Origin of the sequence: Pseudoalteromonas sp. CO325X (assembly GCF_004208955.1) — a bacterium.
Lineage (GTDB): Bacteria > Pseudomonadota > Gammaproteobacteria > Enterobacterales > Alteromonadaceae > Pseudoalteromonas > Pseudoalteromonas ruthenica.
In genome coordinates, this window is sequence record NZ_SGPG01000032.1 from 288,357 (window position 1) to 346,027 (window position 57,671).

The window sequence follows — 57,671 nt, forward strand, 5'->3', positions numbered from 1 at the left end:
TCACCGTTACGATCGGCAAAGGTATACATTTCCTTTTCTACGATATCAGTCACTTCGCCAATAGAGCGCTTGAAAAGATCGGTTGATTCAACGATCGGGAAGCGGATTTCTTGATAACCGAAAGAGGCCACACACTGGCGCAAGGTATCTTCCACTTTCTGCCAAACTTGTGTATCACCCGGTAGGATGTCATTCATCCCACGGACTGCTTGAATTTGTTTTGCCACTGATAATCCCAAAAATTCTGTTTAGGCGCTCAAGCGCCGATGTCAAAGCGTCGATAAATTAAGCGCGCCATTATAGCCTTTTGCGCCGCTACCACCAAGTAGCAGAGCAAGGCTTAATCAACTAATTTAACGTCGATTGGCGTTTGTTGTTCTTGTTTAGCGAGGTAATCGCGCACTTGCTCTTCAAGTTGATCGACAATGTTATCGTTATCGATACGCAGCTTTTGTCGCTGACCGTTGATATACAGGCCTGAACGGCGATTTGCCCCGGCTAAGCCAATATCACTGACCAAGGCTTCACCCGGGCCATTGACTACGCAGCCGATCACAGAAACGGTCATCGGCTTGACCACGTCTTCGAGGCGCTCTTCAAGCTGGTTCATGGTGCCGACCACATCAAACTCTTGACGCGAACAGCTTGGGCAGGCAATAAAGTTAATACCGCGCGAACGTATGCGCAACGATTTAAGGATATCAAAGCCGACTTTAATTTCTTGCACAGGATCGGCCGCCAACGACACCCGTAAAGTATCACCAATCCCCTCGGCTAGGAGCATGCCTAAACCGACTGCTGACTTCACCGAGCCAGAACGAAAACCACCTGCTTCGGTGATCCCTAAATGCAACGGCTGATCAATTTCTTGTGCTAACAATCGGTATGCGCCCACAGCTAAAAATACATCTGAGGCTTTGACGGACACTTTAAACTGGTCGAAGTTGAGACGCTGTAAAATTTCCACATGACGCATCGCCGACTCAAGCAGAGCTTCAGGCGTTGGCTCGCCGTACTTTTCTTGTAAGTCACGCTCTAGTGAACCGCCATTAACGCCGATACGAATCGGAATATTACGTTCACCAGCGGCATCGACGACTGCTCGAATTCGCTCTTCATTACCGATATTCCCGGGGTTAATACGTAGGCAATCAGCGCCGTACTCAGCCACTTTAAGCGCGATACGATAGTCAAAGTGGATATCCGTAACTAGCGGAATATCCACTTGCTCTTTAATGCTTTTAAACGCCTCAGCCGCCGCCATGGTGGGCACTGAGACACGCACCAAGTCTGCGCCTGCTTGCTCAATAGCTTGAATTTGCTTGACTGTGGCATCGACGTCCATGGTGTCGGTATTGGTCATGGACTGCACCGCAATTGGCGCGCCGTCGCCAATAGGCACATCACCTACATAAATACGCGTCGATTTGCGGCGTTTGATCGGTGACTCTGAAAACATACTACTTACTCTGTTAACGGTAATGAAAATTTAGCGAGGCGGTTTTTCGGAAACTGTGAAATATCAACCGCTTCACCATTTAATTCGATATCAACAACATCGTGTTTGCCAAGCGTGACAGCAAAAGGCGCTTTGCCAATAAGCTCAAGCTCTTGCCCTGCATTTTTTATATCGTAAACTAGGCGCTTACCATCAGCATCTTCTACCGCCACCCAGCACTCACCGCTAAAACGCATATATACACGCTGCTGACCACCTTTTAAGGGCTCGCTTTGCACTGCAGTATTTGCTGTAGGTGCTGCATCAGCAGTCTCTTCACGCTCTTCTGTCGCAGTGTCAGACAGTGGCTCTTGCGCGCTCAGCGTCGTCGCTGATTGTTGTGCTTCGGAAGCGGGTGTTTGTTGACTTTGTTCTTGGATTTCGCCACTTGGTTGCACTGGCTGTTGCTCAGCGTTTTCAGGCCCCTCACTGGATATTGGGTTCGAGCTCACAGTACTGGACTCTGGGGTAGACAAACTCAGCGGGTCATCACTATTTTGCCACCACCAAATAGCGGAAGAGCCCAAGATGATAGCCAGGATAATATAGCTTACCAGCATCAAGCGGCTGTCATGGGCTTCTTTTTCAGTTCTTCGCGAGAAGCTTTGCATGGCCGCGATTTGTTCACTGTCATCTTGTGGGTCATAACCCTCAAGCAATTCTTTATGATCTAGGCCTACCACTTTGCAGTAAGCCTTCACATAGCCTTTAACAAAGATCGGCGGGCCGAGCTTTTCGAGGCGGTCATGCTCTAAATCATCAAGCTTTTGCACTGTCAGGTTCAGCCTTTTCGCCATTTGTTCTTGGCTTAACCTGTGTTGCTCCCTCGCTTGTACTAAATATTTCCCTATTTCTAATGGAGCACTTTCCTCTGTTATTTCACTATTTTCGCTCATATTTAATAGTTTTGAGGATCAACTAAATACAGTTTCTCGCCGGGTACTAGGCGAGCGCCCTCATCTAGCTGATTCCATTCCATTAGTCGTTGCAGAAGAATGTTATACTGGGTGGAGATACTAAACAGCGTATCTCCTTCTTGCACAGTATGATAAATGTTCGGCTCTTTTAAGTAAATTTTACTACCACTGAGCACGTGATCTGCGCTCTTAAGGTTATTCCATTCACGCAATGTGCTTAAGCGAATATTATAGCGTGCAGAAACACTGAATAAGGTCTCCCCTTTTTTCATTACGTGATAGGGCAGCGCCAGTGGGTCATCACTATCGACCTGTGCGCCTTGAGCGATAAACTCGCTGACTCCTTCACTGAGCTCAGTATTACTTTGCTGTACCACCACATCTTCACTTGCTAAGGCCTGTGCATCTGGCGCTTGCATACTATCTACAGGCGTAGTGTCATCGCCCTCATGCTGTGCTGGGGCATCACTCACCTGTGCCATTGCTTGCTCATTGGTGGATAAAGACGGCGGCTCGGCGCCGTCATTGCTTTCGGCCACTACATCAGATGCACTGTCAGCCCCTTCGCTTTGGGTCGTTACTTCAGCATTTTGTTGCTCAGCAACCGTGTCGACCTCATTGGTAACGGTTGTGGTTTCAGGCTCATCTTGTGTAGCGGAGTCATGTTCTGGCAAATCGGCCGGTGACGTTGATTGTTCATCAATTTCGGCGCTTGCTTGCAGCGCTTCAGCAGGCTGTTGCGATGCGCTCTGCGCGCTATCGCTACTATCATCACTCGGCTGTGCTGCAGATTGCGCAGCTGAGGGCTCTGGATTCGGGGTCGTTGTATCGTCACTGGTATCGGTGGTCGTGACCACTGCAGTGTCCTGAGAGTCTGCATTAACCTGCTCGGTAGCACTTTGTTCAGTGTGAGTCGTTTCAGTATCCGAGGTTTGTGCTTTAACCACTTCTGCGGCTGTATCCACCTCCGTAGTTGCTGCTTCTACCTCAGTATTTGCTGCTTCTACCTTGTCGCTTGTGGTTGCTGCATCGTCATTTGCAACTAGGTCGCTATTTTCATGAGCACTGTCGACCATTTCTTGAGTCTGCTCGACACTGCTGGTTGCGGCCTGTTGCTGCGCTGGTGAAGTGACGACGACCGGTGCTGTGGTAGGCGTTGTCGAAGTGCTCGACTTTTTCTTCACCACCTTGATTTTTGGCTTGGCAACGATGCGGTCATCTTGCATCACCCCTTGCAACTCAGAAAGTTGGTGTTTGCGATACTGCTCTCGCAACTGTTCAAACTCACTGGCGCTATAGCGCTGCTCGCGGACAATACGCGCTTCAATCGAGGACGGGTACGTCAGCTCAATGGTTTCTGCTAATTTACGTGCATCTTCCACATGACCCATACGATCTTGAATCAGATAACCAAGTAACAATGACCGCGATGAAACTCGTCCAGTACGCTCATAACGCTGGAGCACCTGCTGTGCTTTATAAAAATCGCTTTTAGCATAGTGCACTGCGGCTAAATTAATGAGGCTGGATGCACGTAAAGAACTGTGATTCAACGCTTCTTCAAGGTAGGACTCAGCGGCATCAAATTTATCAAATTCGAGTGCACACAAAGCTAAGTTTTCGTAGCTTTCCGCAACCCGTAAATAGCTTGGAATTTCAATGGCTGACATAAACTTGTCAACCGCGCCTTCATAATCGCCAATATCACATAAAAACACCCCATAATTATTCAAGGTGTTTGGATCATTCGGCTCGAGCTCAATCGCACGTTCATAAGCATCTTGGGCTCGCTGATGCTCACCGACTCGTTGATAGTAGTAAGCCATTGAGTAATGTACTTCAGGAAGCTCTGGTGCAAACTTAGCTGCGCGTTCGAGGTTATATTTTGCTTGTGTGCTGTTGCCCTGCGAGAGATAGTTGAGGGCTAAAGAGATGCGCGTACGCGCGGCGTCGACATTATTTATTCGTTTTTCTACTACAGGCCGGTCGCTGCCCACATAGGTGCTTTCGGTTACACACCCGCCTAAGGCGAGTAAACTGACACTGGTCACTAAAAGCTTGCGCATGGCGTCGCCTCGTTAATTCCGTTATTGCACCTATATTACCGAAAAGCCCTTTTGTTTCATCTATTTTTTAACAAAAGGGCGATATTTTCTGTTATTGAGCCACATTTATAGCGATAGCGCTCTTTTCTCGCTCTTTTCTCTTGGCCAAACGTTTAGTTCTATCAACCACATCACCCACCAGCTGACCACATGCAGCGTCGATATCATCGCCTCGGGTACGACGCACGATGGTGGTAATACCAGCCCCTTGCAGTACCTTAGAGAAGCGGTCGATACGACTGTTGCTTGAGCGCCCGTAGTCATTGCCTGGGAAAGGGTTAAAAGGAATCAAGTTAACCTTCGATGGCGTGCCTTTAAGCACTTTCACTAATTCATGGGCATGATCGGTGCTGTCATTGACTTCTTGCAGCATCACATACTCAATGGTGATGTCTTTATTCGCTTTTGAACCATCAATATAACGGCGACACGCCGCTAAAAACTCTTCAATAGGGTACTTTTTATTAATCGGCACTAGCTCATCACGCAATTCGTTATTCGGAGCGTGTAAGGAGATAGCCAAGGCCACGTCTATTTGCTCTTTTAACAAATCAAGCGCTGGGACCACACCTGAGGTACTCAAGGTAACGCGGCGTTTCGATAAACCAAACGCCCAATCATCCATCATCAATTCCATCGCCGGAACCACGTTTTTCAAATTAAGCAGTGGCTCTCCCATGCCCATCATCACCACATTGGTGATAGGACGGCGGGTGCTGTCACCGTGCAGACCGATATCACGGGCTACACGCCATACCTGACCGATGATTTCAGAAACCTTGAGGTTACGGTTAAAGCCCTGTTGTGCAGTCGAGCAGAAAGTACATTCCAATGCACAACCCACTTGCGACGATACGCACAAGGTGGCGCGATCTTTTTCCGGGATCCAAACGGTTTCTACCTCTTGGCCACCATCGAGTAGCAAGGCATATTTGATAGTGCCATCGCTGGATGGCTGCTTTACCGAAATTTCCGGGGCGCGAATCTCACACTCAGCACTCAGTCGCGCTTTGAGTTTTTTATTGAGATTGGTCATGTCGTCGAAATTGTCGATGCCAAAATGGTAAATCCACTTCATCACCTGATCGGCGCGGAACGGCTTTTCACCAATGGATGCGAAATACTCGCGCATTCCTTGGCGATTAAAATCGAGTAAATTGATTTTTTTCTCAGTCGTGGCCATGAACAAACCTCTATCAGGTGACGGATAAAACGAAGGTGGCAAATTGTACACAATTTAACCATTATAGCAATTCCTTAGCACACTGGCTGCAGTGCCAATAAACTAAGGAATTACAAGGACAAGAAAAGGGCCCGAAAGCCCTTCCCGCGACTGTTGTCGTAGCTCGAAATTAACGAGTACGAGGACAGATTTCTTCTTCAGCGAAGAAGTAAGCGATTTCGCGAGCCGCAGACTCTGGCGCGTCAGAACCGTGTACTGCGTTTTCGTCGATGCTTTCTGCGTAGTCAGCACGTAGTGTGCCAGCAGCCGCTTCCGCAGGGTTAGTCGCACCCATGATTTCGCGGTTTTTACGAATTGCATCTTCACCTTCAAGAACTTGCACCATTACTGGGCCAGAAGTCATGAAAGAAACAAGGGCACCGAAGAAAGGACGCTCTTTGTGTTCAGCGTAGAAGCCTTCAGCTTGCTCTTGTGATAGGTGAACCATTTTTGATGCAACGATCTTAAGACCTGCAGTTTCGAAACGGTTGTAGATTGCACCGATGTGGTTTTTAGCTACCGCATCAGGCTTAACGATAGAGAAAGTGCGCTCTAAAGCCATGTTTTGCTCCAAATAACGTTAAATTTTAAGTGTTAAACTTTACCGGGCGCGAATTATACGCGCTTTAGCGTGAAAATCCTACTACATTGTTACGCCCGTGAGCTTAGTGAATAAACAAGTCAGGGCGATGACAACCCCGTTTCGGTGATGATGTACCCTGCCGCCCTACTGTGCTTAGTGCGCTGACGCAATAGCAAAAGCTGATCCATATCAAACCATCCTAGCGCCCTCACCGCTACACTGCCGAGCTATTTTTTCTCTGACCTGGACTCAGTTAAGGAATCATTATGTCTGTATTTTCACCAGAGCTGCTCAGCCCTGCGGGTAGTTTAAAAAATATGCGCTACGCCTTTGCCTATGGCGCTGATGCCGTCTATGCGGGACAGCCTCGCTATAGTTTGCGCGTTCGAAACAACGAGTTTAACCTCGCTAACCTCGAGCTTGGTATAAATGAAGCCCACCAGCAAAATAAAAAACTTTATGTGGTTTCTAATATTGCGCCGCACAACGCCAAAATAAAAACCTATTTGCGCGATATAGAGCCGGTTATCGCCATGAAGCCCGATGCCCTGATCATGTCTGACCCGGGGCTTATTATGTTGGTGAGAGAAAAATGGCCTGATATGCCCATTCACTTGAGTGTTCAAGCCAACTCCGTGAATTATGCCAGCGTGCTGTTTTGGGCCAAACAGGGGGTTGAGCGGGTGATTCTATCGCGTGAGTTATCACTGCAAGAGATTGCAGAGATCCGCGAACTGTGTCCCAACACCGAATTAGAAGTGTTTGTCCATGGCGCGTTATGCATGGCGTATTCCGGGCGCTGCTTACTCAGTGGCTACATCAACAAACGCGACCCCAACCAAGGTACCTGCACGAATGCCTGTCGCTGGAGCTACGATGTGCAACCGGCCACCGAAACGCCGACCGGTGATGTGGTGCATAAGGTGGACCCAACACTTGGGTTGGGTGCGCCTACCAATGAGGTATTTATGCTTGAAGAACAAGGCCGCCCGGGGGAGTATATGCCAGCATTTGAGGATGAACACGGCACCTACATCATGAACTCCAAAGACCTGCGCGCCGTGCAGTATGTGGATGCGCTGACGCGTATGGGCGTTCATAGTCTAAAAATAGAAGGCCGAACTAAGTCGTTCTATTACGTTGCACGCACGGCTCAGGTGTACCGCCAAGCCATTGATGACGCCGTCGCTGGCAAGCCATTCGACGCCAACTTACTGCGCAGTCTCGAGCATCTCGCCCACCGAGGCTATACCGAAGGCTTTTTAAAACGCCATGCGCACCAAGAGTATCAAAATTATGACTATGGCCACTCTATTTCTGATTCACAGCAGTTCGTTGGTGAGGTGCTTGGTCGAACCGCAAATGGCTTAGCAGAAATAGACGTTAAAAATAAATTTTGTACCGGCCACTCATTGGAGTTAATGACACCTAAAGGCAACGTGCATTTTAACTTACAACACATGGAAAACACTAAGGGCGAGCGTATTAGCGATGCAAAAGGCTCTGGCCATCAAGTGCGTATTCCCATCCCCGAGGATATCGACCTTGAACACGCCATTTTGATGCGTAACTTAGAAAGTGGTCAAGATACACGCAACCCATTTAAGTCGTCGTGTTCGTAAGCCATATAGCTTGATAAGGGCGCATGCTCAGGCATGTGCTCATGTCTTTATAGACAATGTCACTGAGCAAATCGCACCACGGCTGGGTGTTCACCAAGTTTAGATCTTCCAGTGACAAGGTTTGTGGCTGATTGCTAATGTTAAACAGACAAAAAATACTTTGTTGGCGGTCGGCGCTTTGCCGCCAAAAGCCGAAAATTTCTTGGCCAAGGTGCAAAGTAAACTGCGTTGCATTGGGGTGAAAGGCTTTTTGCTTCCCGCGTATCTTAAGCAAATTCAACATACCACGATGCACCTTTTGGTGATGGCTATGTGGATCGGCCAATTTGGCCTCTAAGTCATGCCAATGCCAACGATGGCGATTAATGGCACGATTATGCTGGGTATTATTAAAACGCTCATAGTCGTTTTCGGTCCCCGTGAGCGAGTGAATATACACACCGGGAATTCCCTCCAGTGCCAACATAATGGCATGAGCACATAGAAATCGCGCCACGGCAAAGTTATCTGGCCCCTGCTGTGCTCCCTGTAAGGCATCAAACAACGCGATGTTGATTTCATAAGGCGCTAACGTACCGTCATTTTGTGTGCGCCAACTCACCTTGGCACCAAAGCGCTGCATACAGGCCACCAGAGCATTAATTTGCACGGTATCTAACAGGCCCTCTGCTGGGCGCAGGCCAATGCCGTCATGGGAGGCTATAAAGTTAAAATAGGCCGTACCATCTTGGGCAGGGGGCATGCGCATCATCCACTTTTTCAGTGCTGTGCAGTCACCGGTAGTCAAGGTGTGTAATAACAAAGGAGGTAAAGAGAAGTTATAAATGCAATGCGCTTCATTGGCATTACCAAAGTAGGAGAGGTTTTGCTCATTGGGAATATTGGTTTCAGTAATGATAATGGCCTGTGGCTGCACATGTTCTATCAAAGTGCGAAGCAGACGCACCACTTCATGTGTTTGCGGCAAATTAATGCAGGAAGTTCCGGGGACTTTCCATAAGAAGGCCACCGCATCGAGGCGAAATAAACGTACCCCGTTGTCGAGATAAAAGCGGATAATCGCCACAAACTCTCGCAACACCTGCGGGTTAGCAAAATCAAAGTCCACTTGATCATGACTAAAAGTGCACCACACATGTTGCTCACCCGCTGCCGTACGCACCTTGTTGAGTAGCTCAGATGTGCGTGGACGCACCACATCGTCTAGATTGTCACTGATATTGGCCGTTTTAAAGTAGCCCTTTCCGGGGGCAACGTTAGCAATAAAGTTACTAAACCACAGGCTCTTACTGGAACAATGATTGATCACTAAATCGGCCATCAGCCGGTAATCTTTGCTGATATCGTTTATATGCTGCCAACTGCCAAGGGCCTCATTGACTTGCACGTAATTCATCACCGCAAACCCCTCGTCTGACGAGTAAGGGTAAAACGGCAAAATATGCACCGAGTTAATGGCGCCTTCGGTGTAGGTATCGAGAAATTGTTTCAGTGTATACAAAGGCGGTTCAGTGGGCAGCGTATGGGATTCATGAGCCTGCGTTTTATTTACCGAGTCGCCATAACAAATCAACACCGCATCCCGTTCATCCCAGCGACTTTTATGGGGGGTGGGCTGGCGAACCACATCACCTTGAAGCATCGATTCTAGCAACTGTGCCGCGAGCTCCTGACATTGCGCATCATCAAGAATACCGGCGTAAATGATCGCTAAATGGTGGGTGACACGTTGCTCAAACTGACGCTGGCGAGAAGTCATACTACCCCGCCTTGCGTATGTGTGCGCTGAACTGCTGATTATCAAGCTCAACCGCTTCACGTAATCGGGCAAACACGTCAGGCATTGCCGACACTACGCGGTTCCAGCTGGGCACGAAAGGCGCTTCCATCGGGTGCTCTAAAAAATGTTGCCCGGCATGCATAATATTTTGCGCGAACATTTCCACCGCCTTCTCTTCTTGGTGAATATCGAGGCTTAAACCATTCATAAGCGCATCATTATGATAGGTTTCGACAAAATCCAAGGCAATGCGGTAGTAAGTTGCTTTCAGTGAGCGAATGGTTTCGGTGGTAAAGGTTTCCCCTTGGGTGGCAAGCTTGCGAAATAGCGCTTTGGTAATATCCACCGACATTTTTGATAGCCCAGCGTTTCTATCTTCCAAGGAAAGATCTTGGTGTTTGTGGTCATAGGTTTGGGCAATATCGACTTGGCATAAACGGTTATGAGCGTAGTTGCGGTACATCTCCGAAAGCACACCAATCTCTAAGCCCCAGTCACTGGGGATACGAATATCATTGAGCACATCGCGGCGAAACGAAAATTCCCCCGCTAAGGGGTAGCGAAATGAGTCCATGTACTCGAGGTAATCGGTACTACCTAACACCGTTTTAAATGAGCGCAGCAGTGGCGTCACCAATAAACGCGAGACTCGGCCATTGATTTTTCCTGCCGCAGTACGGGCATAAAAGCCCTTACAGAACTCATAGTTAAAGCGTGGATGGGCCACTGGATAGATAAGCCGAGCCAGCAGTGCACGGTCATAGGTGAGAATGTCACAATCATGCAAAGCGATAGATTCGACTTTTGATGCTGCAAGAGTATAGCCCATGCAATACCACACATTACGCCCCTTCCCTAACTCTTTAGGGGCCACACCAAGGGCCTGTAGCTCACTATCCAAGGCACGTAAACGCGGGCCATCATTCCATAGTACCCGGTGTTTTTGCGGCAATTTGTCGAAAAATGTCAGCGCATGACGGTACTGTTGCTCGTCAGCTCGGTCCAGGCCTATGATGATTTCATCGAGATAAGGCACTTGTCGCAGGTGATTCACTATGTTTCCTAACGCGGGGCCTTCGAGTTCTGAAAAAAGCGATGGCAGAATAAGACCCATGGGCCGTTCTTGGGCAAATTGCACCAACTCCCCTTCAAGTTCAGCGACCGAACGCTGAGAAATATTGTGGAGTGTTGTGACAATGCCATTTTGATGAAAGTCAGCCATGGTTACGCACCTCATCTGCTGCTAGTTGCTCTTTGATCAGCGCTAAACTACTGAGCGTTTCCTGCCAACCTCGCGGCCCAGCATGAACACTGAATAACGCGCTGCGTTTTTTTAAAATCGGGGCAGTGTTTTCGCTGTTTGCAATCACTATCGCAGTGTCTGCCGCCTCTAGCATTGCCACATCATTATGACTGTCGCCCAGGGCAATGCTGTGCAGTGGGCAACTATATTGCGGTGTCAGCATCTGCATCACATAGTGCAGCGCTTTGCCCTTGTTCACTCCCAGACTCAGGTGCACAAAGCGCCCGCCGTGCAACACTTCACACCCTAATTTCTGCGCCGCCAGTGTGAATTGGTGTAGCACCTCGTCACTGCCTTGCCAGTAAAGCGGATCGCTGTAATGGCGTGTTTGCGCTTGTGTTAATGCCTCTCCAGTGAGGCCAGTTAAGGCACTTAAGCGCTTAGACGATAGTTGACTGAAAGAACAAAAACTGTCGCCGAATTGTTCTGCCAAAGCAGAAATGCACTGTTGTAAGGTCACTAAAGGCGGGGCAAAGGGCATGATCCAGTAGTTATCGCACTGCTGAGCAGCTTTAGGTGGTGTAATAAAGTGCCCTTTGGGCACATACAGAGCGGCGCCATTTTCGCAAATAAAGGGTAAGTCTAGGTGTAAAGCTTGGCACAGCGCATGGATTTCCGTCGCTGTTTTGCTGGAATTAACGATCACTGGCACCTGCGCCTGACTCAAAGCATTGAGTAAGGGCTTCGCTTCATCACACTGATAGCTATGATGATCTAATAAGGTGCCATCCAAATCGGTAAAGATCACCGGAAATGCCGACCCCTGAGTGGCGAGTTTGTTATCGCATTGGTAAATTTGTCGCGTGTTATCAAGGTGATAAACTACATCACAGTGCGCGGGTAAGTGAGCTAAACAATGGCGGGTTAAGCGCTCAAAGTAGCTAATAAAGGATTTTACTCCTTGCTCGTCGAGAGTGTACTCACTGGCTCCGTGGCGGGCAATAAGCTGCTGCTCTTGCTGCCAACGCCACGCTTGCACAGTATCAAAGCTGGGCGCTTTCAACATGATGCGGATATCGGCAGCGTTGAAGGCCGCTTGATACTCATTGGCCAAACGAGAGTTTACACAACGCCGCCAGCGGCCATCTGGATCTTGGTTTTGCTCTAAACTATTAACCGCAACGTTAAGCTCACACGGGCTTTGTGGCTGCGCGCCAACACACCAGCCTTCAAGAATAAACACATCGATGGGGCGCTCAAAATAAGGCCAATTCACTAACGGCTCGCGGTCGTCGGTGGCTTTATTGAATCGCGGCACTCGGATACCACGAGCTCCGTCTTGAATTTGTGCGATCACTTTATTGAGCAGTGCAATGTCATGGGTGCCCGGCACACCTCGAGTGGCAAAGAGCGGATGCACTGACTGCGCTAACTGTTCACGTACCGCCCTTGGGAAGTAGAAATCATCGATGGAGCACGCACAGGTATGCAAAGCAAAGCGCTGTTGTAATGCTTGTGCCAAGAACGCTGCTAAGGTGCTTTTACCCGATCCTTGCGCACCATTTATGGTGATAAACAAGGCCTGCCCAGGTTGCTTACTATTTGCTAACTGCTGCGCCAGCGGCATGAAGTGGTGCTGAATTTGCAATTTATAACTCGACTGCAACTGTTGCGCTGATATAAATTTTTCAATATCCATGCCGTGCTCACACAAGGTTCGATTGTAACTATGAAAGTAATTTGCAGGACTTAGGCCAAATTGTAAAAGGCCGCCTTTTCATAAGGTTAGTAAATAAGCGAAGAGTAAGCGCACCAAAAAAGTGCAAAAAGGAGGGATTATGCGCTGCTATCGCACTTTGTTTTAGATCAAGAAAAGTAGTAAAACAATCACTAAAAGGCTGTGCTTGAACGGCGTTTTTTGTACTATCGCGCCCGCGCTGAAACAAGGGGAGCCGATATGGCTTTATTAATCAACGATAAGTGTATTAACTGCGATATGTGTGAGCCCGAGTGCCCTAACGGCGCTATTTTTATGGGCGAAGAAATCTATCAAATCGAGGCGAGTCAATGCACTGAGTGTGTTGGTCACTATGATCAACCAACCTGCGTGCAAGTATGCCCTATTGATTGCATAAAACCAGACCCTGCACATAAAGAGAGTGTGGAGCAGCTTGCCGATAAGTATGTACGATTAACCGAACAAACTGCCCACTACGGCAACACATAAATTACGACCGGGGCGCAGGTGTATTGCTTTGCTCTGCGGTATTTACATCATCATCAAGTGCTTGCTCTAACAAACTAGAAACACTCGCTCGCAGAGCTTCACGTTGCGCTTGTACAAAGTTTTCAAGTGCTTGCTCAGCCGCTTGTTTAACGGCTAATTCCACCTCTTCGGCTAAACTGGCCGCTTGAGTAGAAAAGCTCAATGTCATTACAGTAGTGATAAGTGCGATACGTGCGAATTTCATAGTTGTATTCCTTTTTCAGTTTAAGTAAAGCATCTATTGATGCGCTTACTGTAGGAATATCAAGGTCCGTGCCAAAAATTTAAATACATAATTATCAATAACTTATATATTTAACACGCGTTTTATTCGCAGCAAAGCTGTCCGTCTGTGGACACATATGCGTCCGCAATCGGACACTTTTGTTGTATCAGCTTGCTTATCACCGCAACCAAAAACAGCCATTGCTCGATAAACTCAGCCCAACAGGCTCAGTATCAAGCTCTCGAGGTTAAAGAGGGATTAAGCGCCAACTATCCCCAATGGCGTGGCGCTTTTCCAGGCACCACGAGTAAAATCAGGAATACTCAAGGACTCACTGCGATTAGCCACCGACTGCGCAGACAAGGGAGAGATCACTGACCAAGCGGCGCCATCGTATACATCTTGATCCAATGGCTCACCATTGCGCAGACAGTAGATCATGCGCCAAAACATCAAGAAATCCATCCCCCCATGGCCACCATTATGCTCTGCTTGCGCACCCATTTTTTGCCATAAAGGATGATCGTATTTGTCATACCATGGCTGCATATCGTACTCCCACTCATGGAAGCTCTTGTCACCTCCTTGCTCCAGCGCGATGCGATTAGGAAATCCGGCAAATACGCCGTTGGTTCCTTGGATAAGATTATGACGACTATAAGGACGAGGAGTGGTGGTATCGTGCTGAACCATAATACTGCGCCCTTTCACGGTTTTTATCAGCGTGGTATTCATATCGCCGGCTATGAACTCCATTTGATTACGCGAGTGTTCGGGGGGAAATTCGCGCTGTGCATACGCAGCACGTCCTAATGCCGGGGAACTCATTGAGGTGAGGTAATCGAAACGATCGCCACGATTGATATTCATGTATTGCGACACCGGACCTAAACCATGTGTTGGATACAAGTTACCATTACGTTTGGTGTGCCATGCAGTACGCCAAGAGCCGGTCTTATGGGTGATCTCTTTCATTTGCCAACGCAGCTCATGAATGTACGCAGCTTCACCATGTAGTAACTCGCCAAATACGCCCTGGCGCACCATATTTAACACCATAAGCTCATCGCGACCGTAATTGACGTTTTCCATCATCATACAGTTCATTTGCGTGCGCTCAGCGGTATCCACCAGCTCCCACATTTCTTCTACAGTCAACGCCAGTGGCACTTCAACAAACGCGTGCTTGCCGCTTGTCATGGTATCGATAGCCATCGGCGCATGCCATTGCCAGGGCGTAGAAATAATAACAATATCAATGTCATCGCGTGCGAGCATATCGCGATAAGCATAGTCACTATCGCCGTAGGCAGTGGGCCTGGGTTGACCGTTATTAACCACAAACTGGACGCTGCGCTCCAGCACCTCTTGGTGGGTATCGCAGATAGCTTTGATTTCGGTGCCTGCAATAGCACTCATGCGCTTTACATGGCCGTAGCCTCGTTGACCAACGCCGATAAAGCCGACCCGAACAACCTCCATTTTAGGTGCCACCAAACCGATCACTGAGCTGCCTTGGCGTGCAGGCGTCACTGCTTGTTGTGAACTGGCACAGCCAGTCAAAGAGGCGGTTGCCGCCCCAGCGGCAACCGCGCCTGCGGCCTTAATGAAATCGCGTCGATTAAACTGCTTCATAATCTATTCCTTGGTAAATGCGTCACTAGCACGCTATCGCAAAGCGATTGGCTAGGCAAAAGGAACAGGATGAATAACGCGCTGGTTGGAGCTGTCGCCAGGTGAAGTAATCCGGCGACGGCCTGTAAGCTAAGCGTGATCGATCAGTGTTTTCAGAGTGTCGGTGTTATTGATGAGATCGCGGTACAGGGCAAACTGATTGTTTGCCCTGTCCAAATTATGCTCGGGGTACTTAGTGGCAAAGTACTTATCGCCATTAATATAATCAGTTAAAAAGCGTACACCAATCATAAATGGCATCACTTGCGCACCGAGCCAAAAACTGCGCTTTTCCTGTACCGTGATCAGCCCTTTTAATGGCTCAATATAACCCTCAACAATAGCGGCAAATATATCTTTACGCACTCGCACGTTACTAAGCTCGGTACTGTCTTCGGGTTCAGGCGAGCAAAAGGTACGAACCATATCACCGAAATCAAATAACCAATAACCTGGCATACAGGTATCAAGGTCAATGACCGCCTTGGCCTGATCGGTTTTGTTGCTAAAGAGCATATTATTTATCTTGGTGTCGTTATGACATGGACGCACTGGAACACAGGTAACAAGTTCTGCCAATTGGTGCACAAGATGAGTTTGCTGTTGGCAAAAGGCTAATTGCTCACCCACCTTTGCTACACGCCCTTGGCTATCCGCTCGCACCGCTTGCTCGAGCATGTCCAAGCGCATTGCTAAGTTATGAAAGTCCTGAATCACCGGATAAAGCTGCTCGGCGTCGAAATCCTCAAGCGCTGCGGCAAATTGACCGAACGCATTCGCCGCAACCTTCGCTTGGCTTGGTGAGCGCACCACTTCCTCGCTGTAACTACCACCGATAAACTCCAATGCACGCCATTTCTCACCGTTGATATCGAGTAGGTAGCGCTGATCTGTAGTGGCTACATGTTTAATAATATCAAGCTGATATTGTTGTTTATGATGCTTTTTAAGCAAGTGCTGTTCGATTTTACGGGCATTCGCGACCAGCTTATCTGGCTTAGGAAACACATCGGTATTGAGGCGTTGTACCACGACCGCGCCGTGAGCATGTTTCAATAACATGGTGGTATTAATGTGACCATTGCCAATGGGATTTAAACTAAGCTGGATCGGCTCAAAGCCGAACTGGTGCGCCAATAACTGCGCATGAGAGTCTGTATTCATAGGTTCAATCTTGAGTGCCGCTTCGCTCATTGCTTAATCCCTTGAGCTGTTTTATTTTTTTTGCGATTACAGCGAGTTCATCTTTATAAGTCATGCCGAGCCAAGGCTGTGTGGCAGGGTAAACATCAACAGTCGCCAAATGATGGTCAATGCAATATTGTATTTGATCGGGAAGATAATACTCTTTTTTGACACCGTTGTCAGTGTGCGCCAAAAAGCGCTCAAAATTATCCGCTAACACATCAAATAATGCTCGCCCTACACCCCAAAAGGTCATTGACGCCAGCGCTCCTGAATCAATTTGTAACCTTTCACCGTTATCATTATAGCCGACAAGCTCGTCATCAACGTTTTGAATATTAAGCACTTCATCAACACGTTGAAGCTGGTTATGGCTGTTAAGCTGACAAATACCCCGATTCACGCCGCCTTGCTCACTGCACGTACTTTGTACTGGGTAGGCGACGCAGGCCCAGTGAGCACTGTGCTCAAAGTGTGCCACCATTTGCTGATAGGCGTGCTCACCATAATAGTCATCGGCGGTGATCACGATGGCTTTATCCCTCACCTTGTCTCTCGCACACAGCAAAGCATGGCCAGTCCCCCAAGGCTTATTGCGCTCATGTACTAAGTGAGTATAAGCTGCTGGTACATCGCTGATATGTTGCTCGACCAAATCAACACTGATGTCCTTTGGTAATTGCGGTAATATATGCTCGCACAGCGCCGCCCGCACTTGTTGATTAATGACCAATACCACATGGCGCACTCCCGCCTTATAAGCGTCTTCTATACTCAATTGCATTATGGTCTTTTGCAAACCCGGCAATACCGCCACCTGCTTGGCGCCACCAAAACGACTACCTAAGCCGCCAGCAAGAATAACTAAACTTAGCGTTGCTGCACTCATGTTCGTCCAATTACTACGACAAAAGGTAGAGTGTACAGATAACTGAGGGAGTTGAGCAAATAGTTGGGAGGGAATGCAGATGAGGCGCGTTTGCACGCGCCCCCACTTAAGCTGTTAATCAAGGTTGAGACACAAATACTTCTCTTCGAGGTACTCTTCTAATCCTTGGTGCCCCCCTTCACGACCAAGGCCAGACTGTTTCACCCCGCCAAAGGGGGCCACTGGATTAGAAATGAGTCCTTCATTGATACCTACCATGCCATATTCAAGCGTCTCTGCGACCCGGTGTATCTGGCCTACATCTTGACTGTAAAAATACGCCGCTAAACCATAGGGAGTGTCATTGGCCTGCTGTAGTGCCTGTTGCTCATCTTTAAAAGTGGCAACCGTGAGCACTGGGCCAAAAATTTCCTCACGACTGATACGCATCTCACTGGTAACATTACTCAATAACACTGGCGCCACAAAATTTCCTTCAAGGCTTTGGCGCTCGCCCACTAAGGTCGCGCCTTCTTGCAGCGCCGAGTCGATAAGCTCATTCACGTTAGTTTTGGCTTGTGGGTAAATAAGCGGGCCAATATCAACGCCCTCTTCGGTGCCTGGCCCCACCTTTAATTTGGCCACTCGCTGCTGTAACTTGGCAAGCAACTTGTCGGCAATGCGCTCGTCAGCTAAAACCCGGTTAACGCAGACGCAGGTCTGCCCAGCATTGCGAAACTTACTGGCAATGATGCCATCAGCCGCCTTATCTAAGTCGGCACTGGCGAACACCAATAAAGGCGCGTTGCCCCCCAGCTCCATAGAGGTGCGCTTAATGGTACTCGCGCATTGTTTTAGCAGCTGGCTGCCGACCTGGGTTGAGCCAGTAAAGGTGAATTTACGCACCGTTTCGCTGGCCGTAAGTTGTTCCCCAACCGCTTTAGCATCATCACTAAGCAGAACATTAAAGGCGCCCCGAGTGAACCCCGCTTGGTGCGCCAAGTGAGCCAGAGCTAAGGCACACAATGGTGTGTGTTCTGAGGGCTTAAGCACAAAGCTACAGCCCGCCGCATAAGCAGGTGCAACCTTACGAGTGATCATGGCAATGGGAAAGTTCCACGGGGTAATGCCAGCAACTACACCAACGCCTTGCTTAATGACACTAATACGATGCTCAGGCTTGCTAGCTGGAATAATTTCACCGTAGCTACGTTTGGCTTGTTCAGCAAACCATTTTACAAACCCGGCACCATACGCAACCTCACCTTGCGATTCAGCTAACGGCTTACCCTGCTCCAGCGTCATCAGCTCAGCAAGGCTGTGTTGATGCTTCATAATCAACTCATACCAGCGATAGAGTACTTCGCTGCGCTGCTCAGCAGTGGTTGTTTTGAGATCTTTAAAAGCACGTTGTGCACTCGTTATTGCCTGCTCTACCTGAGGAGGGCTCACCCTTGAGGCACGCACTATCTCGCTCCCATCGGCGGGGTTAGTTACGGCAAACTCCCCCTCTCCTTTTAGCCATTGCCCATCAATAAATGAGTGTTGAAATACCCATGCTGAATCCATAACGCACCTCCAAAACAAAAAAGCCGCTGAAGATAAATTACAGCGGCTTTTTGCATAAATTAAGTTCGAACCAAATTAATGCTCTTCATTAACGATGTTGAGGTTGTATTTGGGAATTTCAACCACTAAGTCTTCGTCATGAATTTTGGCTTGGCACCCAAGGCGTGATTCGGCCTCAAGTCCCCAGGCTTTATCAAGCATGTCATCTTCAAGTTCATCACTTTCTTCTAAAGAATCAAACCCTTCGCGGATCACAACGTGACAGGTAGTGCAGGCACAGGATTTTTCGCAAGCATGGGGAATACTGATGCCATTTTTCAGTGCCACATCAAGGACTGTTTCGCCCTCTTTTGCCTCTAAAGCCGCGCCATCGGGGCACAATTCATCATGGGGTAAAAAGATAATTTGTGGCATTGCTTATACCTCGTCTACTGACTGGCCCGTAAGAGCCTTTTTAATGGATGCATCCATACGACGCGCAGCGAACTCGCTGCTGGCCGCATCAACTTTCTCAATTGCTTGTTTAATTTGCTGTGGCTCATCGGCCTGACTGCTAATTTCCGTGAGCTCCGCCATGGCTGCTCGCAGCGCATTCAACTCTTGCTCATCAAGCAAGTGACTGTCGGTTGCCAATGAAGCTTCTAGTGCCTCAACAACCCGTAGCGCCTCTACTTGCTGCTCTTTAAGCATCCGCGCTTGCATGTCCTCTTTAGCGTTGCTCATTGACGATGTCAGCATCTCGGCAACCTGATCATCAGATAGACCATAAGAAGGTTTTACCTGAATCTCTGCTTGTACACCGGTGGATTTTTCCATCGCCGTCACACTGAGTAGGCCATCAGCATCAACATTAAAGGTAACCCGAATGTGCGCTGCACCAGCGGCCATGGGCGGGATCCCTTTTAAGCTAAATTTCGCCAGAGAGCGACAATCGTCAACCAGCTCTCGCTCGCCCTGCAAAACATGCAACGACATGGCTGTTTGCCCATCTTTAAAAGTGGTGAACTCTTGCGCCCGTGCAACCGGAATTGTGGTATTGCGGGGAATGATTTTCTCCACCAAGCCACCCATGGTTTCTAACCCTAAAGACAGCGGCAACACATCAAGCAATAACATATCAGAGTCAGGCTTATTACCGACTAAAATATCGGCTTGAATCGCAGCGCCGACGGCAACAACGCGATCTGGGTCAATGCTGGTTAATGGCTGTTTAGCAAAAAATTCGGCCACTTGCTCACGCACTACCGGCATTCGAGTCGAGCCACCGACCATCACCACTTCGAGCACTTCTTCGTTGCTGATCTGGGCATCTTTTAACGCCCGGCGACAGCTGCGTAAGGTTTTCTTAACTAGCGGCTGTGCCAGCTCGGCAAACTGTTCACGGGTCACGGTAACGGTGTGAGATTGACCATCAAACTCCAATACCACATTAACGTTGCCATAGCTTGTCAGTGCTTCCTTACAGGCTTTGGCTTTATTGATAAATAACCGTAAGGTATTGGCCGTTAATTGCGTAACGCCGGTTTGCTGCTTAAAGTAATCCACCAGCAAAGAATCAAAGTCATCGCCACCCAGAGCTGAATCGCCACCGGTTGCCAGCACTTCAAACACGCCTTTGTTTAAGCGCAAAATAGAGATATCGAAGGTACCGCCACCGAGATCATAAACGGCAATCACCCCTTCTTGGCCCGAATCTAAACCGTATGCCACCGCCGCTGCGGTTGGTTCATTCAGTAAGCGCAACACTTTTAGCCCTGCTAATTGGGCCGCATCTTTGGTGCTTTGGCGCTGGGCATCATCAAAATAGGCAGGCACGGTGATCACCGCCCCGGTGATGTCCTCACCGCCGAAGCTTTGCTCGGCGCGATTACGCAATGCTTTGAGAATCTCACTGGAAGCTTGTACTGGGCTAACATCGCCTTGACGAGTGTGAATATGCAGGCTGTTATTGGTATCAGTGAACTGATACGGCAGCTGGCCATAACTGGCTTCGATTTCCGCTTGGGTCTTACCTAAGAAGCGCTTAACCGAGATCAGCGTATTATGAGGGTCATCTGCAGCGTGCTGCTGCGCGTCAGTGCCGACGACCACGTCTTGCTCTAAATAACGCACAACCGAGGGTAAAATAGCCTCACCTTGCTCATTAGCTAAGGTTTTTGCCTCGCCGCTTTGCACCGTAGCAACAAGCGAGTTGGTGGTGCCTAAATCAATTCCCACAGCGAGTTTATGTTCATGTGGTGCCGCGCTTTGCCCCGGCTCAGCGATTTGCAATAATGCCATGTAATCTAAAAAACCTTTTCGTTTAATGCGCTAATCAAATAACTCATCTTCAATGCGTTCTAGTTCGTCTCGTAACTTGTAGACAAACTTCAGTTTGCGCACGTCATCTGCAGCCTTGTGCCATTGTGCTGAATCGTCGCTCGCTAACAGCGTCGCGAGTTCATTGCTGTATTGCTTATCTAAGGCAGCAATGTGCTTTTCGAACTCAGCGATGGCCGCATCCGGATCGCTGGCTGATTGCAATTCTTCAAGCTCTTCACGGAGCTCCATTTGCTGCATTAAAAATTCAGGGTCTTGCAGCGTCTGCTGTTCGCCGCGTAGGTCCACCCCAAGCTCAGCCAGCATATACTCTGCGCGCTTTACTGGGTGCTTAAGCGTTTGCAACGCATCATTGATTTCCGCTGTTTTTTGCACGGCGACGAGTTTATCTCGCTCACTGCCACCACTGTGTCTGTCTGGGTGAGCAGCACGTTGCAATTCTAAATAGCGCTCATTAATTAAGGTTAAATCAACCGTAAAGCTGACTGGAATAGAAAATAGTTCAAAATAACGCATTGGTTAAACCCTATAATGAAAAGCCCTACATTGGGTAGGGCTTAAAAACGTGCGATGCACACCGCTTAGGCGTACTCACTGCTGGTTATTAAACAGTGAAGCTCTCGCCGCAGCCACATTCACCACTTTGGTTCGGGTTATTAAACTTAAACCCTTCATTCAACCCTTCTTTGGTGAAGTCCAGTTCAGTGCCATCAATATACACCAGGCTTTTTGCATCAATGATCAGGGTTACGCCCTTGTCTTCGAAGGTTTGATCTCCTTCGCTGAGCTCGTCGACAAACTCTAGCACATAGGCAAGCCCCGAACAGCCGGTGGTTTTGATCCCCACGCGCAAACCTATGCCCTTGCCACGGTTTGCGAGGAAGGATTTAACTCGGTCTGCTGCTGAGTCTGTTAAGGTGATTGCCATATACTGCCGCCTTATTTGTCTTGCTTGCTCTTGTAATCTTTGATTGCTGCTTGGATTGCATCTTCCGCTAGGATTGAACAGTGAATTTTCACTGGTGGTAACTCTAGCTCTGCACTGATATCGGTATTTTTGATAGTCGCCGCTTCATCTAAAGTTTTGCCTTTCACCCATTCGGTGACTAGCGATGATGATGCGATTGCACTACCACAGCCATAGGTTTTGAACTTTGCGTCTTCGATGACACCTGTATCAGATACCTTGATTTGCAGCTTCATAACGTCGCCACACGCAGGTGCGCCGACCATACCAGTTGCAACGCTCGGATCGTTTTTGTCTAGAACGCCCACGTTACGTGGGTTTTCAACATGATCAATTACTTTATCACTGTATGCCATAACTTTTACCTCGCTACCTTGTCATTCGCCAAGGCTTAATGATGTGCCCATTCAACCGATTCTAAATCAATCCCTTCTTGGTGCATCTCCCACAACGGAGACATTTCACGCAAACGGCCAATGGACTCTTTAATAAGTTTTACGGTGTAATCGATTTCCTCTTCAGTGGTGAAACGACCAATACTGAAGCGAATCGAGCTGTGTGCTAGCTCATCGTTACGACCTAGTGCACGCAGCACGTAAGACGGCTCCAAGCTTGCTGAGGTACAGGCTGAGCCAGAAGATACGGCAATGTCTTTCACTGCCATTAACAGCGACTCACCCTCAACAAAGTTGAAGCTAATGTTGGTAATACCAGGAACAGACTGCTCCGGTGCACCGTTAAAATACACTTCGTCCATGTCGTTCATAATGCCGTCAATTAAACGCTGACGTAGGGCACTAATGTGCGCATGGTCTTTATCAAAATCTTGTTTGGCATAGCGGAATGCTGCACCCATACCAACGATTTGATGCGTTGCCAGCGTGCCCGAGCGCATACCACGCTCATGACCACCACCGTGCATTTGTGCTTCTAAACGCGCACGTGGCTTACGGCGTACATATAATGCACCAATGCCTTTAGGGCCATATACTTTGTGGCCTGAAAATGACATGAAGTCGACTTTCAGCTCTTGTAAGTCAATTTTCACCTTACCGGCGCTTTGAGCGGCGTCGACATGGAACATAATTTTACGTTCGCGACACATCTCACCGATGGTGGCGATGTCTTGAATAACACCTAGTTCGTTATTTACGTGCATCACGCTCACCAAAATGGTGTCGTCACGCATTGCTGCTTCCAGCTTTTTCAAATCAAGTAGGCCGTTTTCTTCAACGTCCATATAAGTCACTTCAAAGCCCTGACGCTCAAGCTCACGACAGGTATCGATCACCGCTTTGTGCTCGGTACGCACGGTAATCACGTGCTTACCTTTTTTCTTATAAAAGTTAGCGGCGCCTTTAATAGCTAGGTTATTCGATTCAGTCGCACCTGAAGTAAATACAATTTCACGGGCATCGGCGTTGATTAAATCGGCAATGTCGTGACGCGCCTGATCGACCGCTTCTTCCGCTTGCCAACCGAAGCGGTGTGAACGCGATGCGGGGTTACCAAAATTACCTTCCATTGTCAGGCATTGCATCATTTCTTCGGCAACGCGCGGGTCCACCGGCGTTGTTGCTGCATAATCTAAATAAATCGGTAACTTCATTACTTTCTCCGCTTACGGCAACCTAGTTGCTTACAGTTGACAGCTGACTTGAATATTTTCTAACTTGCTAATGGCATCATTAAGCTGTTTATCTTGGCGATCGGCCACTTCTTTAATGTCAGATTTGCTGACTAACTCAGATAAACTAATACCATGTAAAAACTCTTCTATGCGCTGACTTAAGTCAGACCACAAAGTGTGGGTCAAACAGCGCATGCCGCTTTGACACCCACCATCAGCGCCATGACAACGAGTGGCATCCACCGACTCATTAACCGCACTGATAACATCGCCGACCGAAATAGCACCGGCTTCTTTACCTAGTAAATAACCGCCGCCTGGACCGCGCACTGAGGTCACTAACCCTTGCTTACGTAGGCGAGCGAATAATTGTTCAAGATAAGATAATGAGATTTCCTGCCGCTGTGAAATATCGGCAAGGGGAACGGGCCCTGCATCGGTGTGCAGCGCAACATCGAGCATCGCGGTAACCGCATATCTGCCTTTGGATGTTAACTTCATATCGCCCCCATACTCTTCAAGAGTGTGAATTTTAATTACCTGAGTATTAGAGTCAAGTATTTACTGGAAGTACTTGAGTAAAATACTCGGGTATTGACTGTCATTGTAATTACCTGAGTAAAATAGTCAAGTATTAACCTGCAGTGTATAGAGGGACCACGAGCGCCCCTTCATAGTGGCGCTCTAGTGACGTTTCTGAGTATCAGTCTTGGTTGTTTTGCTGTTTATCTACGGAAGTCAGCATACCGCGCAGAATATTGAGCTCTTGTTGCTCTGGGCGGGCACGGTTAAACAAACGTTTGAGTTTTGTCATCACCTGACCAGGGTGCTGTTTGATGATAAACCCGGTGTTGCTAAAGGTACTTTGCAAGTGTTCATAGAAGCGCTGCATTTGTTCGTTGGTGGGGTACTCGTTGTCGTCTTGTTCGACCGCTTGCTCTTGAGTATCTAAAAACTGCATGCGCGTCTCATAACACAGAGTTTGTACCGCCATGGCTAGGTTCAATGAGCTGTAATCTGGGTTCGCCGGAATACAGACATGGAAATTACATAGCTGCAACTCTTCATTGGTTAAGCCGCTGTTTTCACGACCAAAAACCAATGCCACAGGGCTGCTCTCGCCCTCTTTAACAAGTTTTTCACCGCATTGACGAGGGTCTACCATCGGCCAGCTCAAAGTGCGAGAACGGGCGCTAGTGCCGATGGCCAATACACAGCCTTCAAGTGCTTGCTCTAGCGTATCGACCACCTGAGCCTGCCCTAAAACATCCGTAGCACCAGCTGCGAGTGCGCTGGCATGACTATCAATTTCACAGGCCGGGTCAACAAGATAAAGGTTACTAAAACCCATGGTTTTCATTGCTCGAGCCGCCGAGCCAATATTACCTGAATGCGAGGTGTTAACCAAAACGATGCGAATGTTCTCAAGTGCCATAGTACGGTGTTTATTCTTTAGTAAATTACAATACGCCGTAGTTTATCATAACCCTAGGTAGAGAGCCGCTGAAAAATTTTTCTAAGCAAAACAGCACTGCACAAAAAATCATCAGGTTATTTTTACTCGCGTATTTACTTTAGTTGAAAAACCGCTAGAATACGCCGGCTCGAAATATTGTTCTTTTACAACCCAAAGGTAATGCTATGCATCCGATGTTAAACATTGCGATTCGCGCTGCGCGAAACGCAAGCAAGGTGATTTTGCGCGCCTGTGAAGATTTATCAAAAGTAGAAGCCAGCCAAAAAGGCAGCAATGACTTTGTAACCAGCGTTGATAAAGAGGCGGAAGCCGTTATTCGCGAAACCATCTTAAAATCTTACCCTAACCACAGTATTATAGGGGAAGAGTTAGGCCAACATAATGGCACTGATGCTGACTACCTTTGGGTGATCGATCCCCTCGATGGCACCACTAACTTCATTAAAGATATCCCGCACTTCTGCGTCTCTATTGCCTTAAAGGTAAAAGGCCGTATCGAACAGGCCGTTGTCTATGATCCTATCCGTGGTGAGCTTTTCACTGCAAGTCGAGGTCAAGGCGCGCAACTTAATAGCAAGCGTATTCGTGTTAGTAACGCTAAAGAGCTTTCTGGCACAGTGCTAGCCACAGGCTTCCCATTTAAGCAAAAGCATCACATGGATGCCTACATGGAAGCGTTTAAATCGCTATTTGTATACACTGCCGATATTCGTCGTGCAGGCTCTGCCGCGTTAGATATGGCCTATGTGGCGGCAGGCCGTGTTGATGGCTTCTTTGAGATTGGTTTGAAGCCTTGGGATACCGCTGCCGGTCAACTATTGGTAAAAGAAGCCGGTGGTTTGGTGATGGATTTTGCTGGCGGGGCTAACCACGAGAAAAGCGGTAATGTGATCTGCGGTTCACCAAAACTCGCTAAAGCTATTGTAAAAGAGATTCGCCCGGTATTAACAGAGTCATTACTGAAGTAATGTCGTGACCGGCGCTTGAACTATCAAGCATAATAGAAAAAACGCGAGCTTAGGCTCGCGTTTTTTATTGCTCTCTAAAAACCGTAGTTAAAGCTGACGCCTGCAACTCTTGGCTCGGCATATTGCACATAAGTTTGCGCGATATAACCATTCACCGGGTTATTGCCGAATTTAAAGCCGCGATTGTAGTAGTCTTTATCTAGGGCATTGCGCACCCAGAAGTTCACTCCCCAATATTCGGCTTGGTAGCCAACACTGGCATTAACGAGGTTGTAGCTCGGCGACTTTGAATTATGGCTATTTGAGAAATAGTATTCGTCTTTGCCTTCTACCCCTAAGTTCACGAATAGCGCGTCGGTGATGTCAAAACGGGCGTTCAATGCATACTGATAATGGGGCGCTTGCGCTTGATCGCGGTCACTTTGATCAACGCCCTCAGCGGTAACAAAACCATCGATTTCACTGTCCAGTGCACCGACACTGCCCGTTAAGGTTAAGCGCTTAGAAACAGCATACTCGCCTTCAATTTCAAGGCCGTAGTTTTCGCCGCTGTTGCCGTTATCAAAGTAGCCTGCGAACTGCTGGTCTTCGGTTTTCCAGGCTTTTAGCTGGATATTATCGCGATACATATAAAACGCGGTGATGCGCAAATTAAGGCGCTTATCGGCTGAGCTGCCCTTCACGCCGAACTCAGCATTCCACAAGTACTCTGGGTCGAAAGTGCGATGGTTTAAGAAAAAATCAGCATCTTGGCTTAACCCTTCATCATTGGCCTTGGCGATGGCTTCGGCATTGATACCACCGGCTTTGTAGCCTCGGCTGATACTGGTATAAATCATCGTTCTCGGCACTACTTGATACTCAAGCGCCACTTTTGCACCGACCATGGTGTCGTCCACATTCTCGACGACCGCAGCGGAGTCACTGTATTGGCCCTCATTGCGCTCTACGCGAAGTCCCGTGACCAACCGCGTTTTGTCGCTGATAGGCGTTTCTATTTGCCCATATAAGGCAATATTTTCACTGTCATAGGTCGATGTGAAATCACTGGCATTCCAGGTGTACTGACGCAATAAGTCAACATCGCGAGATTGGTAATATAGCCCAGTGACCCAATTCCCCGCTTTACCGCTAAGTTGTAGCTCTGCGGTGTAATCTTGACGGTCACGTTGATAACTGTCAGTGGAGCTGTAAGCGTAGGGATGCAAGCCCTCTAAACACAACGCTGGCTGCTCGGGGTCATTACACACCCAATCTTCATCGTAACTATACAAAAGGTCAGCGTCTAAACCGGTTAAGTTAAATTGCACATCGGCAAAGTTAAAGCCACTGTAGATGTTGCTCAGCCCCACAGCAACACTCTCTTGAGTATCTTTACCTGGCTCATCAGCCACACTGATACGGGAATTATCTAAGGTGAACGCATCGTAGCCGTTATCAATATCCATATAATGAGCAACGAGCTCCGTACGCCAATGCTCAGTAATTTGCGAGTGCAGCTTTATGCGGGCGACTTGCTCATCAATATTTTGACTGTTGCTATCAAGGTATTGGTTATCAACATAGCCGTCTGACTTATTTTGATAGAAGCTCGCGCGCACACTGCTTTTTTCACCAAACCCGGTGCCTGCAGCAATACCGGCATCCCACGCATTGTAGTTACCCGCACCGAGCTTCACCTTAACACTAGGCTCCAAGGTTGGCTCAGCGCTTTCCATGTGGATCATCCCCGCAAGCGCATCGGCACCAAAACGCGTGCCTTGTGGGCCTCGATAAATCTCTACTTGGTCAACATCAAACAGCATTGCGGCGCCGCCAAGGCCGGAATAATTAATACCATCAATCACCACTCCGACCGATGGATTAACAGGGTCAACAAACTGCGAACGCAAGCCGATACCACGAATTTGCACAAACTTACCGCGCGACGCGCCGGCAGTAAAATTCACATTGGCAGCTTGGTTAAGTAGCTCATCTAAATATTTGGCTTCGCGGGAGGCAATATCGGCCTCGGAGAACAAGCTTGCGCTAGCGCTAAGCTCTTGGATTGATTCGCTTTTAAAGTCACCCGTTACAATGATCTTTTCAATATCACTTTCATCAGCGTGTGCACTGAGACTCAAACTTTGAGCCACGGCACAGGCCAGCAAACATAGACGTGCATTCATGCGCAGCTTGGCATCCCTAGTGGATTAAAAAAGGAACACCGAGTCTAGCAAAATCAGGCCATTAAATGAATATCTGTGGGGGCTAAAGCTTAGAACGTTTACCTTTAAGATAAGCGTTGCGAAAGTCAATAAAATGCTCGGCGAGCTTGGTTGCTGCTTGGTGCTGTTCAGCTAACTCTAAAACCATAATAGCCACTTCAGCAGTCCCTAGCTGATGCTCATGTGGGGCAATACGTAAGCGGTAGTCCGAGACCTGCTCAGGGGCAATGGATAGCACCGGAAAACCATCTAAATAAGGCGATTTACGCATCATTTTTTTCGCCTCACGCCAAGTGCCATCAAGGAAAATAAACAAAGGCGTTTTACCTTTAATAGGCTGCACCTCAGTACAGACTCGTTGTGGTTCAACGCCTTGCTCCGGGAACACCACCCACGGCTGGTAACGACTATCTTCTAATAGCGCTAATAAGGCAGGATCTGGATCGGTTCTATCCCAGCGAAAAGCAAAGTTCTGCGGCACGATATCGGCAATGAGCCGACCGGTATTGGAGGGTTTAAAACTCTCGTTATGATACATCAGCAAACACACGGCAACATCACAAGGCACCGTTTCAACCCCGGCACAAATACATAATGACCGCGCTAACAAGCAGTGTTCACAACGGCTGAGCTTACTGCCTCGGGCTTTGTATTCGCGTTTGGCATCAGCAATTTGCTTCGCACGAAGTTTTAATACAGAATTAGTCACCACATACCTCAGGTCGACGATAGCCGCTTATTGTAAGCGAATTAAGGATGCAAGAACATGGTTAACCTAACCAATAGCGCGCGATTACGCTTTCGCCTTATGGATCTTAGCGACGCCGAACTATTGTACGAACTAGACCAAGACCCTGAGGTGATGCGCTACATTAATGGCGGAACGCCCACCTCCAGAGCAAGCATCAACGAAGTTTTTCTGCCTCGCCTTCGCGCCTACCATAATCCTGCAAAGGGCTGGGGCATTTGGCAAGTGAACCGTATTGCAGATGATGCCTATCTCGGCTGGATACTTGTGCGCCCTTTTGATTTTTTCAGTGACGCACCAAAATGGCACGATATTGAACTCGGTTGGCGCTTTAAACACTCAGCATGGGGCCAAGGTTATGCCACTGAAGCGGCTCATGCGGTGCTCCATGGTCTTGCTGAACAGCAACCAGAAATACGTTACTTCAGCGCCATTGCGATGGCCGAAAATCTCGGTTCCATCGCCGTCATGAAGCGCCTAGGCATGCGCTTTCAGCGCCAGTATGTACACCATGATCCACTGGGGGACTGGCCCGTTGTCCACTATCAATTAGCGGTGTAACCCACTGTAATGTGAAGTCCCAGCGTTTGAATCTACATTGGTTAGTACACCTAACAGGCACTAAGTGCGTGTTAACCGTCATTACCCTATTGATTCAAGGAGCTGAATATGAGGCTACCCCTCATTGCTGTTGCCACTGTTGGCGCACTCAGTACGTTTGCTAACGGCCATGCGCAAACAACACCCACACAACAGTTAACCCCCCATTTACCCAAAGACATCAGCGTCACCGAGCCGGTCACGTTGCAATCGTTACAGCATGACTTTGATGTATTCTCTTGGCAGTCCTTTATTGCTCTGAATTGGCCTGCAAACGCAGACGGTCTGCCGGATACCAGCAAAACCATAGGCCAACAAGGCAACGCTGTGGTATGGCAGCACTACAAGGAAAGTCGCGATATATTTTTAGCTAACGGCGCCAAACCGCCCGGCTGGAAAGAGCACAACCCGCCGCCAACCCAGTGCGATGCACCTAATAATGCCTTAGTGCTGTCGCAAGTGGGTAAAACTCCGAATGTGCTTGATGAAAGCGGTGAGCCGTTTCAAACCGGGCCACTGATAGATCAAAATGGCCAGTACACTCGCTTTGAAATTCTCACCAATAAAAAGATGTTCGATTACATCGTTGATAACGAACTCTATAACCAGCAAGGGCAACATAAATTCAAAGGCGACGCTGACTTCCCGTTTACCGATACCAGTAAGGATAAAGACGGCGCTATTATGATAAAGGCCGCTTGGAAAGTGATGGGCCCGGGCGATGACCGCAGCCGTTTTTATACCGTAGATGCCTATGTGTATAACAACCCCGACGAAAACCAGGGAGTTCAAGCTGCGTGCCAATTGCAGCGGGTTGGTTTAGTTGGCTTTCATATCGCCACAAAAGTAGAAGGCAATCCACAATGGATTTGGTCTACCTTCGAGCATGTTAATAATGCGCCCACGCAAGGCCAGCCGGCAACTAAGCAGAGCTACAACTATTACCAGCCCAACTGCGATGATTGCACTGCGGTGAATAACCCGCCGCCACGCCCTTGGGATCCAAGCACACCCCATACGCAGCCCTCGCAGGTCGAACGCGTAATTGCAATTGACGAGGCAACCAACAAGCTGAACCAGGAATATCATGCCCAACTCAAGCACGCCTTTGCCGAAAGCGTTTGGGTGAACTACGAACTAGTGAGCACTCAGTGGCCCACAGACGCTAACAGTAAAACGGATCCAACCGGCGTCCCAGCCCCCAGCTTTCTGGCCAATACCACCTTGGAGACCTACATACAAGGCGAGGTTAAACAAACGTCATCAAGCTGTATTGGCTGTCACAACAATGCCGCCATGACCAATGGCCGCTTTGCTGATTTCACTTACCTACTACAACGTGCACAAGCCAAAGGAGAAAAGTAATGAGTAAAATGGATAATTTCATCGGCTTGAGTGCCGTTTTAACAGGCTTTGCCGAGAGCAAACTCGCGCCGCAAATCGACCCTATTGATATCAAATCTGAGTACCTGCCGCTGTGGCAAGAAAAGGTTGATGAGCAAAGTAACGGCTTAAGCAGCAAAATTCTCGCCACTTACAGTGACCTAAAAAGCGTTCAACCGCCCTTGTCAGACCAAAAAATTGGTGAGGCCATGCTCAGCGAGCGCAACGGCGCTGACTTCACCATGGCCTGCCGACAACTGATTTACCTTTGGTATATGGGGGCCTGGCCCAGTGTCCCAAAGGACAATAGTCGTACCGACTTCACCATAGTGTCAAGTAAAGCTTACTCTGCAGGGCTGGTGTGGCAGGTCATGCAAGCCCACCCTATGGGCGATTCGAATGAACGTTACGGCTATTGGGCGGAGAAACCCAGCGCCACATTAAGTGACTTTACCGGCCACAGCAGCGAGCAATAAGGAGTAACATGATGAATAGCAAAACCGAATATGATGTGGTGATTGTCGGCGCAGGAATCGCAGGTGCCATTGTCGCCTACGAGCTTGGCAAAGCAGGTAAAAAAGTACTTATTTTAGAGGCTGGGCCTGCAGTGCCGGCTGATCGCTCCAAATATATGGATACTTTTTTTAAAGCTGCCGCGAAAACACCCGAAAGCCCGTATCCACCGGCAACACAGAATGCAGTGGCAAATAGCCCAAACAACCCCCTTGGCTTACCCGATCCCAGTACCGAAAATACACCAAGATACACAGTATTACAAGTGGATGCTTGGCGTAAACCGACACAATGTTACTTTGATTATCCACCGCAAGATGCCAATGTCAGCGGCACAAGTTTAAATGCTAAGTTTGCTTTTGCCAGCTCCTACGAACGCATCGGTGGCGGTACCACATGGCATTGGTTAGGCACCTGCTTGCGCTTGCTACCACAAGATTTTGAGCTTAAAACCTTGTATGGCCAAGGGGTTGATTGGCCCGGTGGTGAGCAGTTTTATCAGGACTTAGTGCCGTTTTATGAAAAAGCGGACCAAGAGATAAACGTCGCTGGCGATAAACAGCGGATGCAGCGCCTGTATGAACAGTTTGGCGTCGACCCCAGCGGCACCTACGGTAGTAATTATGACTTCCCCATGCCGGGGATCGTCCCTGCCCTACAAGACAGAGTCTACGAGCATGCCACCTTGGGCATGAAGTATGAGGGCAATGAAGTCTATGTATCGCCAACGCCACAGGGACGAAACTCTCGCCCCGGTGAGCGCCGCCAATGCGCCGGCAACACCAACTGCATACCCATTTGCCCTATTCAGGCTAAATATGATGCCACCGTGACCTTGGCTCGAGCACTGCAAACCGGGAATGTTGAGATTCGCTATCAACATGTGGCAAGCAATATCCAGCTCGATAGCACGACCCAACAGGTATGCGCCATTGATTACATCAGCTATACCCATGCCAACGGCATTGCCACAGGTCAGGGTTCGGTCACTGGCAAACGCTTTGTGCTTGCCGCACACGCTATTGAAACTCCGAAGCTACTGCTTATGTCGAATAAAAACCCAGGCTTCGAGAATGGGGTTGCTAACAGCAGCGATCAAGTGGGCCGCAATCTCATGGACCACATTATGTATTTAGGCTGGGGACTAGCAGAGAAGCCAATTTACCCGTATCGCGGTCCACTTTCCACAGGTGGCATCGAATCGCTACGCGATGGGGATTTTCGTAAACAGCGCTCAGCTTATCGCATCGAGATTGGTAATGAGGGCTGGCAATGGGCTGCTAATGATCCCGGCACGACGCTCGCTGATTTCATATTTGGGCAAAACAATAGTCAGTTGAACGGCAACTCGGTGAATCAACAAGGCCAAGAGCTACGCTTAGATGATAACTTACCGGCGAATAGTAAGTTGTTCGGTCAACAATTGGTGCATACCTTGAATCAGGCTTACACCCGCCAACTGCGTTTAGGTTACCTAATTGAGCAACTCCCCGATGCCAATAACCGAGTCGAGCTATCTTCGACGCTGAAGGACAACCTTGGCTTACCAAGACCCAAGGTCACCTACCGCTTGGCATCCGATTACGAGCGTAAGGCGTTTGTTTCGGCGAAACAAATTACCACAGAGCTGTTCAACCAATTAGGCGCCACCGAATATACTCAAGACCCCGGCGAGCCCAACCTCAGTAATGCCGAGGATGCCTCGGCGACAAAATTCCAATACCAGGATGACAGTGGCACCTTACATAATTTTAAGTTTTATGGCGCAGGACATATCGTTGGCACCTATCGCATGGGTGATGACCCAGCGACCTCGGTGCTTAACCACCGCCAACAATCATGGGACCATGCTAACCTGTATATGGTGGGAAGCGGTGTGTTTCCAACCATTGGTACTGGTAACCCCACATTGACGATCGCCGCCTTGGCATTTCAAGGTGCTGGCCACATACTCGACGATTTAGCAGGAGCTTAATGCCATGCGCTTTTTATCTTTGACTTACTATGCCTTACTTACAAGCATCGCCACCATGGCTCTGAGCACCTATGTGTATGCTGAGTCAGCAAAAAGCATTTTAACCACCGATTCGTTTGCTACGCTAGAGCAGCAAGTAATGCAGTGGGGGGAGCCAAAAAACACTCTGGTAGTGATGGATAACGACGATACGCTGACGATGATCGCCTGCGCTGATGACCAATCCCCGAGTGAATGCCAGTATCTCGGTGGGGCCGCTTGGTATGCGTGGCAAAGTGAGTTAGTCGCTGCGCAATCAGGTCCGCGTGTCGCCGACACAAGTCTGGAGCTTATTGAAGCCTCTGACCTATTATTTGCGCTTAACACCATGGTTTACACTCGAGATAACGTCCCTGCCATATTGGCACGGTTAAGCAGTCAAGGGGTGAGGCTAATGGTTGAGACGGCACGCGGTAACCAAACGATTTCTGCTACAGAAGACCAGTTTACCGACTTAACACTACCAGATGGCGGCGATTTACTGAGCTTTTTTGCCACCCATGCGCCCAAGTTTGCAGGACTTGCTAGTAAAGCCAGCCCCTACTCATCGTGTGATAGTGACAGCCAGCGTCGCATTTCTTATCGCCAAGGCGTGATATATTTGGCAGGCCAAGATAAAGGCAAAAATCTACTGTGCTTTGTAAATCAGTACAACGACACGCTATCTCCCGATAAGCAAATTCGTAATATCGTCTTTATTGATGACACACTGGAGAATGTCGAAAGTATAAACCAGGCATTTGCAACTCAAGCGCAGTTTAACGTTGCCGCCTACCACTACACGGCGCTGGCAGCGCATAAAGCGGCACTGACCCAAGGGCCAATGGCTAAAAAGCACCAAGCAAAGGCCACCGAACGCTGGTGTAAGGTAATAAAAACCATGACCAAGGAGCTGATAAAGCCAAGCTACACCCGCGAGTGCCGCTGAAAAAAGAATATTCCTCCTAGCTTATTTAAGCTAGGAGGAAGTACTAGCCAAAACGAAAGCGTTTGCGAACATAGTCAAAAGCACTTAAATTAGCTTTTCATCAATACTAATGAGTAATGAACTACTTCGAACAAAGCAACTATCCACTTTACATAACAACAGATGCTAAGTTTTTTTATAAGACAATGAATCGCCTTAGCTGAAAACAATGACCACACTCGGTGCTAATACTCTTTAGCAAATAAGAAATGTTTGAAAATTATGGTTTTTACTACCTAGTAATCAGAATCATCTTTCGCGTTATGAGAAAAAAGTTTGAAAAATAGAAAGAAGATAAAGCAGGCTAAATTGAGCGAAACAAGGCTATTTATAAATAAAGCAATATTTTCATTGTTTTGCTGGCTTAGCGGTTTAGCAGGGCTCACAGTACCTATAGTTGCGCTTTTTACTGGCCATATCAGTAGCCTTAGGAAGTATGGGCCGCCTGGAGAGACCTACTTCTTCACATCTTCTCCTTTGACCTTCATATTTATCGTACTGCTTTATTTTGGCTCTTCTCTATTTATACTGCTAGCACCGACACTATTCAATGAAACATTTTTCCCGAAGAAAATAAAAAGAAAGAATAAAAAGTGATTACTTTTAAGTTACTTTATCTTCCTATCGCACCCCAATTACATTGCTGAATTCAATTTTTATGTTCCTGTCACTGTTAAACAATTAAGTATAAATATCAAACATAAAAAACCCGGCTTAGTGCCGGGTTTTTAAATTCAGTTAAAGAAGCTTACTTCTTCTTTTTTGCAGCCTTTTTGTTTGGTAGGTCAGTGATTGACCCTTCGAAAATTTCAGCCGCGAGACCGATTGACTCATTGAGCGTTGGGTGTGCGTGGATGGTTAAAGCGATGTCTTCGGCATCGGCGCCCATTTCCACACCTAGACCAATCTCACCCAGCATTTCGCCAGCGTTGATACCGATCATTGCGCCACCGATAAGACGATCTGTGTCTTTATCGAAAATGAGTTTAGTTTGACCTTCGGTGCGTGATGAAGCAATCGCACGACCTGAAGCAGCCCATGGGAATACCGCTGTTTCAATATTCAGCCCTTGCTCTTTTGCTTCTTTCTCAGTAACACCGACCCATGCAATTTCAGGGTCTGTGTAGGCAATTGAAGGAATGCACTTAGGATCAAAGTAGTGCTTCTTGCCAGAGATTACTTCAGCGGCAACATGGCCTTCATGAACGGCTTTGTGAGCAAGCATAGGCTGGCCAACGATGTCACCAATGGCATAAATATGCTCAACATTGGTCTTCATTTGCTTATCAGTGTTGATAAAGCCGCGCTCATCAACGTTAACACCGGCTTTGTCGGCATCAACCAACTTACCATTTGGTGTACGACCAACAGCAACTAATACTTTGTCGTAACGCACAGGCTCCGCCGGCGCATTTTTGCCTTCAAAAGTCACGTATAGACCGTCGTCTTTCGCTTCAACACCCGTTACCTTAGTCGATAGCATGACGTTGAACTTGTCTTTAACGTACTTCTGGTAAATCTTGATAACGTCTTTGTCCGCAGCCGGAACTAGCTGATCAGCAAATTCAACAACGTCGATTTGTGAGCCTAGAGCGCGGTATACAGTGCCCATTTCTAGACCGATAATACCACCACCTAGTACCAGCAGTTTTTCTGGTACGTCTTTAAGCTCAAGCGCGCCAGTCGAGTCAATAACACGCTCGTCTTCAGGGATGAAAGGTAGGTTCACCGGCTGTGAACCAGCCGCGATAATAGCATTATCAAAAGTGATGGTGGTTTTGCCGTCATCGCTTTCTACGTCAATGGTGTTGCTGCCAGTGAATTTACCGTAGCCGCTCACGACTTTCACTTTACGCATTTTTGCCATGCCGTCTAGGCCACCAGTCAGCTGACCAATAACAGAATCCTTCCAATCGCGGATCTTGTCTAGGTCAATTTCAGGCTTGCCAAAAGAAACACCATGTGACGCCATTTCGCTCGCGTCATCAATCACTTTAGCAACGTGTAGAAGTGCTTTTGAAGGGATACAACCGACATTCAAGCACACACCACCTAGGGTCGCGCGTGACTCAACGAGGGTCACTTCCAAACCTAAATCCGCAGCACGGAATGCCGCAGAGTAACCACCAGGACCACCGCCTAGTACAACGACTTGTGTTTTGATTTCGTTGCTCATGCTATTACCTTATTTTGTCCGAACGGGAAGCAATGACACGGTTTGCTGTCAGCATGCCATCGCTCACAAAAATTGTGCAAAGATTGTATCATTGCAATTTAAAAAAATCCCAGTAAAAACCGATTACTGGGATTAAAGTTCATTATCTGTATGGCTTACATTACCAAGTGGCGAATATCGCTTAGGTAATTAGCCAGAGTCACAGTAAAGCGTGCTGCCAGCGCACCGTCAATAACACGGTGGTCGTAAGAGCAGCTTAGCGGCACCATTAAGCGCGGCTCAAACTCTTTACCATTCCACTTCGGTTTGAAGTCTGACTTAGAGACACCCAAAATAGCCACCTCAGGCGCATTGACGATAGGCGTAAACGCAGTGCCGCCGATGCCACCGAGGCTAGAGATGGTGAAGCAACCGCCCTGCATATCGGCCGAGGTTAGCTTACCATCGCGGGCCTTTTTGGAGATATCCATAAGCTCGCGTGATAACTCCATAATGCCTTTTTTGTTGACATCACGAACCACAGGAACAACGAGACCATTAGGGGTATCAACCGCAATGCCGATGTGTACATACTTTTTCAGAATCAAGCTCTCGCCGTCTTCTGAAAGTGACGAGTTAAAGGTTGGGAACTCTTCCAACGCTTTGGCCGCCGCTTTCATCACAAACACCAATGGGGTGATCTTAACGCCCAGCTTTTTCTTCTCAGCCAGCGCGTTTTGCTCTTTACGGAATGCCTCTAAGCTGGTGATATCGGCTTCATCGTATTGGGTTACATGAGGAATATGTACCCAGTTACGGTGTAAGTTAGCACCAGACAGCTTTTGAATACGCGACAGCTTCTTCTCTTCGACTTCACCAAACTTGCTGAAGTCGACTTTTGGCCATGGGATCAAGTCGACACCTGCACCGCTACCGCCTTTACCTGCGCTACCGGATTCAACTTGCTTCACTAAGTCTTTAACATAGTTTTGCACGTCTTCTTTTAACACCCGGTTTTTACGGCCTGTACCTTTGACTTTCGCCAGGTTAATACCAAACTCACGGGCCAAACGGCGCACTACCGGAGAAGCATGGGCATAATCAGCATTTTCAACGAAGTCTTCACGCTTCGCCGGCGCTGGGCCACTGGCCTTGTGCTCTTGCGGTTGCGCGTCGCTTGCTGTTGTTGATTGCTGCTTAGCCGGAGCCTGTTGCTGTGCAGGGGCACTGCCTTGCACCTCAAAGGTAAAGATTAAGCTACCTGTTTTCACGGTATCGCCCACGGCAACTTTCACTTCTTTTACTTTGCCGGCAAAAGGAGCAGGCACTTCCATAGAAGCTTTATCGCCTTCAACGTTAAGAATCGACTGCTCTTCATCAACGGTGTCGCCGGCACTGACCACCACTTCGGTCACTTCCACTTCGTCGCCGCCAATATCCGGCACCGTCACTTCTTTAACTTCAACACTGCCGCTGTCTTTGTCTGCTTTCGCTTCTTGCTTGTCGCTATCGCTTGAGCTTGGGCTCTCGGCACTGCCACCGCCTGCGGTTTCAAAGATAAATACCAGCGACCCTGTTTTTACGGTGTCGCCGACATTGATTTTGATTTCTTTAACTTTACCAGCTTGTGGCGCAGGCACTTCCATAGAAGCTTTATCGCCTTCAACGTTAAGAATTGATTGTTCTTCTTCAACGCTATCACCGACACTGACCATAATTTCGGTGACTTCAACTTCGTCATCACCAATATCAGGCACAGTAATTTCCACCTCGGCGCCGGCTTGATTGCTAGCACCGCTGTTGTCATCACTGCTGTCTGCCGCCTCGCTTGGCTCGGCACCGGCATTGCCTTGCTCGCCTTCGAAAATCATAATCAAAGTGCCAGTAGAGACGGTATCGCCCTCTTTCACTTTGATCTCTTTTACTACGCCCGCTTCGCTGGCAGGTACTTCCATAGAGGCTTTATCACCTTCTACGGTAATCAAAGATTGCTCAACTTCAACCTTGTCGCCTACCGAGACAAGCACTTCGGTGACTTCAACTTCATCGCCACCAATATCAGGTACGTTAATTTCAATGCTCATTTGCAAACCCCTTAAGCGTGCAGCGGGTTAATCTTGTCGGCATCAATGTCGAACTTCTTGATTGCTTCTGCAATCACAGATTTTTCTACATCGCCACGTTTCGCTAATTCTGTTAGTGCAGCAACCACCACGTAACCTGCATTCACCTCGAAGTGACGGCGCAGATTCTCGCGGCTGTCGGAGCGGCCATAGCCATCGGTACCCAGTACGCGATATGACTCAGCCGGGATGAAAGCACGAATTTGTTCGGCGTAGTTCTTCATGTAGTCGGTAGCTGCAATCGCAGGCTCTTCACCTAATACAGTTTGCAGATACGGCACTTTCGCCTCTGCCTCTGGGTGCAGCATGTTATAACGGTCGGCCTCTTGACCATCACGGGTGATCTCATTAAACGAGGTTACCGAGAATATATCAGAGCTAACGCCGTAGTCATCACTTAGAATTTGCGCTGCTTTGCGCACTTCGTTCATGATCGTACCCGAGCTTAATAGCTGCACTTTGCCCTTGTTACCTTCGTAGCTTTCAAGCTTATAAATACCCTTACGGATCCCTTCTTCCGCACCTTCCGGCATGGCTGGCTGATGATAGTTTTCGTTCATCAACGTCAGGTAGTAGTAGATATTTTCTTGGTCTTCACCATACATACGGCGAATACCATCTTGCACGATAACCGCCACTTCATAGCCGAAGGTTGGGTCATAAGAAATACAGTTCGGCACGGTGTTCGCAAGAATATGGCTGTGGCCATCTTCGTGCTGCAACCCTTCACCATTAAGCGTTGTTCGCCCTGCGGTGGCACCGAGTAAGAAGCCACGCGCTTGTTGGTCACCGGCCATCCACGCCATATCACCTACACGTTGGAAACCAAACATCGAGTAGTAGATATAGAACGGGATCATCGGTAGATCGTTAGTGCTGTATGAGGTCGCCGCAGCAACCCATGAGGACATCGCACCGAGCTCGTTAATACCTTCTTGCAACACCTGACCTTTTTGGTCTTCTTTATAGTAAGCAACGATATCACGATCTTCCGGGCTGTAATTTTGGCCCCGTGGATTATAAATACCAATTTGACGGAACAAGCCTTCCATACCGAAGGTACGTGCTTCGTCGGCAATAATTGGCACAATGTTTTTGCCAATGCCTTTGTCTTTTAGCAATACATTAAGAGTACGCACAAATGCCATGGTGGTGGAAATATCACGCTTTTGCTCTTCAAGTAATTGCTTGAACGCATCCATCTGCGGCAACTGCAACTGTTCGCTGAAATTAGGCAAACGCGTTGGCGTGTAACCATGCAGCTCTTTACGACGGGCGTGCATATACTCGTACTCTTTTGAGCCTTCTTCTAAGGTCAGGTACGGTAAGTCTTTAAGCTCATCTTCGGAAACAAGATCTTCTAACCCTAGGCGCTTACGTAAGTGAGCCACGTGGGTCATGTCCATTTTCTTCACTTGGTGAGCAATGTTTTTACCTTCGGCGGCATCGCCCATGCCATAACCTTTAACGGTTTTCGCTAAGATCACCGTAGGACGGCCCTTAGTATCTTGTGCCGCTTTAAAGGCTGCGAATAGCTTCGATGGCTCGTGACCACCGCGCTTTAAGGCAAAGATTTCGTCGTCGGTCATATCGGCAACAAGTGCCGCCGTTTCTGGGTAACGACCGAAGAAGTGCTCGCGCACATAGGCACCGTCTTTAGACTTATAGGTTTGGTAATCGCCGTCAACCGTTTCGTTCATCAGCTGTAGCAATTTACCTGTGGTGTCTTTAGCCAGTAATTTATCCCAGCCACTGCCCCACACGACTTTGATGACGTTCCAACCAGCCCCTTTGAACAGGCCTTCAAGCTCTTGGATAATCTTGCCATTACCCATAACTGGGCCATCAAGACGCTGCAGGTTACAGTTAATTAGGTAGCATAAGTTGTCCAAGCCTTCACGAGCAGCAAAGGAAATTGCGCCCCGTGATTCTGGCTCATCCATTTCACCATCACCTAGGAAGGCATAAACGCGTTGGTTGCTGGTGTCTTTCAGGCCACGACCTTCAAGATACTTGAGGAAGCGAGCTTGATAGATTGAAGCGATAGGACCTAGACCCATAGACACGGTTGGGAACTGCCAAAACTCAGGCATCAACTTAGGGTGTGGGTATGAAGGTAACCCTTTTCCATCTACTTCTTGGCGGAAGTTATCAAGCTGCTCTGCGCTCAGGCGCCCTTCGACGAAGGCACGTGCATAAATACCCGGTGAAATGTGACCTTGGTAATACACCAAATCACCACCGTCTTGCTCATTTGGCGCGCGGAAGAAGTGGTTGAAGCAAACTTCATAAAATGCCGCTGATGATTGGAAAGACGCCATGTGTCCACCCAAGTCAAGATCCTTTTTCGAGGCACGCAGAACAATCATAATCGCATTCCAGCGAATGATAGAGCGGATACGACGCTCAACGTTCACATCACCTGGGTACGCTGGCTCTTGGTCAGCGGGGATGGTATTGACGTAGTTTGTGGTAGTGCCAGTTGGCATATCTACGCCATCAAGACGTGCTTGCTCTAGCACTTGTTCAAGGATGTATTGAGCTCGCTCAACGCCCTCTTCACGCACAACCGACTCAAGGGCTTGTAGCCATTCCTGGGTTTCGAGTGCGTCTACGTCAACGTTATTGACTTCAGACATATGGAGTTTTCCTTATGTTTAAAATACGAATTTAAAATGCCAAAAAGCCCCAGCTTAAGCGCGATGCTCAACTGAGGCTTACAGCGAATTTATTGTGCTCTGGTACGTCGCAAAGAGCGCTCAATACGCGAATGCTCTTTCGTTGCTTCCAGTAAGGCTTCTTCGATAAAGGCTAAGTGCGCATTACTGGCCAGGCGTGCCTCTTCAGGGCGGCCTTCAATGACGGCGTCCATCAACACTTTGCGGTGCTGCGCTAATTGCTGCGACACGGCGGTTTTCTTCATCAATACCTGCAAGTTTTGCAGTACGTTTTGCTCAAGTAAAGCTTGCATGCCACGCACTAAGTGCAGTAACACCACGTTATGAGACGCTTCAGCGATACAAAAGTGAAAAGCGTTAATAGCTTTCGCCTTGGCACTGAGGTCATCACTTACTTGCGCTATTTTTTCAAAGCTATGCTTTACCTTTACAAAGTCATTTTGAGTCCCGCGCAATGCCGCATAATAGGCGGCGATACCTTCGAGGGCATGGCGAAACTCCAGTAAATCAAACTGCGACTCTGGGTGCTTACTGATCAACTCAAACAGTGGATCACTTAAGCCCTCTTCCAATTGGTTCTTTACAAAGGTGCCACCACCTTGGCGGCGCGTCACCAACCCCTTGGCTTCGAGTTTTTGAATTGCCTCACGCAGCGATGGGCGCGATACTTCAAACTGCTTAGCCAGCTCACGCTCAGGCGGAAGCTTTTCCCCTGGCGCCAGCGATCCCTCAAGAATCATATTCTCAAGCTGGGCCAAGATCACGTCCGATAATTTCGCTGCTTTTACTTTCAATGACATCGTTGATTTATGCTTTGGGTAAATTGGTCATACCAAAAAGTGCGGTTAAGGTATCAAATTCACCGCAAGCTGTCAAAATTGACCCAGTTCACATCAATTTTTATTCAGCCAATTATGGTGGATATGCGCGCAAATTAAAGTAATTTACGCTTAGCGACAAATGGTCAGACCAGTAAGAAGAAAGGAAATAGATGCACAAAAAAGCCCCTATAGCAGAACTATAGGGGCTTTTAGCATGATATCGCTATTAGCCAATATCATGAAGTAACCGCCATGGTGGCTATTACTTATTCATGAAGTCGATGCCTTCTTGAATATCTTTATTCAAGGTGCCCAGCATGTCTTCTTTGGCTTGTTGTTCAAAGGCGCTTAGTTCACCGTAAGAAAGCAACTCTTCGACACCATTTTTACCAAGACGTACCGGCTGAGCGAAGAACTGTGCGTCTTCACCATTACCTTCAACATAGGCGTATTCAACAACCTCTTCACCTTGCATGCCTTTGACTAGTGACAAGCAGAAGCGCGCTGCAGCTGCGCCCATAGAAAGTGTAGCACTGCCGCCACCCGCTTTTGCTTCAACAACTTCGGTACCGGCGTTTTGGATACGCTTAGTTAGCGCCGCAACTTCCTCATCAGAGAAGCTCGCACCTTCTACTTGAGACAGTAGAGGTAGAATAGTAGTCCCTGAGTGACCACCAATTACTGGCACTTTCACGTCGTTCACGTTCAGGCCTTTTAGCTCAGCAATGAAAGTTTCAGCACGGATCACGTCAAGTGTTGTTACACCAAATACGCGTGCAGGGTCATAAGTGCCTGCTTTTTTGAATACTTCAGCAACGATTGGCACTGTGCCGTTGACCGGGTTAGTGATAACACCGACCATGGCTTTCGGGCAGTTTTTAACAATGCCCTCAGCTAGCGTCTGGACAATGCTGGCGTTTACATTAAACAAATCAGCGCGGTCCATGCCCGGCTTACGCGGCATACCCGCCGGGATTAAAACAATGTCACAACCGTTTAGTGCTGCGTCTAAGTCTTCTTTACCGAAGCCCTTTACATCAACCGCAGTTGGGATGTGTGATAGGTCAACAGCAACACCAGGAACCACAGGGGCTACGTCGTATAGAGCAAGCTCAGAACCAGCAGGAAGGCTATTTTTTAGTAGCAAAGAGAGCGCTTGACCGATACCACCGGCAGCACCTAAAACGGCAACTTTCATTTTAATTCTCCGTAAAATAACGAGATTGGGTTATCAAGATTTGGGTCATCTGACCTTTTGGTGGCCTTAAAGATAATGAAAAGCGCCGATAAAGACAAATTTATCCGCGTTATTTTGACGATAATCTCGACCATAGTCGTAAACTTCACTGTAAACCTCCGTGCCTTGGATGAAATAACCCCGGTTCTTGGGTAGAATGATAAGACTTTAAGCTACAAAGACCATTATTATGCACGCGCAAGAAAAACAAGAAGCCTTGGTAAAAGCCTTTAAAGCCCTCCTAAAAGAAGAAAATTTCGGCTCACAAGGAGAGATTGTTGATGCCCTAAAAGAACAAGGCTTCGATAACATCAGCCAAAGCAAAGTTTCGCGCATGCTCAGCAAGTTTGGTGCGGTGCGTACACGCAACGCCAAACAAGAAATGGTCTATTGCTTACCCGCAGAATTAGCCGTTCCCACTGCGAAGTCACCACTGCGCCAATTAGTACTGGATATTGTTCACAATGAGATGATGATCATCATCACCACCAGCCCAGGTGCAGCACAATTAATCGCGCGCTTGCTCGATTCTCTCGGTAAGGCCGATGGCGTGCTGGGAACCATTGCCGGAGACGACACCATTTTTATTGCCCCCGCCAAAGTCTCAGAAATTGATATTACTCTGGAGCGGGTGCGTAAGCTGTTTGAGAACGTGTAGCTAACGACTTTAAAAAGTCCACCGAGGGGGCAAAAAACGCTGAGCCCATGTCGGCCTGGGTAAAGTCCAGCCAAGCATCATAATGATGATGATCCCCTAACTGACTTTTCAGCATTTGCGTAAACGCGTCGCCACTGGCGGCGCAGGTCACCGACAACAAGCCTTGCTTGGTCATGGTGCCAAAGGGCATGCCTTGGTGCAGTAACAGCGGCTCGCCTTTTTCATCTTTCAACTCTGAGCGCGCCGCGTGACTGTTGGCATTAATCGGCATGAGCAGCTCGGCATCCAGACGAGTACGGCCAATCACCAACTCTTGTTCTTCGATGCTGAGCGCTTGCCAGGCATTTAGGTTGTGGGTAAAGCGCTGGACGTGCACATAACTACCTTTTACAAAATCATTGTCGGGTTCATTAATGAGGGCCGTGAGATTTTTTTGTCGTCCATGAGGCGTATCCGGAGCGTAAAGAAAGCCATTAAAATCACGGCCGTCTAAAAAGCGATAACAGGTGATCTCCTCGACAAGCTCGACATCACTGCCTAGCAGCTTCAATACTCGCTGGCCAAATAGATGATTGACATCTTCGCGGTCCGAGCGAATTTGTATAAACAAATCGAACGGCTGTGCTAGCACGTGATGGTCACGGTTGGGGATACTTGGAAAGCTCGCTAATTCTGCAGGCATGGCATCGGGGTGAAAGTGCGGCCAGTACTGCGCACCTATGGCGACAAAGCTGGAAACCATGGCCTCAGAGAAGCGATCATCGTATTCGCTTTGCAGGTCCACTAACTGTGCGAGCTTACTTTTAACTGCGTGATCATGGCCATCAAGGACATTGAGAAACAAGTGCAAGCCGTGCAAATTGGCCTGCGCGCACACACCGGATTGCGCTCTGGGCATTAAGTTACCATTCCTTTCGTTGTTATTGTTAGCAACGCCTATTACCGGCGCCAAGCCGCCCGCGCGGCTACATAAAGGCTATGAATTCGCGCTTAATCAGCGAAGAAATTCACAGAGTGTGGGGTAATTGTAAGCGATAGCTTCTGACTCGGCAAAAACTCTTGTTCAGCCTTAGCAGGAATTTCAACTTCTTGAGCAAACACGCTGACGCGATAAACGTATTCTGTGCCGACAAAACGCTGTGATAGTAACGTCACTTCACCGTGTTCATCACCAATCAACTGCATATCGTGGGGACGAACATACACTTGCCCCTTCCCCGATGATGGCAAAGGCTGTAAAGAGCGCACAATACCAAAGGGCGTTTGCACATGCTCGGCATCAACGATAGTGGCATCAATATACACACCAGTGCCTAAGAACTCTGCCACAACTTTAGAGTTAGGGTGCTGGAATAATTGTTTCGCCGTACCTTGCTGCGCAATTTGTCCGTTGTGCATGACCGCTAATGTGTCGGCAAAGGCAAATGCTTCTTCTTTAGAGTGGGTAACAAAAATAGCAGAGACGCGCTGGTCTTTAATAATGCGGCGAATGTCAGCGATTAGTTGAAAACGCACCTGATGATCAATATTCGAAAACGGCTCATCAAGTAGCAATAGACTAGGTTTGTATGCCAGCGCTCTCGCTATGGCAACACGTTGCTGTTGGCCGCCTGAAAGCTGGTGTGGATAACGCCCTCCACACTCATCTAGATGCACCAGTGCGAGCATTTCGGCTACCCGCTGCTGTTTGTTAGCTTTGCTCATGCCCTTTAAACCAAAGGCTATGTTTTGCGCCACGGTTAAGTGTGGAAACAGCGCGTAATCCTGAAACATCATGCCCATGTTGCGGTGCTGTGGGCTCACGCAATGCTGGTCACTACACAGTACCTCTTTCCCTAAGCGGATCACCCCTCGGTGCGGGCGTATAAGCCCAGCAATGGCTTTTAGTGTGGTTGTTTTGCCGCAACCGCTGGCGCCTAGCAAACACAAAATCTCATCGCCTGCTAAAGTCAGGCTTAAATTGTTGACCACCGCCCGCTCAGCGTATTCGAAACTAATGTTGTCTAATTCTAGTTGCGCTGTCATGACCGAGAATGCTCCATTGAGCGGTTAATAAAATACAAGGGCAGTAGCCCCACTAATACAATAAATAATGCCGACACTGAAGCCAGCTCTAATTGCTCATCGCTAACATACTGAAACACATGGGTCGCCAATGTTTCAAAGTTAAATGGCCGCAACAGTAATGCTGCTGGCAACTCTTTCATGCACTCGATAAACACTAATAAGGCAGCGGTTAAGATACCGCGTTTAAGAATGGGTATATGCACGCCAAGTAAGGTTTGTCGCTCATTGCGGCCCATGGAGTGGCTGGCCATATCCAAGCTCGGGCTAATGCGGCTAAAGCTTGATTCTATGGCACCATGGGCAATGGCGTAAAATCGCACCAAGTAACCAAATACGATAGCAAATATAGTACCGCTTAAGAATAAGCCCGGTTGATAGTCATACTGCGCGAGCCAATCATTAATGCCGATTTCTAAACTAGTCAGAGGTAAAAGCACCGCAATGGCTAAAACGGTGCCAGGTAAGGCGTATCCAGTGCTGGCTAAGCGCCCAGGCCACAGTGCATATCGTGCTGTACTCAAGCGCTGGTAGTACACCACAAGAATACTCAGGGTAATGGCGAGGATGCTGACCATAGTGGCAATTTTTAGGCTTTGCCAAGCATAGAGGAAAAATTCATCATTCCACGCTTGGTCAAAATAATTAAACGCGTAGCTAACAAGCACCGCCGTCGGAATAGCGAAAGCAAGCGCCAAAATAACTAAGGCAAAGCCTGTGGCTGCCAACGCTTTAGCTCCTTTGAGAGTATAAAGAGGCTCACCGCTTAGCTGGGTTTGGCGCTCAAATACGGCGCGGTTGCGGCGCGAATAACGCTCAATAACAATAGCCAAAAACAAAATGAGCAGCATGATCCCTGAGATTTTCGCAGCGGCGGTTAATGAATAATACCCGAACCAAGTATCGTACACCGCTGTCGTTAGGGTGCTTACAGCAAAGTAATTGACGGTGGCAAAATCCGCCATCGCCTCCATGCTAATTAAGGTTATAGCGGCGACAATCGCCCCTCGAGCTAAAGGAAGACTGACTTTAAAAAAGCCTGCAACTGGGCCGTGTCCCATAATATGTGCGGCTTGAACCAGCTTATGAGACTGCTCCTTCAGCGCGGTTTTAAAAATTAAGAATAAGTAGGGGTACAGCACTAACGCAATCATCACAATTGCGCCACCGAGCGTACGAATATCAAAAAACCAGTAATCATCCGGCGATTGCCAGCCAAACCACTGCCGTAACTGGATTTGCACCGGACCAGCATAATCCAGTAAGTCGGTATAAACATAGGCAATAAGATAGGTAGGCATGGCTAAGGGCAGCATCAAAGCCCATTCAAAGTGTTTTCGCCCCGGAAAGTCGCAGCAGGCGACCAGCCACCCTAAAGGCAACGCAATCAAGCAACTCAGTAGCGCTACACCGAGGATCAACACTAAGGTATTACGGGTATAATCCCACAGCACCGTATCCCAGAGGTGGTTAAACACGTTGGGATCACTTTGCAAGGACTCAAAAATAAGGAAAGCTAACGGTAACGACAGGCCTAAGCCTGTCGTCCACGCAATAAGCTGCCACGATGACAGCGAGAATTTAAAGCGCATCAATACCCAGTAATTAAAGGTCGAATTTTACCTCATCGAGCAGCTTCAACGCCGTTTGACGATGTTTACTGATTTCCGATAAAGGCAGAGAGTCCTCTTTAAAGTCACCCCAAGAGGCAACTAACTCAGACAATGGCACACCCTTTTTCACTGGGTATTCCATATTCACAGAGGCATACATATTTTGCGCTGTATTGTCGGTCATAAACTCGATCAGTTTCAAGGCGTTATCCTTGTTTTTAGCATACTTTGTTAAGGCAACGCCGGAGACATTAACGTGTGCTCCTCGGTCTTGTTGGTTAGGAAAGTTAATATAAACGGCATCAGCCCAAGTACGTTGTTGCTCGTCTTGCATCATTTTTCCAAAGTAATAGCTATTACCGATGGCCACATCGCACAGCCCTTCTTTTACGGCCTTAACCTGCGCTCGATCATTGCCCTGCGGTTTACGGGCAAGGTTCTGCTTTAACGCGGTTAACCACTGCTTGGTTTGCGCTTCACCATGATGGGCAATCATAGATGCGACCAACGCCAAGTTATAAGGGTGCTTGCCTGAGCGCATGCACACCTTACCTGCAAATTGCTCGCTCCCCAGGTCTTCATAGCGCACCCTGCTTAACTGGCCCACACGTTCTTTTGACGAGTAGACATTCCGCACCCGTTTGGTTAATGCCACCCATTGCCCATTGGGGTCGCGAAAGCTAGCAGGAATATTGTCGGCCACCGCGTCGCTATTAATGCTTTGCGTTAGATCCATGTCGTCTAGTTGCATTAAGGCACTAAAATTAGAGGTAAGTACTAAATCAGCGCGAGTATGCTTGCCTTCACGCTTTAAACGCTCAATAAGCCCTTTTTTCGCAAACACCACGTTGGTCTCTATTCCCGTTTGTGCTGTGAACTTCTCTAGTATGGGCTCAATAAGAAAAGGCTGACGAAACGAGTAAATATTGACGCTGTCTTGCGCCAAGGTGGGAGCGGCTGTTAACGTAGTAAGTAACGATGCCAAGCCCAAAGCCAATGCTTTTTTCATAAAGCCTCCAATAGATAAAAATAATTCTCAAGCGCATCATATCTTTTGCACCGCAAAAGTACAGCACCATCATCACAACATAAACACCAGCTGAACAACTTCCATCTTTGCCCGAATTACTGTGAGATATATCTCACATAGCATCAGGTTATTGCGTCATTTGCGATAAAGAACAGCACGCAAAAATACACAAAACACTGATAAATAATAAATTTTTAATTGTTTCGTTTATTTTACTAAATCAGTTTTCGTTACCACTACCTGACCTGTACCTAATTCATCCTTATACTGTCTCCATCGCTTGTAAGGGCATATGGGCGATAAAGTTAAGGAAAGCCAACCTCAAAGGACGGACCGGAAGTTCAAGGACAGGCGCAGGACGCGTAACGCAACGGACACGCAGACAGGACGGTAGGATTTGGCAAGATGCCATAGAAGGACAGGTGCAGGACGCATAACACAAGGGAATTGTTATTCTAAGGATAGTCAAGGGAAAACGGCAAGATGCCAATATGGACAGATGCAGGATGCATAACGCAAAGGAGTTGCTACTTTAAGGACAGCAAAGGAAAAATAGGCAGGATGCCGAGCACACCGGACGTGATACTCAAGGTTGAGTATAGGACAGGCGAGTGAACGCAGCTCACAAAGGAAATGTGAATAAGGACAGCGAAGGATTTGTCAGTGATAGCTCCACTGAGGATTATGTGCAGGATGTACATATCACAGGAAGTACAGGATGAGCTAAACAATCATAGCAGTCATAATGCGAACCACATGCGACTGACTTGGATGTGTATCACAGGTTTATACAGGAAGTGGACAAGGATGAACCTACAAAGCGATTTGTAGCGCTCACTACGGTGAGTAAAGGAACATTGGACTTGCTCCAATCCCGGCAGGAAGCTGGAAATTATTCCGTCAGCGCGGCCCTCAACGGCCGCGTATTTTTTTGCCTATCACACACGCCTAGTGATGATACTCAGCTACCACGAAACACACCGCAATACTCAGATAGACAACTGTAACTCTCCCGAGCACTGAAGCACCGTATTCCACTACTTTCACACACCAATCGTTATTGTAAAAAAGCCTGCTTAGAGTTTACCTCACACTGCTCTACAGGACGGGCTTGAAGCGAGCGACTCACCACCCAACAGTCGTCATAAATTGAGCAGTAACACAGCTCAATTTCGAGGCGTTTATCTATCTTTAAGATATTTTCTACAGCCTCCCCTTTGTATACCAAGGGCTTTATCATTTCGCCTGCAGGAAGCGTGGTTGAACTGATATGGGATTGGTAAATGGAGTCGAACTCAGGTAAATCCGACCACCGCTGCAAATACCGCTTACCGATACTGACTTTTACATACTTAATAATGGCCGGGCCCGTGCCTCTATTCGCCACGCCATAACTAAAGCGATCCTTTCCTTTGCTTCTGAAAACCTCTACTTTTGGCCACACAGAAGCTTTCGCGTAGGCGCGATCTATGTACGCAGAATAAATAGAGATAAAAGCCGTAATTAAGCCAATAAAAAGCGCGGTCAGCGCAATGAGCATTTCTGGATTTTTGTACCACTTCTGTTTTTCCAACAACTTAGTCCTTTAATACGCGAAGCCTCTGTATTGTGTTCGCTCCGTAAACTTGGGCCCTACCCTAATACAGCATCGATAAAGGTTATTTCCGTGGCCCAGGGGAGAGAGAAAACCACGAGATACCTGATCAACTTTAAGCATTTATACTTTAGTAAGCTATCGAGTCATAGCTCAACGTTATTATTGATAGCAAAATTTGCTATCGCTTACTAGCACTTAAGCGCAAGTCACTGAAAATGTCCGCACAAAAAACGACCCAATGGGTCGTTTACGTGCACTGACATAAAATTTTAATGGCCGCGCGACTGACGCTTTTCCTTGAGTTCCTGCAACTTTTGTTGCTGCTGCTCGGTGAGTAAGTTCCATATTTGATGCTGGGTGTGTAACCGTGCAACCTTACGTTCAAGCTGTTTAGCTTGCTGCTCTTGGATTAACGCTCGCGCAGCCTGCTCATCGAAGCTCGCATTGGTATGCGTTAAGGCATTTAGCTGCTGTTTCATGTCACCACGCTGGCCTCGCTGCGGCTGCAGTTGCTTTTGCGCATCTAAAATAGCGTCGATTTGGCTCTGTTGCTGCTCGCTAAGCTGTAAATAATTGGCCATACGTTTGTTAAACATACCATGCTCACCATGGTTGTGGTGACCGCCTTGACCAGCAAACACGGCGCTGGATGCCAAGGCTAAAGAAAGCAACGTTGCGCTGATACTCTTACCTAGTTTCATTGTGGACTCCTTGTTTGTCCTGATTGAAAACAATTCACAGTGTCTAGCATAGCGCTGTCAACGCAAAGCACTGTCAGGGCGGTGTAAAGGTTATGTAAAGGATTCACACTGCTGGCAAGGGATAAGGTAGTATAGCGTTGTCGCTGTATACGTATTGGGAATGACATGCATATTTTACTAACCGACGATGATACTGAACTGGCGCAAATGCTCAGCGAATACCTACAGAGCCAGCATTTCCAAGTGACCTGTGCGCATGATGGAAAAACAGGCTTGGAGCTTGCCGAAACTGGCAATTTTGATCTGTTATTACTGGATGTCATGCTGCCAGAGTTAGATGGCTTCGAGGTCTTAAAAAGGCTCAGAGCTCAATCGCTGATGCCAGTCATCATGCTGACCGCTAAAGGCGATGATTTTGATCGTATTTTTGGCCTAGAGCTCGGTGCCGATGACTATATCCCCAAGCCTTTCAACCACCGAGAGCTGCTCGCCCGCGTCAAGGCTATTACGCGACGCATCGAGCATATCAATGCCACTAAGCCTCGCCAGGACTTACAGTTTGCCGGTCTGGATATGTGTATGCATAGCCGCAGCGTCAGCGCCAACACTCAGCCTTTAGCACTCACCGGCACTGAGTTTGCTATTTTGCACTTATTACTACAACAACCGGGCACCGTGATCAGTAAAGAGCAAATAAGTGAACAAGTATTGGGCCGCCGCTTAGCGCCATACGACCGCTCTATTGACATGCATGTCAGTAACTTGCGCAAGAAAATAGCCGAACACATTGAGGCCGAGCGTATTCGCACGCTACGCGGTGCCGGTTACGTCTTGGTGGGAGATGCGTAAATGCGGCCACTGTTTAGCAAACTTTATGTGAAAATATTCTTGTGGTTTTGGCTCACCCTAGCCGCGACCTTCGCGTTGCTTGCCGGGCTAAGCTCGATGAGCTTCAGTGAACTATCTTATGAACCTTTACGCGGTGGCGATGCGCACTACTTAAAGCGCTTAGGGCATGCCATTGAGCGCAGTGCTAATAAACACGATATCAGCGCTGAGCAGCTCATCAACCATGGCCGCTTTGCCAAAAGAAAACAGCTTTATCTGTATTCTGTTGACCAAGATAAAGCGCTACAGAACTTCACCCCACCCCACGACATTGGCCTCAATGAGCTTAATTTTCGCCAGAGCATGGCACCACAAATGATTTTCCACGAGCACTTTCAAGCATTAGGCCCTTTGCTGATCACCCTACCGGACGGGCAATATCAGCTCTATGAGCTGCGCCCCGGTCGCAAGCTACCTTGGTTATTGCGGCTCAAACTCATGCCTACTTGGCTTAAAGTAGTTGTGGCTTTGGGTGCCTCTTTATTGTTGAGTTTGCTGTTTACCCGTACCTTGATCACACCGGTCAATGCGCTACGAAGCGCCGCGAAAGACATCGCCGCAGGTAATTTACAAAGTCGTGCGCCGAGTAACGTGCGCCATGATGAGCTTGGCGTTCTCACCGACGAGTTCAATGCCATGGCGGCGCGTCTAGAAACCCTTGTGAATAGTCAACGTTCGTTGTTGGGTGATATTTCTCATGAGCTACGTTCGCCATTAACGCGACTCTCGCTCGCCTGTGCATTAGCCCAAGACAGTGCCGATAGCGCAACCTTATTACAACTGCAGCGCATAGAAAAAGAAGCCAAGCAGCTTGATACTCTTATTGCCCGTATTTTGATGCTCTCACGGCTAGAAAATCGTCAACAAAGTATTGTGCGCCAGCGCATCAGTGTGCGTGAGTTACTGGCTCCAGTGTTTGCCGACGCCAAGTTCGAGGCCGACTCTGAGCATAAGCAGCTCTCTCTTGCTGAGCTCAGTGATAGCCATTTCCTCAACATTGACCCCCAAGTGGTAGCCAGTGCCTGCGATAACTTACTGCGTAACGCAATCAAATATGCCAATCAGCATATTGAAGTGAGCTTGCAGTGGATAGACACGATAATGCTACTGTCTATTAGCGACGATGGTCCTGGCGTTGCTGAGCATGAGCTTGCTCATCTTAAGGAGCCCTTTTACCGCGTTGGCTCTGCGCGCAGCCGCGATAGTGGCGGCACCGGTTTAGGCTTAGCGATTGCCAACAAGGCTATAGCGGCCCACAATGGGGAACTTGTATTGCAAAATAACCCTCAAGGTGGTTTAGTAGCGACCATAAAACTCCCTACGACCTGATACTGAATGTTCTACTCCAGCGAAGCACTACTGCATAAAAATGATGACGCCATCGCGCAATTTTGGCAGCAAGATATGCATAAGGGCTTTGTGGACACACGCCAAGGTAAGTTATTTTACGCCTACCATTTACCCTACCAAGCTGACTTTGCGTTAGTGATCAGCTCAGGGCGCATTGAAGCGGCACAGAAATACCAAGAGCTGCTGTGGGAATTTGCGCGTAATAACATTGCCGTGTTTATTGTTGACCATCAAGGTCAAGGGCGCTCTTATCGCCATCTTGAAGATAGCCACAAAGGGTATGTAGGGCACTTTGATGATTACAGCCAAGACCTTGCGCAATTCGTAAACGAGGTGGTTGAACATCACTGGCAAGGGAAAAAAATACTTCTTGGCCACTCCATGGGAGGAGCTATCGCCTTAGATTATCTTTGTCACCACCGCCATTCGTTCAGCGGCGCTTTTTTAAGCGCTCCGATGCTGCAACTGGACACCGGTAATATCAAAGCTTGGCAAGCACGCTTATGGGCATGGCTAATGACCTTAGTCGGTCAAGGCGGGCGTTATGTCCCTGGACACGGCCCTTATCGTAATATCCCCTTTGCAGAAAATGAACTGACTCACAGTGAAGCCCGTTATACGCGTTTTCGCCAGTTATATCAGCAGCACAGCGATATGCAATTAGGGGGGGTGACTTACGCCTGGCTTAACGCCGCTTTTGCCGCTATCAAGAAGCTACGGACCTGCCAATGTCCTGTGCCGTTATTTGTCGCTGCAGCACAATGCGATACCGTGGTTGACCCAAGTCCTTATAACGACTTTATTCATGGTCAACGCCAAGCTGTATTAAAAACCTACCAAGGGGCTAAGCATGAGCTTTTGTGTGAGCATGATACGGTGCGTAAGCCACTCATTCGCGACTTACTCACCTTCTGTCAGGGCTTGTAGTTTAAGGCAGGATTAAAGGTACTTAGACAAGTACTTTTTGTACATAGGATCTGAGGCGGCTAATTCGCGCTGCTCTGCCAGAATGTCCTTAAGTATCGCTTTCGATGTGAGTGGGTTCGCCAATACCACACGAAATACCACCGTAGGCTGATAGCCGTAGGAAGCCGGAGTCAACCGGGTACGCGATACAAATGAACGCCCCGCCTCACGCTGGCGCTTTTGCATGCTAGCGGTGAAACGATTCAATGCGGCGTAAATATCCAGCTTGGTTTGCTCATCCGCCTGCTGCAACCGTGCCTTTATTTTCTCTGGCACATAACGGTAGGTTAATAAGCACAATTCAGGCTCGGAGATCAGTTCAAAATCCGCTTCCGATTTAATTAAATCAGCGAAAAAGCGCGCTTTCTCTAAGCTTTTATCGATCAGCATCTCATAGCCTTTACGACCGATAATACGTAAGCAGGCATGCACCAACATCGCCATTCCCGGGCGGCTACCCTCTAAAGTATGACTGCCTAAATCTTTTGAACCTTTACGCAGAATATATTCAGCGTGGTGCTCTATGGCGTCGGTCGCGCTGGGGTCTTTAAATAACACGATTCCCGCGCCCATAGGCACATACATTTGTTTGTGCGCATCAATGGTGATGGAGTCTGCACGCTCAATGCCACTGAGCAGATGACGGTGATTATTCGATAACAAGGTGGCTCCACCCCAAGCCGCATCGACATGGAAGTGACAGCCCAGCTCCTCGGCCAGATCAGCCATGTCGTTCAACGGGTCGATATTGCCGGTTTCGGTGGTTCCAGCGACTCCCACCAAAGCCATCACTTTAATACCTTGGGCTTCGAGGGCACGCGCTTCTTTGCGCATCGCTGCAACATCGACTTTATTATCTTCATCGGTAGGAATCGCGATAAAGTTATCGCGGCCAATACCGAGCACATCGGCGGCCTTACCAAGGGAATAATGGCCTCGCTCGGAAACCAATACCGCCAAACCTTTGTAACCGTAGTGGAACATCGCCGACACCAATCCTTGGGCGCCAATGCCTTTAAAATCACCTTCAGCCTTGAGCAAGCAGTTGCGCGCTATCCACAAGGCAGTAATGTTCGCCACCGTGCCCCCAGAGCAAAACGCACCGAGCGAGGTTTTGGCGCTGTGCATCCACTTGTCGTAGAACTTTTGCTCACGACCATACGCCATATGATGCAGCATGCCGACCACTTGGCGCTCTAACGGGGTAAAGGCTTTGGAGGTTTCGATCTTCACCAGGTTCTGGTTAAGACCCACCATGAGTTTGGACAGCGGCAACACAAAATGAGGTAACGCCGAGGTCATATGACCAATAAAGCTCGGGGCAGCGGTATGCACAGAATGCGCTACCAGCTTTTCCATGATGTCCTGAGCATGGGCACTGACAAACATCGGCTCTTCGGGAACCTGAGCTGATTCGAAGTCGCGCTCGATTTCATGCAGCGGTTTTTCAACCGCTGCAATGTTCTCATTTAAGAAGCCAGCTAGATTACTGGAAATCTCGGCTTCTATTTTACTGAGCGTTGAGTCCGGTGCCTCTGGCACCGTAAAGACGCGCATCAAGCTCTGCTCTGATGCGACGGCAAAACGCTTATCACTCATGACATACCTAAATGCATTGGCTTTAAGGCGGTGACGGGTTGCTTAAAGCAGTTCAATTTAATTGCGCTCACTTTATAGCAATCACCTTAGAAAGTCTTGCAGCTTTGGTCAAATTTAAGAAAGTTAGGTGAATTTTTTACGACATTACCAGCATAAGCGGCACTTATACTGGTACAAAAGAATGACTTAACAATAGCTCATCCAAGGCTGCGCGCATGGGTTGAACATGCGCACACGACCCTTAAGCAATACTCGGTAAACTGTCTATTGGCCAGCGCGGCATAACTTGCGTGCTCACATCGCCAGTTTGCCCTGCTTTTAAGCGTTGCATGCCGGCGTAGGCGATCATCGCCCCGTTATCTGTACAAAAAGCTGGGCGCGGATAGTACACCTCACCTTGCATGCCTTGCATTACCTTCGCCAACTGTTCACGTAAATAAGTATTGGCACTGACTCCACCGGCGATCACTAAACGTTTTATACCGGTTTGCTTAAGTGCTCGCTTACACTTAATCGCCAAGGTATCGATCACTGCTGTCTGAAAAGCATGGGCAATATCAGCCTTCGTTTGTGAGTCATCCCCTTCATTACGAATGGTATTCGCCGCAGAGGTTTTCAACCCGCTAAAGCTAAAATCCAAGCCAGGTCTGTCGGTCATGGGTCGGGGGAACTTAAAGCGCCCCGGCGTGCCTTGCTCTGCCAACTTCGCCAATAAGGGCCCGCCTGGATAATCTAACCCAAGTAACTTTGCGGTTTTATCGAAAGCTTCACCGGCAGCATCATCCACCGACTCACCAAGTACTTGGTATTCACCGATATTGCAAACCTTCACCAACAGCGTGTGCCCTCCGGATACCAACAGAGCCACAAAAGGAAACTCAGGGACTCGCTCTTCCAACATCGGTGCCAGTAAATGCCCTTCCATATGGTGAACCGCCACAGTGGGGAGCTGCCACCCATAGGCTAAGGAGCGTGCAATGGATGAGCCTACTAATAAAGCCCCGACGAGGCCTGGGCCTGCGGTATAGGCCACACCATCTAAATCCTCAGGGCCACACTTTGCTTCGGCAAACGCAGCTTCAATTAAAGGCAATGTTTTACGCACATGATCGCGCGATGCTAATTCAGGCACCACGCCGCCATAATCGGCATGCATTTTCACTTGGCTATATAATTGATGCGCAAGCAAGCCTTGTTCATCGTCATAAATAGCAATCCCGGTCTCGTCACAGGAAGATTCTATTCCCAAAATGCGCAATGTGAGTCTCCTACATGGGCTTAGATGGCATGGATAAGGCCGCATATTCTACTTGGTTGCTGCAATTTTACCAGTATTGTGATATTTATTCTTTACACACGGGGGTAAGTCGGATTACAATGCCGCACCATTTTTGAACCACTTGATCATAATTTGATCAGATGAGTGAAGCTCATTTAGTTAGGTAGGTGAATTTTTAATGCCAGTAGTTAAAGTAAGAGAAAACGAGCCGTTTGACGTAGCTCTACGCCGCTTCAAGCGTTCATGTGAAAAAGCAGGTATCCTTTCAGAAGTTCGTCGTCGCGAGCACTATGAAAAGCCAACCGCTGCGCGTAAGCGTAAAAAAGCGGCTGCTGTTAAGCGTCACATGAAAAAGCTTTCT

General features: G+C 48.2%; 50 protein-coding genes (2 of these 50 cut by a window edge). 13 read left to right on the forward strand and 37 right to left on the reverse strand.

The window, feature by feature from the left end:
* The 6 genes from hisS to ndk all read right to left on the reverse strand — a co-directional run.
* A protein-coding gene (gene hisS, locus EXT46_RS16845; protein WP_022944279.1) for a histidine--tRNA ligase crosses the window boundary here: on the reverse strand, positions 1-227 show its 5' end (the start). Its footprint begins 1,048 nt before the window's first position; the window shows 227 of its 1,275 coding nt (coding positions 1-227); it begins with the start codon at positions 225-227; its stop codon lies off the left edge, out of view.
* A 113-nt stretch (positions 228-340) separates the two neighbouring features.
* Positions 341-1,459, reverse strand: a complete 1,119-nt coding sequence (ispG, locus tag EXT46_RS16850; RefSeq protein WP_022944280.1) for a flavodoxin-dependent (E)-4-hydroxy-3-methylbut-2-enyl-diphosphate synthase — start codon at positions 1,457-1,459, stop codon at positions 341-343.
* Between the two features lie 5 nt (positions 1,460-1,464).
* A complete protein-coding gene (locus EXT46_RS16855) occupies positions 1,465-2,394 on the reverse strand; it encodes a RodZ domain-containing protein (RefSeq protein WP_130148689.1) in 930 nt (309 codons plus the stop codon).
* Positions 2,395-2,396: 2 nt separating this feature from the next.
* Positions 2,397-4,481 (reverse strand): type IV pilus biogenesis/stability protein PilW, encoded by a 2,085-nt coding sequence (pilW, locus tag EXT46_RS16860; protein ID WP_130148691.1) that lies wholly within the window; start codon positions 4,479-4,481, stop codon positions 2,397-2,399.
* Between the two features lie 91 nt (positions 4,482-4,572).
* On the reverse strand, positions 4,573-5,703 hold the full coding sequence (locus EXT46_RS16865) for a bifunctional tRNA (adenosine(37)-C2)-methyltransferase TrmG/ribosomal RNA large subunit methyltransferase RlmN (RefSeq protein WP_022943790.1): 1,131 nt from the start codon (positions 5,701-5,703) through the stop codon (positions 4,573-4,575).
* A gap of 169 nt (positions 5,704-5,872) precedes the next feature.
* On the reverse strand, positions 5,873-6,304 hold the full coding sequence (ndk, locus tag EXT46_RS16870) for a nucleoside-diphosphate kinase (RefSeq protein WP_130148693.1): 432 nt from the start codon (positions 6,302-6,304) through the stop codon (positions 5,873-5,875).
* Positions 6,305-6,591: 287 nt separating this feature from the next.
* Between ndk and yegQ the strand changes: the two genes are divergently transcribed.
* Positions 6,592-7,947: a tRNA 5-hydroxyuridine modification protein YegQ gene (yegQ, locus tag EXT46_RS16875; RefSeq protein WP_130148695.1), complete on the forward strand. Its 1,356-nt coding sequence runs from the start codon at positions 6,592-6,594 to the stop codon at positions 7,945-7,947.
* Here the strand turns inward: yegQ and EXT46_RS16880 are convergent.
* Genes EXT46_RS16880 through EXT46_RS16890 form a run of 3 tightly spaced genes read right to left on the reverse strand, consistent with a single transcriptional unit; the run spans position 7,928 to position 12,669 of the window.
* Entirely contained in the window at positions 7,928-9,706 is a 1,779-nt protein-coding gene (locus tag EXT46_RS16880; RefSeq protein WP_130148697.1) for a sugar phosphorylase, read from the reverse strand. The two genes, yegQ and EXT46_RS16880, sit on opposite strands and share 20 nt — an antisense overlap.
* A gap of 1 nt (position 9,707) precedes the next feature.
* Positions 9,708-10,949, reverse strand: a complete 1,242-nt coding sequence (locus EXT46_RS16885; RefSeq protein ID WP_130148699.1) for a glycosyl transferase — start codon at positions 10,947-10,949, stop codon at positions 9,708-9,710.
* The gene (locus tag EXT46_RS16890; RefSeq protein WP_130148701.1) at positions 10,942-12,669 is read right to left on the reverse strand and encodes an HAD-IIB family hydrolase; all 1,728 of its coding nucleotides are present in this window, start codon (positions 12,667-12,669) and stop codon (positions 10,942-10,944) included. Before EXT46_RS16890 ends, EXT46_RS16885 begins: the two co-directional genes overlap by 8 nt.
* 258 nt (positions 12,670-12,927) lie before the next feature.
* On the opposite strand from EXT46_RS16890, the gene EXT46_RS16895 reads away from it, so the two are divergent.
* Positions 12,928-13,197: a YfhL family 4Fe-4S dicluster ferredoxin gene (locus EXT46_RS16895; RefSeq protein WP_130148703.1), complete on the forward strand. Its 270-nt coding sequence runs from the start codon at positions 12,928-12,930 to the stop codon at positions 13,195-13,197.
* Between the two features lies 1 nt (position 13,198).
* On the opposite strand, the gene EXT46_RS16900 is transcribed toward EXT46_RS16895, so the two are convergent.
* From EXT46_RS16900 to trmJ, 13 genes are all read right to left on the reverse strand, one after another.
* Positions 13,199-13,441: a hypothetical protein gene (locus EXT46_RS16900; protein WP_130148705.1), complete on the reverse strand. Its 243-nt coding sequence runs from the start codon at positions 13,439-13,441 to the stop codon at positions 13,199-13,201.
* 279 nt (positions 13,442-13,720) lie between these two features.
* Positions 13,721-15,097, reverse strand: a complete 1,377-nt coding sequence (locus EXT46_RS16905; protein ID WP_130148707.1) for a Gfo/Idh/MocA family oxidoreductase — start codon at positions 15,095-15,097, stop codon at positions 13,721-13,723.
* A gap of 129 nt (positions 15,098-15,226) precedes the next feature.
* Entirely contained in the window at positions 15,227-16,300 is a 1,074-nt protein-coding gene (locus EXT46_RS16910) for an aminoglycoside phosphotransferase family protein (RefSeq protein ID WP_130148799.1), read from the reverse strand.
* A gap of 4 nt (positions 16,301-16,304) precedes the next feature.
* On the reverse strand, positions 16,305-17,210 hold the full coding sequence (locus tag EXT46_RS16915) for a sugar phosphate nucleotidyltransferase (protein ID WP_130148709.1): 906 nt from the start codon (positions 17,208-17,210) through the stop codon (positions 16,305-16,307).
* A gap of 114 nt (positions 17,211-17,324) precedes the next feature.
* On the reverse strand, positions 17,325-18,758 hold the full coding sequence (locus EXT46_RS16920) for an NAD-dependent succinate-semialdehyde dehydrogenase (RefSeq protein ID WP_130148711.1): 1,434 nt from the start codon (positions 18,756-18,758) through the stop codon (positions 17,325-17,327).
* A 75-nt stretch (positions 18,759-18,833) separates the two neighbouring features.
* Complete coding sequence (gene fdx / locus EXT46_RS16925; protein WP_022943778.1) at positions 18,834-19,172, reverse strand: ISC system 2Fe-2S type ferredoxin; 339 nt, start codon at positions 19,170-19,172, stop codon at positions 18,834-18,836.
* 3 nt (positions 19,173-19,175) lie between these two features.
* Positions 19,176-21,038, reverse strand: coding sequence for a Fe-S protein assembly chaperone HscA (gene hscA / locus EXT46_RS16930; protein ID WP_130148713.1), 1,863 nt, complete (start codon positions 21,036-21,038; stop codon positions 19,176-19,178).
* A gap of 30 nt (positions 21,039-21,068) precedes the next feature.
* Entirely contained in the window at positions 21,069-21,593 is a 525-nt protein-coding gene (gene hscB / locus EXT46_RS16935; RefSeq protein WP_022943776.1) for a co-chaperone HscB, read from the reverse strand.
* 88 nt (positions 21,594-21,681) lie between these two features.
* Entirely contained in the window at positions 21,682-22,005 is a 324-nt protein-coding gene (gene iscA, locus EXT46_RS16940; RefSeq protein ID WP_022943775.1) for an iron-sulfur cluster assembly protein IscA, read from the reverse strand.
* Positions 22,006-22,016: 11 nt separating this feature from the next.
* Positions 22,017-22,400: a Fe-S cluster assembly scaffold IscU gene (iscU, locus tag EXT46_RS16945; protein ID WP_022943774.1), complete on the reverse strand. Its 384-nt coding sequence runs from the start codon at positions 22,398-22,400 to the stop codon at positions 22,017-22,019.
* Positions 22,401-22,435: 35 nt separating this feature from the next.
* Complete coding sequence (locus tag EXT46_RS16950; protein WP_045980587.1) at positions 22,436-23,653, reverse strand: IscS subfamily cysteine desulfurase; 1,218 nt, start codon at positions 23,651-23,653, stop codon at positions 22,436-22,438.
* 30 nt (positions 23,654-23,683) lie between these two features.
* A complete protein-coding gene (gene iscR / locus EXT46_RS16955; protein ID WP_022945495.1) occupies positions 23,684-24,175 on the reverse strand; it encodes a Fe-S cluster assembly transcriptional regulator IscR in 492 nt (163 codons plus the stop codon).
* A 202-nt stretch (positions 24,176-24,377) separates the two neighbouring features.
* On the reverse strand, positions 24,378-25,109 hold the full coding sequence (gene trmJ / locus EXT46_RS16960; RefSeq protein ID WP_022945496.1) for a tRNA (cytosine(32)/uridine(32)-2'-O)-methyltransferase TrmJ: 732 nt from the start codon (positions 25,107-25,109) through the stop codon (positions 24,378-24,380).
* Positions 25,110-25,315: 206 nt separating this feature from the next.
* Here trmJ and suhB point away from each other — a divergent pair, with 206 nt between their 5' ends.
* The gene (gene suhB, locus EXT46_RS16965; protein ID WP_022945497.1) at positions 25,316-26,119 is read left to right on the forward strand and encodes an inositol-1-monophosphatase; all 804 of its coding nucleotides are present in this window, start codon (positions 25,316-25,318) and stop codon (positions 26,117-26,119) included.
* A 74-nt stretch (positions 26,120-26,193) separates the two neighbouring features.
* Here the strand turns inward: suhB and EXT46_RS16970 are convergent, their stop codons facing one another.
* Both EXT46_RS16970 and EXT46_RS16975 read right to left on the reverse strand, forming a co-directional pair.
* Positions 26,194-28,287, reverse strand: coding sequence for a TonB-dependent receptor (locus EXT46_RS16970; RefSeq protein ID WP_130148715.1), 2,094 nt, complete (start codon positions 28,285-28,287; stop codon positions 26,194-26,196).
* 82 nt (positions 28,288-28,369) lie between these two features.
* The gene (locus EXT46_RS16975; protein ID WP_130148717.1) at positions 28,370-29,035 is read right to left on the reverse strand and encodes a tRNA-uridine aminocarboxypropyltransferase; all 666 of its coding nucleotides are present in this window, start codon (positions 29,033-29,035) and stop codon (positions 28,370-28,372) included.
* A 57-nt stretch (positions 29,036-29,092) separates the two neighbouring features.
* Here EXT46_RS16975 and EXT46_RS16980 point away from each other — a divergent pair, with 57 nt between their 5' ends.
* The 5 genes from EXT46_RS16980 (at position 29,093) to EXT46_RS17000 (ending at position 34,512) form a co-directional block, all read left to right on the forward strand.
* On the forward strand, positions 29,093-29,635 hold the full coding sequence (locus EXT46_RS16980; RefSeq protein ID WP_130148719.1) for a GNAT family N-acetyltransferase: 543 nt from the start codon (positions 29,093-29,095) through the stop codon (positions 29,633-29,635).
* A 108-nt stretch (positions 29,636-29,743) separates the two neighbouring features.
* Positions 29,744-31,039, forward strand: a complete 1,296-nt coding sequence (locus EXT46_RS16985) for a hypothetical protein (RefSeq protein WP_130148721.1) — start codon at positions 29,744-29,746, stop codon at positions 31,037-31,039.
* The gene (locus tag EXT46_RS16990; RefSeq protein ID WP_045980583.1) at positions 31,039-31,533 is read left to right on the forward strand and encodes a hypothetical protein; all 495 of its coding nucleotides are present in this window, start codon (positions 31,039-31,041) and stop codon (positions 31,531-31,533) included. Before EXT46_RS16985 ends, EXT46_RS16990 begins: the two co-directional genes overlap by 1 nt.
* A gap of 8 nt (positions 31,534-31,541) precedes the next feature.
* The gene (locus tag EXT46_RS16995) at positions 31,542-33,545 is read left to right on the forward strand and encodes a GMC family oxidoreductase (protein ID WP_240701157.1); all 2,004 of its coding nucleotides are present in this window, start codon (positions 31,542-31,544) and stop codon (positions 33,543-33,545) included.
* A gap of 4 nt (positions 33,546-33,549) precedes the next feature.
* The gene (locus tag EXT46_RS17000) at positions 33,550-34,512 is read left to right on the forward strand and encodes a DUF2608 domain-containing protein (protein WP_130148723.1); all 963 of its coding nucleotides are present in this window, start codon (positions 33,550-33,552) and stop codon (positions 34,510-34,512) included.
* A 787-nt stretch (positions 34,513-35,299) separates the two neighbouring features.
* Here EXT46_RS17000 and lpdA read toward each other — a convergent pair.
* From lpdA to mdh, 5 genes are all read right to left on the reverse strand, one after another.
* Positions 35,300-36,727: a dihydrolipoyl dehydrogenase gene (gene lpdA, locus EXT46_RS17005; protein ID WP_130148725.1), complete on the reverse strand. Its 1,428-nt coding sequence runs from the start codon at positions 36,725-36,727 to the stop codon at positions 35,300-35,302.
* Between the two features lie 155 nt (positions 36,728-36,882).
* Positions 36,883-38,790 carry a pyruvate dehydrogenase complex dihydrolipoyllysine-residue acetyltransferase gene (gene aceF, locus EXT46_RS17010; RefSeq protein WP_130148727.1) on the reverse strand — a complete coding sequence of 636 codons (1,908 nt, stop codon included), beginning with the start codon at positions 38,788-38,790 and terminating at the stop codon, positions 36,883-36,885.
* A gap of 11 nt (positions 38,791-38,801) precedes the next feature.
* Positions 38,802-41,468, reverse strand: coding sequence for a pyruvate dehydrogenase (acetyl-transferring), homodimeric type (gene aceE, locus EXT46_RS17015; protein WP_130148729.1), 2,667 nt, complete (start codon positions 41,466-41,468; stop codon positions 38,802-38,804).
* A gap of 89 nt (positions 41,469-41,557) precedes the next feature.
* Entirely contained in the window at positions 41,558-42,307 is a 750-nt protein-coding gene (pdhR, locus tag EXT46_RS17020) for a pyruvate dehydrogenase complex transcriptional repressor PdhR (RefSeq protein ID WP_022945361.1), read from the reverse strand.
* 283 nt (positions 42,308-42,590) lie between these two features.
* A complete protein-coding gene (mdh, locus tag EXT46_RS17025; protein ID WP_130148731.1) occupies positions 42,591-43,526 on the reverse strand; it encodes a malate dehydrogenase in 936 nt (311 codons plus the stop codon).
* 229 nt (positions 43,527-43,755) lie between these two features.
* On the opposite strand from mdh, the gene argR reads away from it, so the two are divergent.
* Positions 43,756-44,223, forward strand: coding sequence for a transcriptional regulator ArgR (gene argR, locus EXT46_RS17030; protein ID WP_022945358.1), 468 nt, complete (start codon positions 43,756-43,758; stop codon positions 44,221-44,223).
* Here the strand turns inward: argR and EXT46_RS17035 are convergent.
* The 6 genes from EXT46_RS17035 to EXT46_RS17060 all read right to left on the reverse strand — a co-directional run bounded on the left by EXT46_RS17035 (position 44,183) and on the right by EXT46_RS17060 (position 51,228).
* Complete coding sequence (locus EXT46_RS17035) at positions 44,183-45,121, reverse strand: Dyp-type peroxidase (RefSeq protein WP_130148733.1); 939 nt, start codon at positions 45,119-45,121, stop codon at positions 44,183-44,185. The genes argR and EXT46_RS17035 overlap by 41 nt on opposite strands.
* A 92-nt stretch (positions 45,122-45,213) precedes the next feature.
* On the reverse strand, positions 45,214-46,248 hold the full coding sequence (locus tag EXT46_RS17040) for an ABC transporter ATP-binding protein (RefSeq protein ID WP_130148735.1): 1,035 nt from the start codon (positions 46,246-46,248) through the stop codon (positions 45,214-45,216).
* Positions 46,245-47,879 (reverse strand): iron ABC transporter permease, encoded by a 1,635-nt coding sequence (locus EXT46_RS17045; protein WP_130148737.1) that lies wholly within the window; start codon positions 47,877-47,879, stop codon positions 46,245-46,247. Before EXT46_RS17045 ends, EXT46_RS17040 begins: the two co-directional genes overlap by 4 nt.
* 13 nt (positions 47,880-47,892) lie before the next feature.
* A complete protein-coding gene (locus tag EXT46_RS17050; RefSeq protein WP_130148739.1) occupies positions 47,893-48,909 on the reverse strand; it encodes a Fe(3+) ABC transporter substrate-binding protein in 1,017 nt (338 codons plus the stop codon).
* A gap of 1,078 nt (positions 48,910-49,987) precedes the next feature.
* Entirely contained in the window at positions 49,988-50,503 is a 516-nt protein-coding gene (locus EXT46_RS17055; RefSeq protein WP_130148741.1) for a hypothetical protein, read from the reverse strand.
* Between the two features lie 293 nt (positions 50,504-50,796).
* On the reverse strand, positions 50,797-51,228 hold the full coding sequence (locus EXT46_RS17060) for a Spy/CpxP family protein refolding chaperone (protein WP_130148743.1): 432 nt from the start codon (positions 51,226-51,228) through the stop codon (positions 50,797-50,799).
* A 165-nt stretch (positions 51,229-51,393) separates the two neighbouring features.
* Here EXT46_RS17060 and EXT46_RS17065 point away from each other — a divergent pair, with 165 nt between their 5' ends.
* Genes EXT46_RS17065 through EXT46_RS17075 form a run of 3 tightly spaced genes read left to right on the forward strand, consistent with a single transcriptional unit; the run spans position 51,394 to position 54,393 of the window.
* Positions 51,394-52,077 (forward strand): response regulator transcription factor, encoded by a 684-nt coding sequence (locus EXT46_RS17065; RefSeq protein WP_045980572.1) that lies wholly within the window; start codon positions 51,394-51,396, stop codon positions 52,075-52,077.
* Positions 52,078-53,445 carry an ATP-binding protein gene (locus tag EXT46_RS17070; RefSeq protein ID WP_022945350.1) on the forward strand — a complete coding sequence of 456 codons (1,368 nt, stop codon included), beginning with the start codon at positions 52,078-52,080 and terminating at the stop codon, positions 53,443-53,445. It abuts the gene before it with no gap.
* Positions 53,446-53,451: 6 nt separating this feature from the next.
* The gene (locus tag EXT46_RS17075) at positions 53,452-54,393 is read left to right on the forward strand and encodes an alpha/beta fold hydrolase (protein ID WP_130148745.1); all 942 of its coding nucleotides are present in this window, start codon (positions 53,452-53,454) and stop codon (positions 54,391-54,393) included.
* A gap of 12 nt (positions 54,394-54,405) precedes the next feature.
* Here the strand turns inward: EXT46_RS17075 and panP are convergent, their stop codons facing one another.
* Together panP and tsaD are read right to left on the reverse strand one after the other, a co-directional pair.
* Complete coding sequence (gene panP / locus EXT46_RS17080) at positions 54,406-56,031, reverse strand: pyridoxal-dependent aspartate 1-decarboxylase PanP (RefSeq protein WP_130148747.1); 1,626 nt, start codon at positions 56,029-56,031, stop codon at positions 54,406-54,408.
* A gap of 241 nt (positions 56,032-56,272) precedes the next feature.
* The gene (gene tsaD, locus EXT46_RS17085; protein WP_130148749.1) at positions 56,273-57,289 is read right to left on the reverse strand and encodes a tRNA (adenosine(37)-N6)-threonylcarbamoyltransferase complex transferase subunit TsaD; all 1,017 of its coding nucleotides are present in this window, start codon (positions 57,287-57,289) and stop codon (positions 56,273-56,275) included.
* Positions 57,290-57,488: 199 nt separating this feature from the next.
* Here tsaD and rpsU point away from each other — a divergent pair, with 199 nt between their 5' ends.
* Positions 57,489-57,671, forward strand: the 5' portion of a protein-coding gene (gene rpsU / locus EXT46_RS17090; protein WP_022945346.1) for a 30S ribosomal protein S21. The gene runs 33 nt beyond the window's last position; 183 of the gene's 216 nt are visible here — the first part of the coding sequence; its start codon is at positions 57,489-57,491; the stop codon falls past the right edge of the window.

Excerpts from the sequence above, each read along its gene's own strand:
- EXT46_RS16985 (WP_130148721.1), top strand. The coding sequence starts at position 29,744 with ATGAGGCTACCCCTCATTGCTGTTGCCACTGTTGGCGCACTCAGTACG.
- EXT46_RS16885 (WP_130148699.1), bottom strand. The coding sequence starts at position 10,949 with ATGGCTGACTTTCATCAAAATGGCATTGTCACAACACTCCACAATATT.
- EXT46_RS16900 (WP_130148705.1), bottom strand. The coding sequence starts at position 13,441 with ATGAAATTCGCACGTATCGCACTTATCACTACTGTAATGACATTGAGC.
- hscA (WP_130148713.1), bottom strand. The coding sequence starts at position 21,038 with ATGGCATTATTGCAAATCGCTGAGCCGGGGCAAAGCGCGGCACCACAT.
- EXT46_RS17075 (WP_130148745.1), top strand. The coding sequence starts at position 53,452 with ATGTTCTACTCCAGCGAAGCACTACTGCATAAAAATGATGACGCCATC.
- yegQ (WP_130148695.1), top strand. The coding sequence starts at position 6,592 with ATGTCTGTATTTTCACCAGAGCTGCTCAGCCCTGCGGGTAGTTTAAAA.
- EXT46_RS17060 (WP_130148743.1), bottom strand. The coding sequence starts at position 51,228 with ATGAAACTAGGTAAGAGTATCAGCGCAACGTTGCTTTCTTTAGCCTTG.
- aceE (WP_130148729.1), bottom strand. The coding sequence starts at position 41,468 with ATGTCTGAAGTCAATAACGTTGACGTAGACGCACTCGAAACCCAGGAA.
- EXT46_RS16990 (WP_045980583.1), top strand. The coding sequence starts at position 31,039 with ATGAGTAAAATGGATAATTTCATCGGCTTGAGTGCCGTTTTAACAGGC.
- EXT46_RS17035 (WP_130148733.1), bottom strand. The coding sequence starts at position 45,121 with ATGCCCAGAGCGCAATCCGGTGTGTGCGCGCAGGCCAATTTGCACGGC.
- EXT46_RS16915 (WP_130148709.1), bottom strand. The coding sequence starts at position 17,210 with ATGAGTGCAGCAACGCTAAGTTTAGTTATTCTTGCTGGCGGCTTAGGT.
- iscU (WP_022943774.1), bottom strand. The coding sequence starts at position 22,400 with ATGGCATACAGTGATAAAGTAATTGATCATGTTGAAAACCCACGTAAC.
- EXT46_RS16880 (WP_130148697.1), bottom strand. The coding sequence starts at position 9,706 with ATGACTTCTCGCCAGCGTCAGTTTGAGCAACGTGTCACCCACCATTTA.
- ispG (WP_022944280.1), bottom strand. The coding sequence starts at position 1,459 with ATGTTTTCAGAGTCACCGATCAAACGCCGCAAATCGACGCGTATTTAT.
- EXT46_RS16855 (WP_130148689.1), bottom strand. The coding sequence starts at position 2,394 with ATGAGCGAAAATAGTGAAATAACAGAGGAAAGTGCTCCATTAGAAATA.
- ndk (WP_130148693.1), bottom strand. The coding sequence starts at position 6,304 with ATGGCTTTAGAGCGCACTTTCTCTATCGTTAAGCCTGATGCGGTAGCT.
- EXT46_RS17000 (WP_130148723.1), top strand. The coding sequence starts at position 33,550 with ATGCGCTTTTTATCTTTGACTTACTATGCCTTACTTACAAGCATCGCC.
- EXT46_RS17045 (WP_130148737.1), bottom strand. The coding sequence starts at position 47,879 with ATGCGCTTTAAATTCTCGCTGTCATCGTGGCAGCTTATTGCGTGGACG.
- EXT46_RS17040 (WP_130148735.1), bottom strand. The coding sequence starts at position 46,248 with ATGACAGCGCAACTAGAATTAGACAACATTAGTTTCGAATACGCTGAG.
- EXT46_RS17070 (WP_022945350.1), top strand. The coding sequence starts at position 52,078 with ATGCGGCCACTGTTTAGCAAACTTTATGTGAAAATATTCTTGTGGTTT.
- panP (WP_130148747.1), bottom strand. The coding sequence starts at position 56,031 with ATGAGTGATAAGCGTTTTGCCGTCGCATCAGAGCAGAGCTTGATGCGC.
- EXT46_RS16950 (WP_045980587.1), bottom strand. The coding sequence starts at position 23,653 with ATGAAGTTACCGATTTATTTAGATTATGCAGCAACAACGCCGGTGGAC.
- lpdA (WP_130148725.1), bottom strand. The coding sequence starts at position 36,727 with ATGAGCAACGAAATCAAAACACAAGTCGTTGTACTAGGCGGTGGTCCT.
- EXT46_RS17050 (WP_130148739.1), bottom strand. The coding sequence starts at position 48,909 with ATGAAAAAAGCATTGGCTTTGGGCTTGGCATCGTTACTTACTACGTTA.
- EXT46_RS16895 (WP_130148703.1), top strand. The coding sequence starts at position 12,928 with ATGGCTTTATTAATCAACGATAAGTGTATTAACTGCGATATGTGTGAG.
- EXT46_RS16920 (WP_130148711.1), bottom strand. The coding sequence starts at position 18,758 with ATGGATTCAGCATGGGTATTTCAACACTCATTTATTGATGGGCAATGG.
- EXT46_RS16970 (WP_130148715.1), bottom strand. The coding sequence starts at position 28,287 with ATGAATGCACGTCTATGTTTGCTGGCCTGTGCCGTGGCTCAAAGTTTG.
- EXT46_RS16995 (WP_240701157.1), top strand. The coding sequence starts at position 31,542 with ATGATGAATAGCAAAACCGAATATGATGTGGTGATTGTCGGCGCAGGA.
- pdhR (WP_022945361.1), bottom strand. The coding sequence starts at position 42,307 with ATGTCATTGAAAGTAAAAGCAGCGAAATTATCGGACGTGATCTTGGCC.
- EXT46_RS16890 (WP_130148701.1), bottom strand. The coding sequence starts at position 12,669 with ATGGATATTGAAAAATTTATATCAGCGCAACAGTTGCAGTCGAGTTAT.
- mdh (WP_130148731.1), bottom strand. The coding sequence starts at position 43,526 with ATGAAAGTTGCCGTTTTAGGTGCTGCCGGTGGTATCGGTCAAGCGCTC.
- EXT46_RS16905 (WP_130148707.1), bottom strand. The coding sequence starts at position 15,097 with ATGAAGCAGTTTAATCGACGCGATTTCATTAAGGCCGCAGGCGCGGTT.
- EXT46_RS17065 (WP_045980572.1), top strand. The coding sequence starts at position 51,394 with ATGCATATTTTACTAACCGACGATGATACTGAACTGGCGCAAATGCTC.
- trmJ (WP_022945496.1), bottom strand. The coding sequence starts at position 25,109 with ATGGCACTTGAGAACATTCGCATCGTTTTGGTTAACACCTCGCATTCA.
- hscB (WP_022943776.1), bottom strand. The coding sequence starts at position 21,593 with ATGCGTTATTTTGAACTATTTTCTATTCCAGTCAGCTTTACGGTTGAT.
- suhB (WP_022945497.1), top strand. The coding sequence starts at position 25,316 with ATGCATCCGATGTTAAACATTGCGATTCGCGCTGCGCGAAACGCAAGC.
- EXT46_RS16910 (WP_130148799.1), bottom strand. The coding sequence starts at position 16,300 with ATGAATACAGACTCTCATGCGCAGTTATTGGCGCACCAGTTCGGCTTT.
- pilW (WP_130148691.1), bottom strand. The coding sequence starts at position 4,481 with ATGCGCAAGCTTTTAGTGACCAGTGTCAGTTTACTCGCCTTAGGCGGG.
- iscR (WP_022945495.1), bottom strand. The coding sequence starts at position 24,175 with ATGAAGTTAACATCCAAAGGCAGATATGCGGTTACCGCGATGCTCGAT.
- EXT46_RS16865 (WP_022943790.1), bottom strand. The coding sequence starts at position 5,703 with ATGGCCACGACTGAGAAAAAAATCAATTTACTCGATTTTAATCGCCAA.
- aceF (WP_130148727.1), bottom strand. The coding sequence starts at position 38,790 with ATGAGCATTGAAATTAACGTACCTGATATTGGTGGCGATGAAGTTGAA.
- iscA (WP_022943775.1), bottom strand. The coding sequence starts at position 22,005 with ATGGCAATCACCTTAACAGACTCAGCAGCAGACCGAGTTAAATCCTTC.
- EXT46_RS16980 (WP_130148719.1), top strand. The coding sequence starts at position 29,093 with ATGGTTAACCTAACCAATAGCGCGCGATTACGCTTTCGCCTTATGGAT.
- fdx (WP_022943778.1), bottom strand. The coding sequence starts at position 19,172 with ATGCCACAAATTATCTTTTTACCCCATGATGAATTGTGCCCCGATGGC.
- argR (WP_022945358.1), top strand. The coding sequence starts at position 43,756 with ATGCACGCGCAAGAAAAACAAGAAGCCTTGGTAAAAGCCTTTAAAGCC.